At 70.5% G+C, this 56,301-nt stretch carries 47 protein-coding genes, 3 pseudogenes and 1 riboswitch (1 of these 51 running past the window's edge); of the genes and pseudogenes, 28 read left to right on the top strand and 22 right to left on the bottom strand.

The features are described 5' to 3' along the window. Positions 1–27: the final stretch of a nuclear transport factor 2 family protein gene (locus tag ACFWP7_RS10745; protein WP_384379279.1), read on the top strand. The gene continues 339 nt to the left of window position 1, outside the view; only the last 27 of its 366 coding nucleotides appear in the window; the start codon falls outside the window, past its left edge; the stop codon is at positions 25–27. 27 nt (positions 28–54) lie between these two features. On the opposite strand, the gene ACFWP7_RS10740 is transcribed toward ACFWP7_RS10745, so the two are convergent. Continuing rightward, a complete protein-coding gene (locus tag ACFWP7_RS10740; protein WP_384379276.1) occupies positions 55–618 on the bottom strand; it encodes a MarR family winged helix-turn-helix transcriptional regulator in 564 nt (187 codons plus the stop codon). Between the two features lie 60 nt (positions 619–678). Here ACFWP7_RS10740 and ACFWP7_RS10735 point away from each other — a divergent pair, with 60 nt between their 5' ends. From ACFWP7_RS10735 to ACFWP7_RS10725, 3 genes and pseudogenes are all read left to right on the top strand, one after another. Next, the gene (locus ACFWP7_RS10735) at positions 679–1,551 is read left to right on the top strand and encodes a hypothetical protein (protein WP_384379274.1); all 873 of its coding nucleotides are present in this window, start codon (positions 679–681) and stop codon (positions 1,549–1,551) included. A gap of 59 nt (positions 1,552–1,610) precedes the next feature. Continuing rightward, positions 1,611–1,697, top strand: a riboswitch (ZMP/ZTP riboswitch). 23 nt (positions 1,698–1,720) lie between these two features. Then, positions 1,721–2,623, top strand: coding sequence for a bifunctional 5,10-methylenetetrahydrofolate dehydrogenase/5,10-methenyltetrahydrofolate cyclohydrolase (locus tag ACFWP7_RS10730; RefSeq protein WP_384379271.1), 903 nt, complete (start codon positions 1,721–1,723; stop codon positions 2,621–2,623). A gap of 35 nt (positions 2,624–2,658) precedes the next feature. Beyond that, positions 2,659–2,924 (top strand): annotated as a pseudogene (locus ACFWP7_RS10725) (glycosyltransferase); the annotation flags it as partial. Positions 2,925–3,010: 86 nt separating this feature from the next. Here ACFWP7_RS10725 and ACFWP7_RS10720 read toward each other — a convergent pair. The 3 genes from ACFWP7_RS10720 to ACFWP7_RS10710 all read right to left on the bottom strand — a co-directional run bounded on the left by ACFWP7_RS10720 (position 3,011) and on the right by ACFWP7_RS10710 (position 5,353). Further along, positions 3,011–3,925 (bottom strand): carotenoid biosynthesis protein, encoded by a 915-nt coding sequence (locus ACFWP7_RS10720; RefSeq protein ID WP_384379268.1) that lies wholly within the window; start codon positions 3,923–3,925, stop codon positions 3,011–3,013. After that, on the bottom strand, positions 3,922–4,590 hold the full coding sequence (locus tag ACFWP7_RS10715) for a TetR/AcrR family transcriptional regulator (RefSeq protein ID WP_384379265.1): 669 nt from the start codon (positions 4,588–4,590) through the stop codon (positions 3,922–3,924). The genes ACFWP7_RS10720 and ACFWP7_RS10715 overlap by 4 nt, the downstream gene beginning before the upstream one ends. 109 nt (positions 4,591–4,699) lie before the next feature. Continuing rightward, positions 4,700–5,353 (bottom strand): TetR/AcrR family transcriptional regulator, encoded by a 654-nt coding sequence (locus tag ACFWP7_RS10710; RefSeq protein ID WP_384379263.1) that lies wholly within the window; start codon positions 5,351–5,353, stop codon positions 4,700–4,702. Positions 5,354–5,562: 209 nt separating this feature from the next. On the opposite strand from ACFWP7_RS10710, the gene ACFWP7_RS10705 reads away from it, so the two are divergent. Continuing rightward, a complete protein-coding gene (locus ACFWP7_RS10705; protein WP_384379260.1) occupies positions 5,563–6,810 on the top strand; it encodes a YncE family protein in 1,248 nt (415 codons plus the stop codon). Here the strand turns inward: ACFWP7_RS10705 and ACFWP7_RS10700 are convergent. Next, a complete protein-coding gene (locus ACFWP7_RS10700; RefSeq protein WP_384379257.1) occupies positions 6,803–8,671 on the bottom strand; it encodes a cellulase family glycosylhydrolase in 1,869 nt (622 codons plus the stop codon). The genes ACFWP7_RS10705 and ACFWP7_RS10700 overlap by 8 nt on opposite strands. Positions 8,672–8,809: 138 nt before the next feature. Further along, entirely contained in the window at positions 8,810–10,789 is a 1,980-nt protein-coding gene (locus tag ACFWP7_RS10695; RefSeq protein ID WP_384379254.1) for a GTP-binding protein, read from the bottom strand. A 255-nt stretch (positions 10,790–11,044) separates the two neighbouring features. Between ACFWP7_RS10695 and ACFWP7_RS10690 the strand changes: the two genes are divergently transcribed. Then, positions 11,045–12,172: an XdhC family protein gene (locus ACFWP7_RS10690; protein ID WP_384379251.1), complete on the top strand. Its 1,128-nt coding sequence runs from the start codon at positions 11,045–11,047 to the stop codon at positions 12,170–12,172. Positions 12,173–12,189: 17 nt separating this feature from the next. On the opposite strand, the gene ACFWP7_RS10685 is transcribed toward ACFWP7_RS10690, so the two are convergent. Together ACFWP7_RS10685 and ACFWP7_RS10680 are read right to left on the bottom strand one after the other, a co-directional pair. Beyond that, positions 12,190–12,693, bottom strand: coding sequence for a metallophosphoesterase family protein (locus ACFWP7_RS10685; RefSeq protein WP_384379248.1), 504 nt, complete (start codon positions 12,691–12,693; stop codon positions 12,190–12,192). 62 nt (positions 12,694–12,755) lie between these two features. Next, the gene (locus tag ACFWP7_RS10680; RefSeq protein WP_384379454.1) at positions 12,756–15,197 is read right to left on the bottom strand and encodes a SpoIIE family protein phosphatase; all 2,442 of its coding nucleotides are present in this window, start codon (positions 15,195–15,197) and stop codon (positions 12,756–12,758) included. A 180-nt stretch (positions 15,198–15,377) separates the two neighbouring features. On the opposite strand from ACFWP7_RS10680, the gene ACFWP7_RS10675 reads away from it, so the two are divergent. Continuing rightward, positions 15,378–17,534, top strand: coding sequence for a SpoIIE family protein phosphatase (locus ACFWP7_RS10675; RefSeq protein WP_384379245.1), 2,157 nt, complete (start codon positions 15,378–15,380; stop codon positions 17,532–17,534). A 197-nt stretch (positions 17,535–17,731) separates the two neighbouring features. On the opposite strand, the gene ACFWP7_RS10670 is transcribed toward ACFWP7_RS10675, so the two are convergent. Next, a complete protein-coding gene (locus tag ACFWP7_RS10670) occupies positions 17,732–19,009 on the bottom strand; it encodes a S1 family peptidase (RefSeq protein WP_384379241.1) in 1,278 nt (425 codons plus the stop codon). Positions 19,010–19,683: 674 nt separating this feature from the next. On the opposite strand from ACFWP7_RS10670, the gene ACFWP7_RS10665 reads away from it, so the two are divergent. The 4 genes from ACFWP7_RS10665 to ACFWP7_RS10650 all read left to right on the top strand — a co-directional run bounded on the left by ACFWP7_RS10665 (position 19,684) and on the right by ACFWP7_RS10650 (position 25,830). Further along, positions 19,684–19,893, top strand: a complete 210-nt coding sequence (locus tag ACFWP7_RS10665) for a type A2 lantipeptide (RefSeq protein WP_384379238.1) — start codon at positions 19,684–19,686, stop codon at positions 19,891–19,893. Positions 19,894–19,983: 90 nt separating this feature from the next. Then, positions 19,984–20,793 carry a DUF2118 domain-containing protein gene (locus ACFWP7_RS10660; RefSeq protein ID WP_384379236.1) on the top strand — a complete coding sequence of 270 codons (810 nt, stop codon included), beginning with the start codon at positions 19,984–19,986 and terminating at the stop codon, positions 20,791–20,793. Further along, on the top strand, positions 20,790–23,012 hold the full coding sequence (locus ACFWP7_RS10655; RefSeq protein ID WP_384379233.1) for an NHLP family bacteriocin export ABC transporter peptidase/permease/ATPase subunit: 2,223 nt from the start codon (positions 20,790–20,792) through the stop codon (positions 23,010–23,012). Before ACFWP7_RS10660 ends, ACFWP7_RS10655 begins: the two co-directional genes overlap by 4 nt. Position 23,013: 1 nt before the next feature. Then, a complete protein-coding gene (locus tag ACFWP7_RS10650) occupies positions 23,014–25,830 on the top strand; it encodes an NHLP bacteriocin export ABC transporter permease/ATPase subunit (protein ID WP_384379230.1) in 2,817 nt (938 codons plus the stop codon). Between the two features lie 5 nt (positions 25,831–25,835). On the opposite strand, the gene ACFWP7_RS10645 is transcribed toward ACFWP7_RS10650, so the two are convergent. After that, positions 25,836–26,372, bottom strand: coding sequence for an SRPBCC family protein (locus ACFWP7_RS10645; RefSeq protein WP_384379227.1), 537 nt, complete (start codon positions 26,370–26,372; stop codon positions 25,836–25,838). A 215-nt stretch (positions 26,373–26,587) separates the two neighbouring features. Between ACFWP7_RS10645 and ACFWP7_RS10640 the strand changes: the two genes are divergently transcribed. Then, the gene (locus ACFWP7_RS10640) at positions 26,588–28,093 is read left to right on the top strand and encodes an MFS transporter (protein WP_384379224.1); all 1,506 of its coding nucleotides are present in this window, start codon (positions 26,588–26,590) and stop codon (positions 28,091–28,093) included. 73 nt (positions 28,094–28,166) lie between these two features. Here the strand turns inward: ACFWP7_RS10640 and ACFWP7_RS10635 are convergent, their stop codons facing one another. Next, positions 28,167–29,729: a phosphatase PAP2 family protein gene (locus tag ACFWP7_RS10635; RefSeq protein WP_384379221.1), complete on the bottom strand. Its 1,563-nt coding sequence runs from the start codon at positions 29,727–29,729 to the stop codon at positions 28,167–28,169. Positions 29,730–29,998: 269 nt separating this feature from the next. After that, positions 29,999–30,433 (bottom strand): protease inhibitor, encoded by a 435-nt coding sequence (locus tag ACFWP7_RS10630; RefSeq protein ID WP_384379218.1) that lies wholly within the window; start codon positions 30,431–30,433, stop codon positions 29,999–30,001. Between the two features lie 318 nt (positions 30,434–30,751). Between ACFWP7_RS10630 and ACFWP7_RS10625 the strand changes: the two genes are divergently transcribed. Together ACFWP7_RS10625 and ACFWP7_RS10620 are read left to right on the top strand one after the other, a co-directional pair. Then, positions 30,752–31,279: a hypothetical protein gene (locus ACFWP7_RS10625; protein WP_384379215.1), complete on the top strand. Its 528-nt coding sequence runs from the start codon at positions 30,752–30,754 to the stop codon at positions 31,277–31,279. A gap of 233 nt (positions 31,280–31,512) precedes the next feature. Beyond that, positions 31,513–32,682, top strand: a complete 1,170-nt coding sequence (locus tag ACFWP7_RS10620; protein ID WP_384379212.1) for a lactate 2-monooxygenase — start codon at positions 31,513–31,515, stop codon at positions 32,680–32,682. A 204-nt stretch (positions 32,683–32,886) separates the two neighbouring features. Here ACFWP7_RS10620 and ACFWP7_RS10615 read toward each other — a convergent pair whose 3' ends face one another. The 3 genes from ACFWP7_RS10615 to ACFWP7_RS10605 all read right to left on the bottom strand — a co-directional run bounded on the left by ACFWP7_RS10615 (position 32,887) and on the right by ACFWP7_RS10605 (position 35,933). Continuing rightward, a complete protein-coding gene (locus ACFWP7_RS10615; protein ID WP_384379209.1) occupies positions 32,887–34,764 on the bottom strand; it encodes an RICIN domain-containing protein in 1,878 nt (625 codons plus the stop codon). A gap of 542 nt (positions 34,765–35,306) precedes the next feature. Further along, positions 35,307–35,684 (bottom strand): toxin Doc, encoded by a 378-nt coding sequence (locus tag ACFWP7_RS10610; RefSeq protein WP_384379206.1) that lies wholly within the window; start codon positions 35,682–35,684, stop codon positions 35,307–35,309. 3 nt (positions 35,685–35,687) lie between these two features. Continuing rightward, a complete protein-coding gene (locus ACFWP7_RS10605; protein WP_384379203.1) occupies positions 35,688–35,933 on the bottom strand; it encodes a hypothetical protein in 246 nt (81 codons plus the stop codon). Between the two features lie 311 nt (positions 35,934–36,244). Here ACFWP7_RS10605 and ACFWP7_RS10600 point away from each other — a divergent pair, with 311 nt between their 5' ends. The 7 genes from ACFWP7_RS10600 to ACFWP7_RS10570 all read left to right on the top strand — a co-directional run bounded on the left by ACFWP7_RS10600 (position 36,245) and on the right by ACFWP7_RS10570 (position 45,345). Next, positions 36,245–38,626, top strand: coding sequence for a SpoIIE family protein phosphatase (locus tag ACFWP7_RS10600; RefSeq protein ID WP_384379200.1), 2,382 nt, complete (start codon positions 36,245–36,247; stop codon positions 38,624–38,626). 123 nt (positions 38,627–38,749) lie between these two features. Further along, positions 38,750–40,048 (top strand): arsenic transporter, encoded by a 1,299-nt coding sequence (locus ACFWP7_RS10595; RefSeq protein WP_384379197.1) that lies wholly within the window; start codon positions 38,750–38,752, stop codon positions 40,046–40,048. Positions 40,049–40,053: 5 nt separating this feature from the next. Further along, the gene (locus tag ACFWP7_RS10590) at positions 40,054–40,530 is read left to right on the top strand and encodes a universal stress protein (protein ID WP_384379194.1); all 477 of its coding nucleotides are present in this window, start codon (positions 40,054–40,056) and stop codon (positions 40,528–40,530) included. A gap of 92 nt (positions 40,531–40,622) precedes the next feature. Then, positions 40,623–41,429 carry a phytanoyl-CoA dioxygenase family protein gene (locus tag ACFWP7_RS10585; protein WP_384379191.1) on the top strand — a complete coding sequence of 269 codons (807 nt, stop codon included), beginning with the start codon at positions 40,623–40,625 and terminating at the stop codon, positions 41,427–41,429. Positions 41,430–41,634: 205 nt separating this feature from the next. Next, positions 41,635–42,588, top strand: a complete 954-nt coding sequence (locus ACFWP7_RS10580; RefSeq protein WP_384379188.1) for an endo alpha-1,4 polygalactosaminidase — start codon at positions 41,635–41,637, stop codon at positions 42,586–42,588. Positions 42,589–42,670: 82 nt separating this feature from the next. Continuing rightward, on the top strand, positions 42,671–44,344 hold the full coding sequence (locus ACFWP7_RS10575; protein ID WP_384379185.1) for a phospholipid carrier-dependent glycosyltransferase: 1,674 nt from the start codon (positions 42,671–42,673) through the stop codon (positions 44,342–44,344). Positions 44,345–44,433: 89 nt separating this feature from the next. Continuing rightward, positions 44,434–45,345 (top strand): hypothetical protein, encoded by a 912-nt coding sequence (locus ACFWP7_RS10570; RefSeq protein ID WP_384379182.1) that lies wholly within the window; start codon positions 44,434–44,436, stop codon positions 45,343–45,345. Between the two features lie 49 nt (positions 45,346–45,394). Here ACFWP7_RS10570 and ACFWP7_RS10565 read toward each other — a convergent pair whose 3' ends face one another. Both ACFWP7_RS10565 and ACFWP7_RS10560 read right to left on the bottom strand, forming a co-directional pair. Next, the gene (locus ACFWP7_RS10565) at positions 45,395–45,862 is read right to left on the bottom strand and encodes a flavoprotein (RefSeq protein WP_384379179.1); all 468 of its coding nucleotides are present in this window, start codon (positions 45,860–45,862) and stop codon (positions 45,395–45,397) included. Positions 45,863–45,872: 10 nt separating this feature from the next. After that, positions 45,873–46,331: a nuclear transport factor 2 family protein gene (locus tag ACFWP7_RS10560; RefSeq protein WP_384379176.1), complete on the bottom strand. Its 459-nt coding sequence runs from the start codon at positions 46,329–46,331 to the stop codon at positions 45,873–45,875. 93 nt (positions 46,332–46,424) lie between these two features. Here ACFWP7_RS10560 and ACFWP7_RS10555 point away from each other — a divergent pair, with 93 nt between their 5' ends. Beyond that, positions 46,425–47,027 (top strand): TetR/AcrR family transcriptional regulator, encoded by a 603-nt coding sequence (locus tag ACFWP7_RS10555; RefSeq protein WP_384379173.1) that lies wholly within the window; start codon positions 46,425–46,427, stop codon positions 47,025–47,027. Between the two features lie 9 nt (positions 47,028–47,036). On the opposite strand, the gene ACFWP7_RS10550 is transcribed toward ACFWP7_RS10555, so the two are convergent. Next, complete coding sequence (locus tag ACFWP7_RS10550) at positions 47,037–47,243, bottom strand: ferredoxin (RefSeq protein WP_384379170.1); 207 nt, start codon at positions 47,241–47,243, stop codon at positions 47,037–47,039. 131 nt (positions 47,244–47,374) lie between these two features. On the opposite strand from ACFWP7_RS10550, the pseudogene ACFWP7_RS10545 reads away from it, so the two are divergent. Next, positions 47,375–47,822: pseudogene (locus ACFWP7_RS10545) on the top strand (nitroreductase family deazaflavin-dependent oxidoreductase). A gap of 61 nt (positions 47,823–47,883) precedes the next feature. Here ACFWP7_RS10545 and ACFWP7_RS10540 read toward each other — a convergent pair. Next, positions 47,884–49,014 carry a cation diffusion facilitator family transporter gene (locus ACFWP7_RS10540; protein WP_384379167.1) on the bottom strand — a complete coding sequence of 377 codons (1,131 nt, stop codon included), beginning with the start codon at positions 49,012–49,014 and terminating at the stop codon, positions 47,884–47,886. A gap of 17 nt (positions 49,015–49,031) precedes the next feature. On the opposite strand from ACFWP7_RS10540, the gene ACFWP7_RS10535 reads away from it, so the two are divergent. Continuing rightward, the gene (locus tag ACFWP7_RS10535) at positions 49,032–50,048 is read left to right on the top strand and encodes a glutathione S-transferase family protein (RefSeq protein WP_384379164.1); all 1,017 of its coding nucleotides are present in this window, start codon (positions 49,032–49,034) and stop codon (positions 50,046–50,048) included. Positions 50,049–50,209: 161 nt separating this feature from the next. Here ACFWP7_RS10535 and ACFWP7_RS10530 read toward each other — a convergent pair whose 3' ends face one another. Then, on the bottom strand, positions 50,210–50,602 hold the full coding sequence (locus tag ACFWP7_RS10530) for a VOC family protein (protein WP_384379161.1): 393 nt from the start codon (positions 50,600–50,602) through the stop codon (positions 50,210–50,212). A 286-nt stretch (positions 50,603–50,888) separates the two neighbouring features. Between ACFWP7_RS10530 and ACFWP7_RS10525 the strand changes: the two are divergent. The 3 genes and pseudogenes from ACFWP7_RS10525 to ACFWP7_RS10515 all read left to right on the top strand — a co-directional run bounded on the left by ACFWP7_RS10525 (position 50,889) and on the right by ACFWP7_RS10515 (position 53,272). Further along, positions 50,889–52,259 (top strand): annotated as a pseudogene (locus ACFWP7_RS10525) (amidohydrolase). 99 nt (positions 52,260–52,358) lie between these two features. Beyond that, the gene (locus tag ACFWP7_RS10520; protein ID WP_384379158.1) at positions 52,359–52,721 is read left to right on the top strand and encodes a DUF1304 domain-containing protein; all 363 of its coding nucleotides are present in this window, start codon (positions 52,359–52,361) and stop codon (positions 52,719–52,721) included. Then, positions 52,718–53,272: a TetR/AcrR family transcriptional regulator gene (locus ACFWP7_RS10515; protein ID WP_384379155.1), complete on the top strand. Its 555-nt coding sequence runs from the start codon at positions 52,718–52,720 to the stop codon at positions 53,270–53,272. The genes ACFWP7_RS10520 and ACFWP7_RS10515 overlap by 4 nt, the downstream gene beginning before the upstream one ends. Before the next feature lie 4 nt (positions 53,273–53,276). Here ACFWP7_RS10515 and ACFWP7_RS10510 read toward each other — a convergent pair whose 3' ends face one another. After that, on the bottom strand, positions 53,277–54,131 hold the full coding sequence (locus ACFWP7_RS10510; protein ID WP_384379152.1) for a hypothetical protein: 855 nt from the start codon (positions 54,129–54,131) through the stop codon (positions 53,277–53,279). Positions 54,132–54,205: 74 nt separating this feature from the next. Continuing rightward, on the bottom strand, positions 54,206–55,153 hold the full coding sequence (locus tag ACFWP7_RS10505) for a GlxA family transcriptional regulator (protein ID WP_384379148.1): 948 nt from the start codon (positions 55,151–55,153) through the stop codon (positions 54,206–54,208). Positions 55,154–55,223: 70 nt separating this feature from the next. Between ACFWP7_RS10505 and ACFWP7_RS10500 the strand changes: the two genes are divergently transcribed. After that, entirely contained in the window at positions 55,224–56,174 is a 951-nt protein-coding gene (locus tag ACFWP7_RS10500; protein WP_384379145.1) for an NADP-dependent oxidoreductase, read from the top strand. Positions 56,175–56,301: the final 127 nt, after the last annotated feature.

Genomic DNA, 56,301 nt, shown 5'->3' with positions numbered 1-56,301 from the left:
ACGCTGCTGCAGGCATGGGACGAGTAGGAAGGACCTGGTGGCCGAAGGTCCGGATCAATTCGCAGCTGACCTGGACCTTCTCGGCGAGTGCGGGGATGGGCCGGTCGCGTTCGCGCCGGACTCGGCTGCCACCACCAGTTTCCGCAGCAGGTCTGCGAGTGTCCGCTTCTCTTCTGCGGTCAGCACTCCGAGGAGCGCGTTCTCACCCTCGCCCTCCGTCGCCACGTGCTGCTCGAACGCGTCATATCCGGCCTCGCTGAGCCTCACCTGTACACGGCGGCGGTCGGCTGCCTCGTTCGTGCGGGTGATCAGCCCCGCGTCCTCCATCGGGCCGAGACGTGCCGACAGTGCGCCGCGGGTCAGACCCAGCAAATCGGCGAGCTGCGACGGGCTCGCCGCGTAAGGCGGGCCGAGCCTGCGCAACATCAGCAGCACCTTGAACTGCCAGTGTCGAAGCCCGTCCGAGTCCAGGGTGTCCCGGCGGACCTGGACCGTGTGCCGGGCCAGGATCGCGAGCCGGACGAAGATCGCCTCGGTGACCGGGTCCATCCAGGCGAGCTCCTTCGACCAGACCGCAACGTGCCGGTCGACCGAATCCGCCGCCGAAGGGTCCGCCATACGTGCCTCCCCAAAAGTAGTTTTCTTGTGGATAGTTTTTCGTATTACTACGTTCCTCGCATGACGAACACCGCAAGCACAGTCCGTACGGCCGTGGCCGTGTCGCTCGACCACCTCCTGGCTGCTGTCCGCGAGTTGAGGATCGGCGGCCGCTGGGAACGGGCGTCGGTGCTGCTGGACGCGGCCGAGGTCACCGATCCGTCGGCCCGTGCCCGGCTCGCCGTGGCCGCCGCCGAAGTCTCGCTGGAGAGCGACTGGTTCGGTGGGACCAGCCTGGCGCGCGCTCGGCTCGACGCCGCCGAGAAGGCCTTCGCAGGGGCGCACCGCCACGATCGCTGGGACCTGGACTGCCTCTGGCTCCGCCACGACTACCTCGGTCTTGTCCATATCGACGGCTCGTTCCGGCCCGGACCCGACGGCAAGGACCCGAAGGCCCTCGCTGCTCTCCGCTCACGCGCCGAGAACCTGCGTGAGCGGGCTCCGGACGATGTACGCCGAGGCTGGGCCGAGATGTACCTGGGTCTCATCGCCGACAATCTCTTCGCCGAGCGCGACCTCGCTCCTGGCCACTACGAAACCGCCCTGCGCACGGCCGACTCCGCTGAGCCGGCCGACCCCCTGCTCGCCCGCGAGGCGCTGCGGCACCTCGGCGATCACGACCACGACCACGGCGACCACGCACGGGCCTTGGAGCGCTGGAGCCGAGCCACCGAGCTCGGCGCACGGGCCGGAGCCGTCCCCGGAACCCTCTCGCAGCAGATGCTCCTGGCGGTCCTGGCCCGCGACGCGGGCGACGAGGCCGGAGCCGCCGCGCTGGCCCGTGAGGTCGCCCGCTGGGCCAAAGCCATCGGCGCCGCGGACACCGAGGCGCAGGCCAACGGGTTCCTGGCCGGAGTCGACCCGACGGCTCCGCCCGCGGAGAGCGGCAGCTGACCGTTCGGGCCGCGAGCGGAAACACCCGCGCCGACCGGAAATCCCACGGGTTAGGCTGGTCGGCGGGCCGTGACTGGCGCTGAGGTGGAGTACCACCGGGGAGCGGTCTGACGAACGGGTCTTTGCCGCGCGCCTGGGCGATTGTGTCAGTGACGCTCAGGAGTGGCTCATGTCCCAGGCCCAGCTCATGGACGGCGCCGGTCTCGCGCGCCGCATCGTGGAGGAGACCGCGCAGCGCGCGGCCGACCTCAAGGACCGCACGGGTGCGTCGCCGTGTCTGGCGACGGTACTGGTCGGCGAGGATCCCGCCTCCGTCACGTACGTCCGGATGAAGCAGAACCGCAGCCGGAGGGCCGGTATCGAGTCACGGCACGTCGCCCTGCCCGCCGGAACCACGACGGCGGAACTGGTCGACACGCTGGCCACGCTGTCCGACGACCCCACCGTGCACGGCATCCTGCTCCAGCACCCCGTCGGTCCGCACATCGACGAGCGTGCCGCGTTCGAGGCCATCGCGCCGGAGAAGGACGTCGACGGGGTGACGCTGAGTTCGTACTCGGCGATGAGCTTCGGGCTGCCCGGCTTCGTGTCCTGCACTCCCGGCGGCATCATGCGGCTCCTCGACGCGTACGACGTGGACCCGGCCGGCAGACGCGCCGTCGTCGTGGGCCGCAGCGCGATCCTCGGCAAGCCCGTCGGCATGCTGCTGCTGTGCCGCGACGCGACGGTGACGTACTGCCACTCGCGTACGACCGAGCTGTCCTCGGTCGTACGCGAGGCGGACATCGTGGTGGCCGCCGTGGGGCGGCCGCGGCTGATCCGTGGCGAGGACATCAAGCCGGGAGCCGTCGTCGTCGACGCGGGCTACAACCCCGGGAACGTCGGAGACGTCGACTTCGACACCGCCCGCGACCGGGCCTCGCTGATCACGCCGGTGCCGGGTGGCGTCGGCCCCATGACGATCGCGGTCCTGCTGGAGCAGACCGTCACGGCAGCGGAACGACTTCGCCGGCCGCCGCGGCGGGCGGCTGGATCCCCGTCGGCGAGCCAACTCGCGACCGCGCCGCAGTAACTCCCGCCATACTGGCCGCCGTGCGAGTGGCGATCATGACCGAGGGGTCCCGAGGCGGTGTGCGCCGTACACCGGTCTCGGGCTCGGCCCGGCGCGTGCCGGGCACGAGGTCACCCTGGTGACGCACGGGTGTTTCGAGCGGCTTGCGGCTGGTTCGGGTCCGGGGTTCCACGCGCTGCCGGTGGATCCCCGGGCGGAGCTGGAATCCGAGCGGGGGCAGCGGCTGCATCGCAGCACCACCGGGGCCGGAAGGCTGGTCCGGGTCGTCGAGTTGGCGCGGGCGCTCGTCGGGCAGCCGACGACGAACTGACCGAGGCCGCCCATGCCGGCGTGAACCGGCCTGCGGACCGACGGCCGCGGCCTGCCGCCATTCCCCCCCCAGGGGACCTAGGCGGACAGGCGTTCCGGGTTCGGCTCCGTCCGCTCGACCGTGCTGTCCTGCGGGGCCGACGTCGCAGTCGTGGTCCGCCGCTGGGCGATACGCAGCAGAGCAAGGAGGGCGATGAAGCACATGCCGTAGACGGTGAGCAGGACCGATGACTCGTAGATGTCGGCGGTGCTCCAGGTCACGCCGGCAGCGTCGGTGACGGTGGTGTGCCTGCCGGTGACGAACTCCGTGAAGAACGAGATCGTCGTCGCCGCGTAGAGGAGTACGCCCTGCAGGTCACTGGCCGTGGTCGACTCCGGCTGTGCGGTCGGCAGTGGACCGCGGCTGCGCACGTAGAGGGCGAAGACCTGCATGAACAGGTAGACGGTGAAGGTCCACCCGAGGAAGTTGCCCAGCGGGACTCCGAAGAACCCGCCGCCGTTCTCCCACACCCAGTGGCCCTCGATCGTCGAGAACGAGGGGTCCATGGCAAGGTCCCAGGCGGTCATGGCGAACGCGGCGACGACGGGGGTTCCGATGCTGGTCAGCCAGGTCGAGTTGCGGCGCACGTCGTCGAGCAGCACCGTGGCGACGATCCAGGCGAGGTACCCGGTGGCCAGGTAGGACGGGCCGATGAACCACGGCACCTGGAAGATCTTGCCGTCGCCGGTGTAGTGGTAGTGGCCGAACGGGAAGCCGGTCTGGATGCTGAGGTTCTCCAGGGCGTTACTGATGACGAGTCCGCCGACGACGAAGACCCCGATGGCGCGCCCGCCGTAGCGCTGCGCCCCGTGCAGGAACACGAAGCCGACCTCTACCACGATCACCAGCATCGTCAGGCCGTGCACGAAGGCCGCCAGGATCTGACCGAGGAGAACAACGGCCGTGAGGCACCACACGGTGGTGTTCTTGTTGGAGCGTTGGACTGCGGTCATCGGGGAACTCCGGCTTCTGTCGGGCTGTTGCAGGTGAGCAGGCCGTTGAGGACCAGCGTGCTCATCAAGGTGTGATCATCGGCGTCGTCGCTCCGGCCGAACATCCGCGCCAGCGGTCCCTGGCTGTACATGGCCATCGGCTTGGTGACGGCGAAGTGGAACAGGTACCAGGGGATGTCCCGCAGCGTCCCCTCCCGCACGAGCCGGTCGAAGGCCGGTCGGCCCATGTCGTTGAGCGGGCTCATCAGCGCGTAGAGGTGGGCCAGGCGCGGTGAGTCGCGGCCGGCTTCGTAGTCGATGACACGCGAGAGGTGGGGGCGGCGGGCGGCGGCCTGGTGGAAGGCCCGTACGCCGACGATCAGCAGGGAGAGGTCGTCGACGGGCTGCTCCTCGGCGACGGCCGCCATAACCTCGTCGGTCGTGTCGCGGACGGCGGATTCCATGACCGCCCGCCAGAAGACTTCCTTGGATCCGTACCGGTCGTGGATGAAGGTGTGCCCCATGCCGAGGCGCTCGTTGAGCTGCCGTACGGACACCGCCTCGTAGCCCAGTTCCGCGAACGCCTCAAGGCCGCGCTGATGGATCTCCACGAGGTCTGGCAGTGGCGCGTCGGCCGGCGGTCTGCCCGGCCCCCGCTGTGTCTGTGCGTTCCGTCCGGCTGCCATGGAACCTCCTGAGCTCGGCGGGCACCCTCCACACTAATCAGGCAGCTGCCGGATTAACAACTCGGTGCGGCCCGAACCGGAGGATCAGCCTCCGGCCCACGCCGTTACTTCACCCGCTCCTCCCCGTCGGCCGCAAGATCCCCAGCAACTGCCGGACAAGCTCTTCGACCACCTCGTCGAGGGTCGCGTCCAGCCACCCGGCATTCCAGTCATGGAGCAGCCCGTTCACGCTGCCGATGAACGCCGTGGCGGCGATCCGGTAGTCGCGCCGCGCCGCCTCCCCGCGTGCGACAGCGACGGCAGCCTCGGCACAGATGAAGCCCACCCAGCGGGCACGGCGGGCGAGCCGCTGTTCCTCCAGTCGCGGGCTCACGCCGATGATCTCGACGAAGGTGAGGCGGATCCGGCGCGGATCGCTCGTCACGTTCGTGGCGTAGGCACGGAAGATCGCGGTGGCCCGCTCGGGAAGCGGCAGGTCCCGGGCGTCGGCGAGTGCGGCCAGGGCGGACTCCTCGGCCCAGTCATTGACCTGAAGGTGCAGGGCGGCAAGGACGTCTTCGAGAGTGCGGAACTCCTCGTAGAACTGGCGGGTCGACAGGCCTGCCGCCTCACTCAGAGCGGCTACGGTCGTGGCCCGGAAACCCGGGGTGTCGCCGAACAACTGGAGCGCGGCGTCCAGGAACCGGCCGCGACGCTCGGCCCGCCGCTCCTCGGCGGTCCGGCCCCCGTACCGGCCGGTCGGCTGTTTGAGCCTGCCCGCCACACGTCCCCCCTCCGGCCGTCCGATGAACCGTTCGTGCTCCGACGATTTTGTCGTGTACGGACCCTTGTGGAGAGGGCCGTCCTCTCCTTACTTTCCAGTAAGTCAATCTGAACGCGGGCGTGTTCAGAATCTCCCTTGTCATGCCCCCTGTCGCGCCTTGCCATGGGCAAGTTCTCACCCGCACTCCCCACCGACGACAAGGAGCCACCATGTCCGACCTCAGCCCCAGACGCCTTTGTTCCATCGCCGCCGTCCTCGCCCTCACTCTCGGCGCCACGGCGACAGCGGCGACCGCGCAGAGTTCCGCCGCCGAGCTGCGCGAGGTGATGTTCGTGGGCAACAACTGGGACGGCACTGCCGACGTCATCAAGTCCACCGGTGACTTCGCGAAGATCGGCCGGATCAACGTCATACCGGACAAGGAGGCCCGGCTGGCCGAGATCAACGCCGATCCGATCAAGTGGATCTACTTCATGGCCATCCGCAGCGGCGTCGGCGAGGGCCACGACCAGTTCGTCGACGACATGTACTCCACACCCGACGGCAAGTCCGTGGTCGTCTCCCGCCCGAGCTTCGCCGACGTCGTCTCGATCGACGTCGCCACGGGGAACGTCAACTGGCGTTACGCGGTGTCCGGTTACCGCTCCGACCACATGGCGGTGTCCCCCGACGGTACCCGCGTCGCCGTCTCGGCCTCGACCGCGAACACGGTGCACGTCCTCGACATCAACACCGGCAGTCAGCTCGGCTCCTTCGCCACCGGCGACAAGCCGCACGAGAACATCTTCACGAGCGACGGCAAGTACATCTGGAACATGGCGATCGGTGACGTCACCACCGCCCTCGACGACCCGTGGCTGGACTGGACGAAGGGCAACAGGTACATCACCGTCGTCGACGCGGCCACCTTCCAGCAGGTCAAGGTGATCGACATGCGTCAGCGGCTCGACGCGATCGGTCTCACGGACTTCTCCGACGCGGTCCGGCCCGCCGCGTTCAGCCCCGACGAGTCCAAGCTGTACTTCCAGGTGTCGTTCTTCAACGGCTTCCTGGAGTACGACATCGCCTCCGACAGGATCACGCGCGTGAAGACCCTGCCGAAGAACCCGGCGACCAGCACGGACCGCACCACGTGGGTCAACGACTCACGCCACCACGGGATTTCGATGAACCCCGCCGGCACCAAGCTGTGCGTCGCGGGCACGATGGACGACTACGCGACCGTCGTGGACCGGGCGACCCTTCAAGAAGGCCCGCTCGTCGCCGCCTCCAAGCCGTACTGGGCGACCGTCAGCGGCGACGGCAAGTCCTGTGTCATCTCGGAGAGCGGTGCCGACCAGGTCACCGCCATCGACTTCGCCACCGGGCAGAAGACGGTGTCGGTGCCGGTCGGCGATCACCCCCAGCGCGTTCGCCTCGGCCATGTGGAGACGACCTGGACTCCGTCGACTAGTTGAACTCCGCCGCGGCCCATGTCGCCAGCTCGGTCCTGGCCGCGCTCAGCAGACCGGCGGACGGAGCGGTCGCCCCGTTCGTGACCAGCGCGTAGTGCAGCGTCCCCGAGCCGGGAGCGGTGAGCAGCAGGCGGCGGCTTCCCGTGCCGCCCGGTTCGGGGGCCACGGCGATCGGCGTCGTCGTGGTGTACGAGGGTGGCGTGGCCGTCGTGCCGAGGTCGGAGACGACCGTGGTGGCCGAGGTCGGGAAGGACGCCGGGAGATGGAGTTCCGTGGGTGTGTTCGTGCCGTCGGAACGCCAGACCAGCAGGCTGTACTGGCCCGACCCCACGAGCCGGGAGACGTTGGACAGGGGGCTCGGGACCGGGTTCCAGGTCAGGGTCGTGGTGCCGTCCCGGGAGCGGTCCTCGTAGGTGAAGGCGACCGCGGTGCCCGCGGTGGCGCTGGGGTAGACGCGGTCCAGCAGGCGGGCGTCCTGGCGCAGTACGGCCGTCCCCGAGTCGTCGAGGCGCACGGCGGAGAGGTCCTCGTCGTTCCAGGCGTCGCCGGTGGTCATGACCTTGTCGGGGTTGTCGTTCATCAGCTCGTGGTGGCGGCCGTTGTAGATGTCCCACTGCCACTGGCTGCCGGACAGGACCGGACCGGAGGCAGCCGGGTTCGACCACCAAGTGGCGCCCTTCTGGCGGGAGTCGAGGGCCTGGTACATCGCCTTGAGAACCGTGGGCGCCTTGTCCGAGACCGATCCGGCCAGCGGATGGCCGAACTCGCTGATGATCGCCGTCGTACCGGCGGCCGAGGCCCGGTCGCGTACCGTCCCGAAGTCGGTGACGTACTGGCCGTCTTCAGCCTTGCCCCACATGAAGATGCCGGAGATCGCCTTCTGGTCGTAGAAGTGGGTGTTGAAGACATAGCGCGAGCCCAGCGTGCCCGCGTCGAGCAGTCCGCCCTCCTGCTTCTGGAAGTCGATGTTGGCGTTCCAGAAGAGGTTCGGTTCGACGAAGGCGGGCTTGTCCTGCCAGCCGGCCGCGTCCATCCGGGCCCGGAACTTCACGTAGAAGGGCCAGAGGACGTCGCTTTCCCAGGCGCGGCTGGTCCGACCGGAGTCGTACGTCCCCGCGTGCGGTTCGTTGAAGGGATCGAAGCCGACGACTCCCGCGAACTGGTCGGTGGTGAGGTGCTGTCTGACGTAGGCCATGGTCGCCTCGGCCGTGGTGAGGAAGGCGTCCTGGAGGCCGTACTCGTTGTGCCAGAAGTCGTACGACGCCTGCTTCACGGCCTCGTTCTGGGTGATGTTCTGGCCCCAGAGGATGCAGATCCCGCACGACTCCTGGGGGTAACCCCCGGCGTCCACGGCCCACTTGGGGGCGCCGTCGCCCGTGTACCAACTGCCCGCGTTGAAGAGGTGGCGGGAGTACAGGTCCTGGTGGAAGTCCGGGTACACGCGGATTCCCGCGTCGAGGAAGGCGCCGATCTGGGCGGTGGCCGCCGCGAGATAGGCGGTGTCGACCTGGCCGCGTAGGGGCTCGGCCTGTGCCCAGGAGAGCAGGAAGCGTACGGAGTTGCCGCCGCCGAGAGCGCGCAGCGCCGTCGCCGACTTCCTCGCGTCGGCGACCGACGCGAAGGGCAGTCCGCCGTTCTCCTCCAGCTTCGTTTCGCCGGAGACGTTGTAGCCGCGCAGTACGACCTCGCGGCCGAGCGCGTCGGTGAAGTGACCGTCCTGGACGGTGAGGGTGGCGGCCGCGGATTCGTCGAACCAGAGGGAGTCGGGGAGTCCGTCCGCGGCGGCGGGCTGGGCGCCCGCCGCCGAGGGGAAGCCGGTGAGGAGTACGAGGACGCCGAGCAGACGCGCACGCAACTTCGACATGTTCATTACAGTGCGCGGGCGCAGGTCGGACCGTCAACACCCCTGACTCTTGAGTAAGTTTCTTGTTTCACCGGCCACTGTGACACGCTCATCGCCCAGACCGACGCGCGTCATGTTCAAACCCCGCGCACCCCACATTCAGACCCGGCGCGTCACGTTGAGCAGGTACTCCTTCCGGTCAAGCGGATTGAGATCGGTCCTCGGCCGGTCCGGTACCGTGCCGCGGACGACCGGCGCGTAGTGGTCGAAGACGCACTCCAGCTCGCCCTCGCCACGCGTCAACCCCGGTAGCTGCTGCTCCAGTTCATGCACCTCGGCGACCGGGACCCGGCCCTCCAGGACGCTCGTCGCGCCGCGCATCTGCGTGGTCTGCGGGACGGCTCGCTGCTTCGCGAGCAGCGGCAGCACGGCGCCCAAGGTGTCCGCCGGGGCCTCCAGGCGGAACCGGTGCATCGGCTCGTACACCCGCGTGCCCGCCTCCCGCAGCGCGCTCATCACCACGAGCGGTGTCAGGCCCCGGAAGTCGGCGCCGGTGCTGGACATGCTCTTGTCGAAGCCCTGGTGGGCATGGCTCTGCCGTGGCGAGTAGCCGGAGTGCGTCATGGTGACCGTGCAGTCGGTGACCCGCCATCCACGGATTCCCTGTTCCAGCGTCTGCCTCACGGTGTCCTCGACCGCCTTGAAGAACGCGTAGGGCATCGCCCCGAGTTCGACCTCCAGGCGGAACTCCACACCGGAATCGACGGGCGCCGGATCGATGCGCAGCCCGACGGTCGCGAGAAAGGGATGGGATCCCTTTCCGTTGAACTCGACCGCCGTACCGCTGCCGACCAGCCGTTCGATGCACAGAGGCGTCGTCTCGCGGAAGACGACGTCAATGCCGAATTCGTCGGCCAGGGTCGCCTGGATGACCTCTTTCTGCACTTCGCCGTAGAGCGACACCGAGGTTTCCTTGCGCAATTCGTCCTGGCGCAGGTTGATCAGCGGGTCCTGCTCGGCGAGTTGGGTGAGCGCGAGATGCAGCGCCCCTTTGTCGCGCGGACGGCTGGGGGCCACCACCGTTTCCAGCGTGGGCGGCGAGAAGTGCTGCTCGCCCGCCGACGATTTCCGCGGTACGCCGATGGTGTCGCCGATCCGGATGTCTCCCAGGCCCCAGAGTTTGCCGATCCGCCCCGCGGCCACGGACGTCTCCCGGACGGCTGAGCCCCGGTCGAAGACGCTGATCGCGGTGACCTTCCCGGCCTCGCCGTCGCGGAAGGTCAGCCGGTCGCGCGTCCGCAGCGCCCCGGAGAACATGCGGGCGTACGCGATCTTCTCCCCCGCCGGGCCGCGCTCGACCTTGAAGACGGTCCCCGAGACCGGGCCGTCGGCATCGCCCTCACCGGAAGGCAGCAACTCCTTGATGCCCGCGATCAGTTCCGCGATACCGGCGCCCGTCATGGCCGAGCCGAAGTACACCGGGTGCACCAACGCCTGACCGGTCTGCCGGACGAGGGAGGCGCGGAGCCGACCATCGGGGACGCGGCCCTCGACGTACGCGGTCAGCAGGTCGTCGTCGTGCTCGGCGAGCAGGTCGAGCAGCGGCGCCCTGAGCCTGGCGTCGTCGAAGGGAACGAAGTGGGCGCCGCGTGTGCCCGGTTCGCCGACCTCGCCCATCGGGACGATCGCGGGGGTGAGCCGCGCGGAGATCCGCTCCAGTACCCGCTCGTACTGCGCTCCGGCACGGTCGATCTTGTTCACGAAGACGAGCGTGGGGATCCGCAGCCGCTGAAGCGTCCGCATCAGCACACGGGTCTGGGCCTGTACGCCCTCCACGGCCGAGACGACGAGTACGGCGCCGTCCAGCACGCTCAGCACCCGCTCCACCTCGGCGATGAAGTCCGGGTGTCCGGGTGTGTCGATCAGATTGACGGTGACGTCGTCGATCGTGAAAGAGACGACGGCGGATTTGATCGTGATACCGCGCTGCCGCTCCAGCGCGAGGGAATCGGTCTGGGTGCTTCCGTCATCGACACTGCCGATCTCGTCGATGACCCCGACGGCGTGCAGCAGCCGCTCGGTCAGGCTTGTCTTACCGGCGTCTACGTGCGCCAGAATTCCCAGGTTGAGCATATGCACCGGGTGTCATGTCCTTTGGAGTGGGAGTGATTCCTTCCTGGGTGGACATGAACGAAGTGCGCATTGCTGCTCCTTGATCCCGGTGAACTGGTCCCGAGTAGTGCAGCAGATCGCCGTGCGCGACAGCAACGGATTTAAGCTCTCGGCCGGCCGGCTTCGCCTGGAGCGTGGCGCTCCTGCCCTGGTCACGGGCTGGATGCGACGCTTGGACCGGCCGCATTTCGATAGTGCACTCCGCAGCGAAGGGAGCCGGCGATGCGTGAGATCCTTCCGGCGCTCAACCGGTGGTACGCGGCGGGATCCCCGTTCGGGCTCGCCACCGTGGTCGCCGTCAGCCGCAGCGCGCCGCGCGATCCGGGCGCGGCGATGGCCGTGGGCCCCGGCGACGAGGCCGTGGGCAGCGTGTCCGGCGGCTGTGTCGAGGGCGCGGTCTTCGAACTGGCCCAAGAGGTGGTGGCCTCCGGCGAGGCACGCCTTGAGACCTTCGGGTACAGCGACGAGGACGCGTTCGCCGTGGGGCTGACCTGCGGCGGGGAGATCACACTCCTCGTTCGCCGGGTGACGCGCGAGGACGATCCCACCTTCGGGGCGGTGGCCGAGTCGGTGGCCGCGGGCCGCCCGGTGACCGTGGCGACGGTGCTCGACGGTCCGGCGTCACGCGGGGCCACCCTCGCGGTGTGGCCGGACGAGGTGGCCGGCTCGCTGGGGTCGACCGGTCTGGACGTGGCGGTCACGGCGGACGCCCGAGGGGAACTGGCCCAGGGGGCCACCGGGCAGCGGCACTACGGCCCGGACGGTGAGCGCCGCGAGGACGCCGTCACCGTCTTCCTGCACTCCTTCGCTCCCCCACCCCGCATGCTGGTCTTCGGCGCGATCGACTACGCCGCCGCCGTGGCCCGCATCGGCGCCTTCCTCGGCTACCGCGTCACGGTCTGCGACGCCCGCCCGGTCTTCGCCACCCCGAAACGGTTCCCGGCAGACGTGGAGGTCGTCGTCGACTGGCCGCACCGCTACCTCGGCGCTACGACGACGGACTCGCGGACGGTGATCTGCGTCCTCACCCACGACCCGAAGTTCGACGTGCCGCTGCTGGAGGAGGCTCTGCGCCGCCCGGCCGCGTACATCGGCGCGATGGGCAGCCGGCGTACCCACGACCACCGGATGAAGCGGCTGGTGGAAGCCGGGCTCGGCGAGAGCGAACTGTCCCGGCTGCGCTCACCGGTCGGGCTCGACCTCGGTGCCCGTACGCCCGAGGAGGTGGCCGTGTCCGTCGCCGCGGAGATCGTGGCGCTGCGCTGGGGCGGCAGCGGGGAGCCGCTCACGGCGACGGGCGGGGCGATTCATCCGAGGCCCGGCGGTCCATCACGAGGAGAAGCACCGTAGGGCGAAGAGCCACGACGTCAGCTGCGCGGGGGCAGCCGGTGGAGACGTACCTCGCCCAGTCGGCCGTCCGTCACCCACGCCGTCATGTACGTGCAGTGGGGCTGGCGGCGGCGGTCGGTCGGGGAGCCGGGGTTGAGAAGGCGCAGGCCGGTGTCCGTGGTCGTGTCCCAGGGGATGTGGCTGTGGCCGAAGACCAGGACATCCAGGTCGGGGAAGCGCTGGGCGCAGCGCGCCTCTCGGCCCTGGGCGGCGCCCGTCTCGTGGACGACTCCGAGGCGCAGGCCGTCCAGTTCGAGGCGGGCGACCTCGGGGAGGCGGGCGCGCAGGGCCGGGCCGTCGTTGTTGCCGTGGACGCCGACGAGCCGGCGGGAGCGGGCCTCCAGGAGGTCGAGGGTGGCGGTGTCCACCCAGTCGCCCGCGTGGATGACGACGTCGGCGAGCGGGAGTTCGGTGAGGAGCTGGGCGGGGAGCTCCTTGGCTCGCTTGGGGAGATGGGTGTCCGACATCAGCAGCAGGCGCACGCCCCCAGGGTGTCACTCGACGAGGGGTGTCACTCCGCGAGGGGGATCGGTCCACAAGGGTGTCAGTCGAGAATGATCTCGCTCCACACCTGTTTCCCGCCGCTGACCGGTACGGTCCCCCAGGCCGCGGACATCGCCTCGACGAGAAGGATGCCGCGTCCGCCGGTGGCCTCCCAGCCGATGTTGGTGGGCTTGATCGGGGTACGCGGTGAGTTGTCGGCGACCGCGATCCTGAAGCGGTTGTTGATGAGGGTGAGGTCGAGCCTGATCTGTCCGTCGGTGTGGACGAGCGCGTTGGTGACGAGTTCGGAGACGACGAGGAGTGCGGCGTCCGCGTCGCCGCGTCTGCCCCAGGCGTGCAGGGTGCGCCTGGTGAATCGACGGGCGTGCCGGACCGCCTCCGGGACGCGCCAGACCGTCCAGCTCTCGCGGAGTGGGCGCAGCTCCATGCCGTCGTAGCGCATCAGGAGGAGGGCGACGTCGTCGCCGCGGTTGGCGCCGGCGAGGAGTCGGTCGGCCACGAGTCCCAGGTGAGCGGGGTCGGCGGCGGCCAGCTCTCCGGCGAGCCTGTCCAGACCGTCCTCGATGTCGATCTCCGCGGACTCGACGAGACCGTCCGTGGTCAGGGCGACGATCGTGCCGGGCGGCAGGCGCAGTGGGCTCATGGGGAAGTCGGCCTGGGTGAGGACGCCCAGTGGCGGCCCGCCTTCGGACCAGGCGATCTCCGTACGGCCGTCCGGGTGACGCAGCACCGGGGGCAGATGCCCGGCGCGTACGTACCATGCGAAGCCCTCCTCCATGTCGACGTCGACATAGCAGCAGGTAGCGAAGAGGTCGGTCTCCAGGTCCATGAGGAGCCGGTTGGCGTGCGAGACCACGACGTCCGGGGGGTGTCCTTCGACGGCGTAGGCGCGCAGGGCGGTGCGCATCTGGCCCATCAGGGTCGCGGCCGAGGCGTTGTGTCCCTGGACGTCGCCGATGACGAGGGCGACGTGGTTGTCGGGCAGCGGGATCACGTCGTACCAGTCGCCTCCGACCTCCAGGCCCGACGTGGTGGGCAGATAGCGGGCGACGGCGACCGCGCCTGGCAGCTTGGGCAGGCGGCGCGGGAGCAGGGTGCGCTGGAGCATGCCGATCAGTTCGTGTTCGGCGTCGAAGGCGTGGGCGCGCATCAGGGCCTGGCCGGTGAGGCCCGCGGCCGCGGTGAGCAGAGCGCGCTCGTCGGGGCCGAAGTCGTGCGGGGCGTCCCAGCCGATCAGGCAGGCTCCGGCGACCCGTCCGGCGGCGGGCAGCGGCAGGACGGCGAGGCCGCCGGGACCCACGTCGGCGAGGGCGGGTTCCAGGTCGGTCCCGGCGGGCCAGATCGCGGCGCGCCCGTCGCTCAGGGCCGCGGCGAGGGTCGGCATGCCACGCACGGGCGCGTCGGGCCACTCCGAGCGCCATTCGGCCCGCCACAGTTCGGGCCAGGCCGCCGGCTCGGGCGGGTCCAGCACGGTGACGATGAGGCGATCGCCCTCCAGTTCCGCGACGGCGATCCGGTCGGCCCCCAGGGGCTTGCGGAGGGCCGCGACCACGGCCCGGCCCACGTCGCGGACGGTGCCGGCGGTGGCCAGGGCGGCGGCGAGCCGCTGGACGCGGGCGACCTCGTTGCCCCCCGAGCGCAGTTTCGAGGCGTCGGAGACGGTGCCGACAAGGCGCCCCGGGAGGCCCTCGCCGCCGGGCAGGAGGTGTCCGCGCAGTCGCAGCCATTTCTGCTCGCCGGACGGCTGAAGGATCCGGAACTCCAGCTCGCGGTCGCCGATGGACATGTGGTCCGCCTCCACCACGGACATCAGCGAGGGCAGGTCCTCCGGAACGGTCAGCGACAGCAGCGTCTCCACCTTGCCGTCGAAGTCGGCCGGACTCAGGCCGAAGAGCTCCAGCATCTCCTCGTCGACCTCGACGCGCCCGGTGTCCATGGCGAGGCTGAACGAGCTGGCGGGCAGCTCCTCGGCGTCCGTCTCGGTGGCGGGCGGCGGGCAGACGACGGCCTCTGCGATCAGGGCCAGGCACTCCCGGTCCTCGAGGCCGAAGCCAGAGGGGTGCTCGCTGACGGCGAGCAGACAGCCGTCGTCGCGCAGCGGAAGGACGGCCAGCGAGAAGTCCTGGGAGGGCAGTCGCCGGGCGTCGGCGCGCCGGTCGACCTCCTGCGGGCCGAGCCACAGCGACCGGCCCGAGCGGTGCGCGTCGGCGACCGGGGATCCGCCGGTGACGGGGTAGCCGTCGCGCAGCCCGTAGAGCGTTTTCGGCACGCCCGCCGACTCGGCGAGGCGCAGTTCTTCGCCGCCCCGGGTCGGGGAGTAGACCGCGACGACGGTCGCACCGGTGAAGACGAGAGCCTGTTCGAGTACGCGGCGGAGCCGCTCGCGGGGTTCGAGATCGGTTGTGAGCGTCTTGAGGGCAAGTTCGGCGCGTGGCGTTCTCGTTCTGCGTCCCGCAACGTCCTCACTGACCACGTCCGTCATTACAGCGCTTCCGGGGCTCCGGCGCAGCCCCTGTGACCGTTCCGGACCTGCCAGACCTGTGGCAAAGCCCGCCTCCGCGGTCCCACGGCTGGTCCCCGGCGGCTCCCGCTCGCCGTGCGCGAGGAGCCGCCAGGAGAGAGCCTTGACCTCGGGGACCTGATCACGCGGCCCTGCGAGGAGGTGGCCGACGTGTCCGACTCGCATGGATCCTGGCAGGCGCCGGCCACTCGAATAGTGCCGGCGGGAAGCCCCCTGCTGTCTCTGGCGCTGGCCTCGATGATGGACGAGGTGCACGCCCACTCGGGCGCCGTGTATCTGTTGGCGCCTGGTGAAGCGGTCCTGGAGATGGCGGTGATGGCGGGGCTGCCCAGGGCCTTCGCCGCCCCGTGGGAGCGGGTGGGGCTCAGCGCGCCGATCCCGGTCGCCGAGGCGGCACGGAAGCGGCAGCTGGTCTGGGTCAGCGGCGAGGAGCAGATGGCCGGCCGCTTCCCCCGGGTCGCCGTGGTGCTCCCCTACCCCTTCGCACTGGCCGCGCTCCCGGTGGCGACCGAGCACACCGTGTACGGCGCCGTCTACGTGACCTGGCCCGGATCGCATCCACCGGAACTGTCCGACCGGGAGCGGGACCAGCTCACCGCGGCCTGCGACCGGCTCGCGCTGCGCCTTGAGCGGGCCGCCGCGGCGAACCATCCGGCCCGTCCCGAGGCGGATCTGCTCTCCACGGCCGCCGCGGCAACGAAGTCCGGCACGCCCGGCACGGTGGAGGCGGCAAGGATGGTGGCGCGACTGCCGTACGGGCTGTGCGCGCTGGACCTGCACGGGCGTGTCGGCTTCGCCAACGCGGCGACGGCGAAGCTGCTCGGCGTCCCGGTCGAAGACCTGCTGGGCACCCCGTTGTGGGCGTCCGTGCCCTGGCTCAACGACCCGGTCTACGAGGACCGCTACCGTGCCGCGCTGATCAGCCAGCGCGTGACGTCCTTCGTGGCGCTGCGGCCGCCCGGCGACTGGCTGTCGTTCCGTCTCTATCCCAGCACGAACGGGTTGAGCGTACGGATCTCGCGAGCGCGGGCGGTGTCCGAGATGCGGCGTGCCGAACCGGAGCACAGCGACGATCCCGCCCCGGGGCTGGTGACCATCTCCCATGTGCTGAGCCTGGCCAGCGCGCTGACGGAGGCGGCGAGTGTGCAGGACGTGGTGCAACTGGTCGCCGACGAGATCGCGCCCGCCGTCGGCAGCCAGACCCTGGTGGTGCTCGGCACCCGGGCCGGACGTCTGCACGTGCTCGGGCATCGGGGGTATCCCGACGCCGGCGTCGTGGAGCGCTTCGACGGGCTGCCGCTCGACGCGGAGACGCCGGGGGCGCAGACGCTGAGCAGCGGTGTTCCCGCCTTCTTCGACTCCCGTGAGCAGTTGGAGCGTCTCTATCCGTCCCGGTCCACGACACCCGACGGCATGGCGGCGTGGGCGTTTCTGCCGCTCATCGCCTCCGGTCGTCCGGTGGGCGTCTGCGTCCTCGGATATCCCGAAACACATTCCTTCCCCGCGGACGAGCGTGCCGTCCTGACGAGCCTGGGCGGTCTGATCGCGCAGGCACTGGCGCGGGCCCTCCTCTATGACGCCAAGCTCCGGCTGGCGCACGGTCTGCAGGCCGCGCTGCTCCCGCACTCCCTGCCCTCGGTGCCCTCGATCGAGGCGGCCGCGCGCTATCTCCCGGCCACCCAGGGCATGGACATCGGCGGGGACTTCTACGACCTGGTGCTCTCACAGGGCCGGGCGGCGGCGGTGATCGGCGACGTGCAGGGGCACAACGTGACGGCGGCGGGCCTGATGGGGCAGATCCGTACGGCTGTACGGGCGTACACGACCGTCGGCCAGCCGCCCGGGGAGGTCATGCGCAGCACCAACCGGCTGCTGATCGACCTGGGCAGTGAACTGTTCGCCAGCTGTCTCTATCTGCGGCTCGACCCCGCGCGCGGGGTGGCCGTCGTGGCGCGGGCGGGGCATCCGCCTCCGCTGCTGCGGCGACCGGACGGCAGAGTCCGGGTACTCGACCTGGCCGGGGGGCCACTGCTCGGGATCGACGCCTCGGCGACGTATCCGACGACCGAGGTCCCGCTCGCCCCGGGTTCCGTGCTCGCCCTCTATACCGACGGCCTGATCGAATCCCCGGGCGTCGACATCGAGGACGCCCTCGCCGCCCTCGGCCAACAACTCGCCGAGAAGGGCGACCAGCCGCTCGACGTACTGGCCGACACCCTCGTCCAACCCGACGACGAGGCGGCGACACAGGAGCGGCCCGACGATGTCGCGCTGCTGCTTCTGCGGGCGCTCGGCTGAAGCCCGACTGCGTGGACGCGGAGTGGTCCGGGGCGACTGCCCGGACGCGGAGTGGTCCGGCCCTCCCGCCGGAAGGCCGGACCTTTCCACTGTCGGCCGGGGTCGCTGTATGCCGCGGCCGGGTCAGTGGCTCTGAGACACCGGGGGTGGGGGGACACCGGTGTGGGGGGAGCACCGGTGTGGGGCGGTCACCGGTGTCAGGGGTTGATGTTCACGAGTCCCGAGCCGTCGTCCAGACCGGAGCCGGTGTCGTCACCCGTGTCTCCCGACTGGTCGCCGGCCGCCGGGGCACTGGCGCCGGCGCTGGGCTCGACCGCTCCGGGGTCTTCCGCGCCGGCTCCGGCGCCTCCGGCCGCGTCGCCCGCGCCGAGCGTCGCACCGACCGCTGCCAGCGCGGTGGTGACAGGCTGGAAGAAGGTCTCGCCACCGACGGTGCAGTCGCCGCTGCCGCCGGAGGTCAGGCCGATCGCGCTGCCGTCCTGGGTGAAGAGGGAGCCGCCGCTGTCGCCGGGCTCGGCGCAGACATCGGTCTGGATGAGACCGATGACCGTGCCCTCGGGGTAGTTGACGGTGGCGTCGAGACCCAGGACCGTGCCGTCGAAGAGACCCGTGGTGCTGCCCATGCGGAAGACCTGCTGGCCCACGGCGGCTTCGGCGGCCTGGGCGATCTCGACGGTCTGGCCGTCGCCGATGTCGACCACGCTGGCCGTCACGGTGGCCGGGTCGTCGTACTTCACGAGGGCGAAGTCGCCGTCGCCGGGGAAGGTGGCCTGGTCGACGGTGGCGATCGGGGCGCCGCCCTGCGCGTCCGACCACTCGGCGAACGCGACACCGCAGTGGCCCGCGGTGAGGAAGGCGGGGGTGCCGTCGCCCGCGGTGACGTTGAAGCCGAGGGAGCAGCGGGCACCGTCGCTGAAGATGGCGTCACCGCCGTCGACGAAGGTCTTGAAGGTGCCCGCGGACTTCGTGATGGTCGCCACGCCCGAGCCGAGGCCCTGGACGGTCGACTCCAGCGTGTCCCAGCCGGTGCCCGTGACGGTGGAGTCGGCGGTGACGCGGATCTCGTTGGTCTTCGGGTCGACGGACCACGCGGTGCCCGGGATCGTCGCGTCGGCCTTGAGCGTCGCGGCGGCGTTCTCGAGCGTGTCGGTGCTGTTCTGCACCTGGTTGGGGACCGCGCCGGCCGCCCTGATCTCGTTGATCACCTTGCTGTCGTCACCGACGACGTTGATGATGACCTGCTGGTTGGCCGCGTCGTAGTACGACCCGGCGAAGGCGTCACCCAGTTGGGAGGCGAGCTGGGAGGCCAGGTCCGATACGTCGGCCGCCTTGAAGGTCTTGGCGCTCGCGGTGGCGTCGTCCGAGTCCGTCTGGGACGCCATGGCGTTCGGCAGGAAGAGTGCCGCCGCTCCGAGCGCCGCCACGCTGCCTGCCGCTATCGCGGCCTTGCGCTTGGGTATGCGTTTGTGACTCAACTTCTGACCTCCTGGGGACGGGGTCCGTTGCCACCGTCTTGCGGCTGAACTGGGGGGCGCCTGGATGCCTGTTGATACGCACGCGTCACACGGGGTGTTCAACTCCATTCGCACATGGCGGGAGTTGGGCAGGCCAAAGGCGTGGATTGCGAGGCAATCAGGTCCTTCTGTGCGCCCATCCCGGCCTACAGGCCCCTTCGGTGAGCCATGTGGCACGCTCCGCGCGTGTTCGGTCACAGACCGTCGACAAGACCGAGCGGAATCCCGGATTCTGTGAATCTGCACATCGAATGCGCAACGAGGTCACCCCGTGCGACGGATCTCCACAGAGCGCCGGGGCACGCGGGGCCATTGGGGCGGGAGTGTCCAGTTCGGAAACCGGATGCCGAGCGCACGCACACAGCGAGGACACCCGGACTGTGAAGGACTCGCCGTCGAACGGTGCACGCTCCTGCACGGTTGACCGGTTGTGGAGATCAATCGCCCTGATGGGAGCGGCTGTTGACTGGAGGCGTGCTGCGGCAGCGTGCTTTGATCCATGGCACCGCGGGGGTCACGGGTCATTCCGGGCTCCCGGCAACGGGTGCCCGACGCCCGCGGTCGCGGCCGACCATCTGTCCCCAGAGGGGGCCGCTCTCCCCCTTATGAATACGCACACGAAGGGAAGTTCCATCATGAACTCCACCCCCCAGGTTGCCACCGCCGAGATCTCGGACGCCGACCTCGACGCCGTTTCGGGCGGTCTCGCCCTGGACGCCGTTGGCACCGTCACGGGAATCGTGGACTCGGTCGCCCCGGGCGTCCTCCCGCTGGTCGGCTCGGTCGTCAGCACCGTCGAGGGTGTCACCGGCCTGAACGTCACCGGCGTGGTCGCTGGTCTCTGATCTCCATCAGTGCCCTCGAGTCCCGGAACCGCTCCATGGTTCCGGGACTCTCGGGTGCCGTAAGCCTATCGAACAGGTGAGGGAAGTCCCTTGCAGTTCCGCCAACAGGCCCTCGCCAAGCTGCAGTCGCCGGAAGAACTCGACCTTCCGGTGCGTTTCGCCCGCCCCCAGGGCTGGCTCGTCCTGTCCGTGACGGTCCTCGTCATGGCGGCGGCCTCCGTCTGGGCGGTGACGGGCACCGTGGCGTCCACGGTCGGCGCACCCGCCATCCTCACGCACGGGGAGGGCAGTTACGTGCTGCAGAGCCCGGTCGCCGGGCAGGTCACCGCGGTCCTCGCGGAGGAGGGCGAACGGCTCGCCGCCAACGCCCCTCTGCTCCAGGTCCGTACCGCGCAGGGCGAGACGGCCGTCGTCCGCACGGTCGCCGCCGGGCGCGTCACCGCGCTGGCCGCCACCATCGGCGCGATCATCTCGACCGGTGCGAACGTCGCGGCCGTCGAGAAGGTCGCCCACGCGAACGATCCGCTGTACGCGACGGTGTACGTCCCCGCCGAGAACGCCGCCACGATCCCCGAGAACGCAGCGGTGGACCTCACCGTCCAGTCGGTGCCGACCCAGCAGTACGGGGTGCTGCGCGGCCATGTGAAGGCGGTCGACCGGACGGTCCAGACCCAGCAGCAGATCGCCGCCTTCCTCGGCGACAACCAGTTGGGCGAGCAGTTCACGAAGGACGGCAGGCCGGTGGCCGTCCTGGTCCGCCTCGACCCCAGGTCCAGCACGAAGAGCGGCCTCAAGTGGTCCTCGGCGGACGGCCCGCCGTTCGCGCTGACCTCCATGACCCTGGCCTCGGCCTCTATCCGGCTGGCCGATCAGCGCCCCGTCGATTGGCTTCTCCCGTGACCACCGCGCAGGACACCCACGGCAGACGCCGCGCCGCCCCGCCCAAACGCCCGGTCCCCAAAGGCAGGCGCAAGACCGTGCGCACCCCGACCGTGCTCCAGATGGAGGCGGTGGAGTGCGGCGCGGCCTCGCTCGCCATGGTGCTCGGCCACTACGGCCGGCACATCCCCCTCGAAGAGCTGCGCATCGCCTGCGGTGTCTCCCGGGACGGCTCGCGCGCCAGCAACCTGCTGAAGGCGGCGCGCAGTTACGGCCTGACGGCCAAGGGCATGCAGATGGACACGGCCGCGCTCGCCGAGGTGCGGGCGCCCGCGATCCTGTTCTGGGAGTTCAACCACTACGTCGTGTACGACGGCATGGGGCGCCGGTTCGGACGGCGCGGCGTGCACATCAACGATCCCGGCAAGGGCCGTCGTTTCGTGCCGATGGAGGACTTCGACACCAGCTTCACCGGCGTCGCCCTGGTCATGGAGCCGGGCCCCGACTTCCACCGGGGCGGCCGCAAGCCGGGCGTCCTTGGTGCCATGCCGGCCCGGCTGCGCGGAACCTCTGGCACCATGCCCGCGGCCGTCCTGGCGAGTCTGCTGCTTGTCGTGGTCGGCGCGGCGGTGCCCGCGCTCAGCCGGACGTACATCGACAGCTACCTGATCGGCGGTCAGTCCTCGTTGCTCGGCGTGCTGTTCGCGTCGATGGGCGCCTCGGTGGCACTGACGGTGGTGCTGACGTGGCTGCAGCAGGCGAACCTGCTGCGCGGTCGCATCATCTCCTCGACGCTCTCCAGCGCCCGCTTCCTGCGCCATCTGCTGCGGCTGCCGGTCACCTTCTTCTCCCAGCGCAGCCCGGCCGACCTGGTGCAGCGGCTCCAGTCGAACGACGCGGTGGCCGAGACCCTGTCCCGTGACCTCGCGGCGGCCGGGGTGGACGCGGTCGTGGTCGTGCTCTACGCGGTGCTCCTCTACACCTACGACCCGCAACTCACGGCCGTCGGCATCGGCGTCGCGCTGCTCAACGTGGTCGCGATGCGGGTGGTGATCCGGCTGCGTTCTACGCGCACCGCGAAGCTGCGCGCGGACAGTGCCCGGCTGACCAACACGGCGTACAGCGGGCTCCAGTTGATCGAGACGATGAAGGCCACCGGCGGCGAGGACGGCTACTTCCGCAAGTGGGCCGGGCAGCACGCGACCACGCTGGAGGAGGAGCAGCGCCTCGGCGTGCCGAGCGCCTGGCTGGGCGTGGTCGCGCCGATGCTCGCGACGCTCAACAGTGCGCTGATCCTGTGGATCGGCGGGATGCGGGCCATCGAGGGCGGCATCTCGGTCGGTCTGCTGGTCGCCTTCCAGTCCCTGGTGACCCGCTTCACCGCGCCGATCACCCGCCTCAACGGTGTCGCGGGCCGCATCCAGGACTTCGCGGCGGACGTCGCCCGCCTCAAGGACGTCGAGAACTTCCAGGCGGACCCGCTGTACGACCGCCCCGGTACCGCCGATTCCACCCGCCGCCTGCACGGCCACGTCGAGCTGGAGAACATCACGTTCGGCTACAGCCCGCTCGACAAGCCCCTGCTGACCGGCTTCTCCCTGACGGTCGGCCCGGGCCAGCAGGTGGCCCTGGTCGGCGGCTCGGGCAGCGGCAAGTCGACGGTGTCCCGGCTGATTTCGGGCCTGTACGCCCCGTGGGAGGGCACGATCCGTATCGACGGCCGGCGCCTGGACGACATCCCGCGCGGCGCCCTCGCCTCCTCCGTCTCCTTCGTCGACCAGGACGTCTTCCTCTTCGAGGGGACGGTCCGCGACAACGTGGCGCTGTGGGACCCGTCGATCCCGGACGAGGCGGTCGTCGCGGCGCTGGAGGACGCGGCGCTGTACGACGTCATCACGCGCCGGCCGGGAGGCATCCAGAGCCGGGTCGAGCAGGACGGCCGGAACTTCTCCGGCGGCCAGCGTCAACGTCTGGAGATCGCGCGGGCGTTGGTGCGCAGGCCCAGCATCCTGGTGCTCGACGAGGTGACCAGCGCGCTGGACGCGGAGACCGAGCAGACCGTCATCGACAACCTGCGCAAGCGCGGCTGCGCGTGTGTGGTGATCGCACACCGGCTCAGCACCGTGCGCGACAGCGACGAGATCGTCGTACTCCAGCACGGCACGATCGTGGAACGCGGGCGGCACGACGCCCTGGTGGCGGCCGGCGGTCCGTACGCCCAGCTGGTCAAGGAGCGATGAGATGACGACCGTCAGCGAGGGCGATGTCGTCCTCGGCGCGCTCGGCGGCATGGGCACCCCCGTCGACAGTTCCGCCCTCAACCGCCTTGATCTGGAGGGCCCGCAGATCCTGTGGCTCGTCGCGGCGGGCGCCATGGACCTGTTCGCGGTCGACGCCGTCCAGCAGGGCCACTGGCACCACCTCGGCCGCCTCGAAGCGGGCTCCCTGCTCCTCGGCCCGGTCACCGGCCCCCAACACACCCTGGTCGGGCGGCCGTTGCGCGACTGCGTGGTGCGCCGGATCGGGCTGCGCGAGCTGTACCAGCAGGCCGACACACGGACCTGGTCGTACGACGAGTACGGCAACGCCCAGTACGTGCCGCCCACTTCGAGCCCGCTGGAGTACGCCCTCGCGCTCGGCGTGGGCCGCAGCCTTTCCATCCTCTTCCAGGCGCCGATGGCCCACGAGAACGCCGCCGCGCTCACCGACGATGACGTCTTCTGGATGCAGGTGCCGCCCGGCAGTGTGCAGTACGGCTCCCTGTACGGCGCTCAGGCGGCGGCCGACCTGCTGATGGACTCCGGTGTCTGGCAGCGCATGGTCGACCAGCAGTACCGGCTCCTCACCACCCTCGACCGTTGGATCGAGCGGCTGGAGTCAGGCCACGAGGACCGTACGGCGGCGGGCATCAAGGCGGGCGAGGCCGTGCGCGCCCAGGCCGACCGGACGCTGCTCGCGTCGATCGGCAAGCAGTCGGCGAAGCGCCCGACGGCCGCCGACGCGGACGCCACGTACGCGGCCTGCAAGCTGGTCGCCGACGCGGCCGGGATCACCCTCGCGAAGGCCCTCCAGAGCGGCACGGAGAGCGAGCGGATCGACCCCGTCGAGCGGATCGCGATCGCCTCGCGCGTCCGCGCCCGTGCCGTACGTCTCGACGGGCACTGGTGGCACGACAACATCGGCCCGCTGGTGGGCCACCGTGCCGTCTCGGGCAGTCCGGTCGCCCTGCTGTGGCGGCGCGGCGGATATGTCGCCGTACAGCCGTCCTTGGGACGCGAGACGCCGGTCGAGAAGGCCAACGCCGGGGAGTTCGAGGCGCAGGCCGTGATGTTCTACCGGCCGCTGCCCGAACGGTCGTTGAGCCCCCTGCGGCTGATGAGGTTCTGCCTCCGGGGCACCGGCGGCGACATGCGCAACCTCGCGATCAGCTCTCTGGTGACCGTCGCGATCGGCGCGATCGTGCCGATCGCGACCGGCAAGGTGCTCGGCGAGTACGTGCCCAGGGCCCAGCACAGCCTCATCGTGCAGGTCTGCCTCGCCATCATGATCAGCAGCGTGGTGTCGGCGGCGTTCACGCTGCTGCAGAACCTCACCATCCTGCGACTGGAGGGCCGGATCGAGGCAACGCTCCAACCTGCCGTGTGGGACCGGCTGTTGCGCCTGCCCACGAAGTTCTTCACCTCCCGCTCCACGGGTGAACTGGCCAGCGCGGCCATGGGGATCAGCGCGATCCGCCGCCTGCTCGCGGGCGTCGGTCCGACCCTCGCCCAGGCGGGCACCATCGGCGCGATGAACCTGGGCCTGCTGCTCTGGTACAGCGTTCCCATGGCGCTGGCCGCGATCGGCATGCTCGTCGTCATCGCCGCCGTGTTCCTGGGACTCGGCCTGTGGCAGGTGCGCTGGCAGCGCCATCTGGTGGTGCTCAGCAACAAACTGAACAACCAGGCCTTCCAGACCCTGCGCGGCCTGCCGAAACTGCGGGTCGCGGCAGCCGAGAACTACGCGTACGCGGCCTGGGCGGGCGAGTTCGCGCGCAGCCGCGAGCTCCAGCAGAAGGTCGGCCGGATCAAGAACCTCACCACGGTGATGGGCGCGGTCTATCTGCCCCTCTGCTCCCTGCTGATGTTCATGCTGCTCGCGGGCCCGGCGCGCGACTCGCTGTCGGCCGCCGAGTTCCTCACCTTCAACACCTCGATGACGATGCTGCTGACCTCGGTCACCTCGATCACCGGCGCGTTCGTCTCGGCAGCGGCCGCGCTGCCGATGTTCGAGGAGATCAGGCCGGTGTTCGACGCGACACCCGAGGTGCGCGTGGCGAGCACCCGCCCCGGAGTCCTGTCCGGCGCGATCGAGGCCCGCGGCCTGTCCTTCCGCTACACCGACGACGGCCCGCTGGTCCTGGACGAGGTGTCCTTCGACGTGCAGCCGGGCGAGTTCGTGGCGATCGTCGGCCCCAGCGGCTGCGGCAAGTCCACGCTGCTGCGGCTGCTCATCGGCTTCGACAAGCCGGTGTCGGGCAGCGTCCTGTACGACGGCCAGGATCTGGCGGCCCTCGACCAGTCCGCCGTACGCCGCCAGTGCGGTGTCGTGCTCCAGCACGCGCAGCCGTTCACCGGATCGATCCTGGACTGCATCTGCGGCACCGAGCCGTACACGCCCGAGGAGGCGATGGCGGCGGCCCAGATGGCGGGCCTCGCCGAGGACATCAAGCGCATGCCGATGGGCCTGCACACCATCGTCTCCGGCAGCGGCTCGGTCTCCGGCGGCCAGCGCCAGCGCCTGATGATCGCCCAGGCGCTGATCCGCCGCCCCCGCATCCTCTTCTTCGACGAGGCGACCAGCGCCCTGGACAACGAGACCCAGCGCACGGTCATCGAGAGCACCCGGGCGCTCAACGCCAGCCGCGTGGTCATCGCGCACCGGCTGTCCACCGTGATGGACGCGGACCGCGTCATCGTCATGGAGGCCGGCAAGGTCGCCCAGCAGGGCCCGCCCGCGCAGCTCCTCGCGGACACGAGCGGGCGGCTGCACGAACTGGTGCGGCGGCAGATGCGCTGAGGCGGTCAGTCGAGCCCGGGTACCGGGGCTCCGGAGGGGATCCCGGCCTCGACGTACCTGCGGTAGATCTCCCGCCAGGCCGCGGTGCTCCCGGCGTGCGGTCCCTCGGGCTCCTCGCCCCGCGCGTGCGCGTCGAGGGCGCCCAGGCACACCTCCCAGCCGGCGCCGTTGCGCGCGGCGGTGTTCTCAGCCTCCAGGACGTCGGTGAGCGTGAACCGGGTGCGCTTATCGTCCAGTGCCTCCAGGTCGAAGTGCAGCTCGTCGCCGCCCCACTCGAAGGAGAGGTGCCGGGGTGAGTCGATCGCGATGACGCGGCCCGTGGACTCCGGCATGTTCGGGTCACCGCTGAAGGTGATGGTTCCGCCGGGGCGCAGGTCGATCTCGGCGCGCGAGGGGAACCAGTGGGCCAGCTCGTCGATGTCGGTCACGAACTGCCAGACGCGCTCGACGGGACGGTCGTAGGTCCGGCTGAGGCGGACGGCGGGGCGACCGTCGTCGAGGGTGAGGTAGCTACCGGTGGGGGCCTGGGACTCGGCGGACATGGTGGCTCAGTCCTTCGGGGAGGGCACTGCTGGGGCTTCGGGCTCGGTCAAGGATTACCCCGCCGCTCGGGGCCCGTCCACGGCGTGACACTCCGACGAGACCCGGGTCACTCATCGAAACGTTGCAGTTTCGATAGAAGGGGTCTAGCCTCTACGTGTACGAAACGGTTTCGTTTACCTGCGCGAAACCCTTTGCAACTTCCCTGGAGTTTCCGATGCCTCAGACAGTGACCGAAGGTGCCCGTTCGGGTGCCATGGACGCCTCGTCGGCGAATTTGACGAAGCGGTGGTGGATCCTCGCGATCATCGGGATCGCGCAGCTCATGGTGGTCCTGGACGCCACCATCGTGAACATCGCCCTGCCGTCCGCCCAGGCGGACCTGGGCTTCTCCGACGGCAACCGGCAGTGGATCGTCACCGCCTACTCCCTGGCTTTCGCCTCGCTGCTGCTGCTGGGCGGACGCATCGCCGACCTCTTCGGGCGCAAGCCCGCCTTCCTCATCGGTGTCTCCGGATTCGCCGCGGCCTCCGTGCTGGGCGGCGCCTCCACCAGCTTCGGGATGCTGGTCACCGCACGCGCCCTGCAGGGCATCTTCGGCGCGCTGCTCGCACCGGCCGCGCTCTCGCTGCTGAACACGACGTTCACCGAGGCGAAGGACCGCGCCAAGGCGTTCAGCGTGTTCGGCGCGATCGCCGGCGCCGGTGGCGCGCTGGGGCTGCTGCTCGGCGGTGTGCTGACCGACGCGCTCGACTGGCGCTGGACCCTGTACGTCAACCTCATCTTCGCGATCATCGCCTTCGTCGGCGGCTGGGTGCTGCTGAACAACCACCGCGACGCCGCGAACTCCAAGCTCGACCTGCCGGGCACCCTGCTGGTCTCCTCCGGACTCTTCGCCCTGGTCTACGGCTTCTCCAACGCCGAGACGCACGACTGGAGTTCGCCCGCCACCTGGGGCTTCCTGGCCGCGGGCGGCGTGCTGCTGGCGGCGTTCGCCCGGTGGCAGACCCGTGCCAAGCACCCGCTCCTTCCGCTGCGCGTACTGCTCGACCGCAACCGCGCCGCTTCGTTCATCGCCATTCTGATCACCGGCGCGGGCATGTTCGGCGTCTTCCTCTTCCTGACCTACTACCTCCAGCTGAACCTGGGCTTCAGCCCGACCAAGACGGGCCTGTCGTTCCTGCCGATGATGGCGGCCCTGATGATCATGGCCCAGGTCTCCACCACCATCCTGGTGCCGCGCGTCGGGCCGAAGGTCGTCATCCCGGCGGGCTTCGCGATCGCCGCGATCGCCATGGCCTGGCTGACCGGCATCGGTGTCGGCTCGTCCTACACGACCGCCGTCCTGCCGCAGTTGATCCTCATCGGCGTGGGTCTGGGCATCGTGATGCCGCCCGCGATGTCGCTGGCCACCATCGGGATCGCGGCCGAGGACGCGGGAGTCGCCTCCGCGACGGTCAACACCATGCAGCAGGTGGGCGGTTCGATCGGTACGGCGCTGCTGAACACGCTGGCCGCGAGCGCCGCGACGAGCTACCTGGCCGGCAGGAACCCGGCCGACAAGCTGGTCCAGGCGCAGGCGACGATCGAGAGCTACACCACCGCCTTCTGGTGGTCGGCCGGCTTCTTCGCCGCGGGCGCGGTGATCACCTTCCTGCTCTACCGCCGCGGAAAGCTGGAGCGGGACGTCAACGACGCCGCCGCACCGGTCGTCCACATGTGATCGCGTCCTGACCCAACGATCAACGATCACCCCTGAACCGAGGGGCCGCCGTCTGCAGGGAGACGGCGGCCCCTCATCCCTCTTTTACGGGCCGGCCCCTCGTCCGCCTCCGGTAGCGGGCCGTCGCGACCGCGAGGCGAGCCTGCCGGGCCAGCTCGTTCTGCGGTACGGCGGGCCGGTACACGACGAGTCCCCGCTCCCGTTTCTCCAGCCTCAACTCGCCTGATGTGGGCGCGACTTCACCGTCGTACGCGAGAGCGTCCGTGCCGGTCAGACCCTCCAGCCCGACCCGGGAGACTCGTTCGGCGCTGTAGACCCGGGAGCGGCCGAGGGCACCGGCGAGCGCGGAGACGACGACCCTGGTGCGGGCGAGCCGGTGGTCGCAGTCGATCAGCCGCAGGTCCAGGAGTCCGTCGTCCAGGCGCGGCCAGAAGGCGGGGGCGAAGCCGTCGGGGACATAGCGGCCGTTGCCCGCGAAGAGCAGCCACAGGCGCCGGGGGCGGCCGTCGACCCGCAGCTCGATGGGGGTTGCGGTGCGCAGCACCCGGGTGAGGGCGACGACGGCGGCCGGCCATTTGCCCCATCGCTCCTCCAAGTGCTCACGGATCCGGACGAGTTCGGGGTAGAGGCCGATGCTGAAGGTGTTGAGGAACCGCACCTCGTGCCCGGCCGACGGGCGCGCCACACCGATGTCCACGGCCACCGCCTCGCCCCGGGCGACCGCCACGGCGGTGTCCTCGAAGTCGGGTACGCCCACGTCCTGCGCGAAGTGGTTGAGGGTGCCGCCGGGGAACACCGCCAGCGCGAGCCCCCGTTCGGCCGCCGCGCGCGCCGCCGCGTTGACGCTGCCGTCACCCCCGCACACGCCCAGCGCGCCGCCCGCCGCCGCGGCCCGCTCCACCGCCTCGGCGAGCAGCTCGGCGAAGTCGTCGTCCGGGGCGCGTTCGATCAGCTCGGCTTCCGGCAGCAGACCACGCAGCCGTTCGGCGGGCTGCAGTCCCGTCGTGGGTGCTCCGGTACCGGCCCGGCTGTTGACGAAGACGACCAGCCCCCGGCCCGCGGGCAGCGCGGGCGCGTCGGCCTCGGGCCGCTCCCGCTCGGGGCGTACAGGGTGCGGCGGCCACCAGCGGCAGGTCAGTGCGGCGGCCCCGGCGCCGATCGCGATCCCGGCCAGCACGTCTCCTGGGTAGTGCACGCCGACGTAGACACGCGAAAAGGCGACCAAGGCGGCGAAGGGTGCGACCAGAGCCCCGTACCCGGCGGATTCCAGGGCGACTCCGGTGGCGAAGGCCGCGGCCGACGCGGAGTGTCCGGAAGGGAATGACGAGGAGTGCGGCTGACGTCGAAGGTGCCGGATCGACGGCACGTGGCGCAGCACCGGACGGGGACGGCGGGCACTCCACTTGACGACCGTGTTGACGGTCAGCGAGGCGAGGACGAGCGAGCCGGTGCCGCGCACGGCCGCCCGCCGGGCGGTACGGCCGCCGACGAGCGCGAGGCCCGCGGCCCCGCCGAACCACAGCCGTCCGTGGTCGGCGGCGCGGCTGAGCCGCCGCAGCGCCGGATCCGCGGCCGGGAAACGGGAGCCGGCCACCCGCCGGAACAGCCGCAGATCCAGTTCGCCGAGTGTGCCCATGGCCCCACTCCTACCGGCAGCGGAGGCGGATCGGCATCCGCTGCACCTCCAACCGGAGCAGCACCCGGCACGGCCTCCGGCGACCCACGGGGTGCCGGTCGGGGCCGGCCCGGGTCAGGACCTGTGCGGTAACGCCGGAGGCCGGCCGACAGCCCCACTCTGTCCGGCCGGCCTCCGGTACGAGATCACGCGGCACTCGCGACGAGGCCCGCCTTCCCCAGTATCGGGCTCTCGTTGGACGCCCACGGGGACCGCGCGATCCCGGTCTGTCAGAACGTGAAGACGTTCATCCCGTAGGAGTTCTTCACGCACTCGTTGGCGAAGGTGCGCTCGTACGCGACCCGCTTGCCCTGCCACACGCCGTCGACGGTGATGACGACGGGGTCGAACTCCTTCGTACACATCACGCCGGCTCTGACGGACAGGGCGTCGAAGTCGCCGCCCGTCTCACGGAGTTCGGCGCAGGCCCGCAGGGCGTCGGGGTGGGTGCCGGAGGCGGTCGGGGCGCAGTTCAGGGTGACGGCGCGCTCCGCGGTGGCGGTGGCCGCGCTGTGACCGTGGCCCACGCTGAGCACGAGGGCGGAGGGGGCGTAGAGCGCGGACGGGCCGGGGCCCGGGGCGGCGAGGGCGGTTCCGCCCAGTGGCCCGCAGACGGCGGTGGCCGTCAGGGTGAGAGTCGCTGCCCAACGCGCGGTGGTCGGCATTGTGTGCATCCTTCCGCTCGATTGAATGCGAGACCGGCTCGGTCTGTGCCGGTTCGGCGAGCGCGAGTCTGCCGAGTCCGGACAGGAAACACACATCCGACCCACGGGTTTCAGTAACTTTGAGTATTGAATCAGTGGCGCGAAGTCACAGGATTCGAACGTAACAGCCCGGAAGGGAGCGCTTACTGATCGTCCTGAGCGCCTTCATGGCCGAATTTCCACGGCTCAGCAATAGGCCGGAAACATTCCGCTTCAGCTCACGGCGGACCCCCTGGTCATCCCCTTGCGTATCCTCCCTCCACGAGTAATCGTCATTACATGATTACAACGGAGCAGCACGAGAAGTTGCGCGGCTGGTTCACCGGCCGACTGCCCGACGACCTCTTCGAGAGCCTGACGGAGGTGACCGTCGACCGCGAGGAGATCACCGTCGTCGGCCGCATCCCCGAGCCCCGGGTCGCCGAAGGCGCCTCCGCCGCCGAGAAGGAGGCGGCCCTCCAGTCCCGTATCCAGGAATTCCGGGAGCGCACCCGTGAGCAGCGGATCGAGGTGGCGCACGAGGCGGAGCACCGGTTCCGCAAGAAGGTCTCGTGGGGTGCGCAGTGCGGGGGCGAGCGCGCCCTGTTCACCCACATCGCCGCGCCGGTCATGACCCGGCTGCGCCAGCCCGAGCGCCAGGTCCTCGACACCCTCATCGCCGCCGGTGTGGCCCGCAGCCGCAGCGACGCCCTCGCCTGGTGCGTACGCCTGGTGCAGCGGCACACCGACGACTGGCTCACGGAGCTGCGGGACTCGCTGGAGCACGTACAGCGCGTCCGGGCCCAGGGTCCCGACGCCGAGGAGTGACCTCGAGCAGATGCCGTGGGTCTTTCAGCCCGTCCGGCGTTTGAGTGCGAGGCCGTCCAGGCCGAAGCGGGGGTCTGGGGCAGCCCCCGGGAACAAGGGACGGGCAGGGGCGGAGGGGTGAAAAACCCACCCCGGCTCCGCGATCCGCGCACCACAGTGGACGGATCTTGTCCCAGTCGCAAGGATCGACCCCGTACTGCGCGAGCTCAGGGACGAGGGACGGGGACGCACGGATGGCGAAGCACTGGGCCGACTTCCAGTACGAGATCTATCTCAACGGGATGACAGGCGCCGTACCGCGGCTGCCCACCGATCTGACCCGGTTGGAAGAGCTCACCGAGCAGCGCCTGGGCCCCGGCCCGGTCGGCTACGTGGCGGGCAGCGCGGGCAACGGCAGCACCGCGCGAGCCAACCGAACCGCCCTCGACCGGCGCCGGATCGTGCCACGCATGCTGCGCGACGTCCACGAACGCGACCTGTCCGTCGAGCTGTTGGGACGGGCGCTGCCCGCACCGCTGGCCCTCGCACCGGTCGGCGTACTGTCGATCATGCACCCGGACGCGGAGTCCGCCGCCGCACGGGCCGCCGCGGCACAGGGCGTCCCGTACATCCTGTCCTCGGCCTCCAGCACACCCATGGAGCAGGTCGCGGAGGTGATGGGTGACGCGGAGCGCTGGTTCCAGCTGTACTGGGCGAAGGACCGCGAGGTCACCCGGAGCTTCCTGGAGCGGGCGAAGGCGGCCGGGTTCACCGCACTGTTCGTCACCCTCGACACTCCCCTGCTGGCCTGGCGGCCGCGCGATCTCGACCGGGCGTACCTGCCGTTCCTGCACGGCGTGGGCACCGCCAACTACTTCACCGACCCGGCGTTCCAGGCGGGCTTGGCGAAGCCGGTGCACGAGGACCCGAACGCCGCTGTGATGCACTTCGTGGGTATGTTCGCGGACCCCGGCAAGACCTGGCCCGACCTGGAGTTCCTGCGGGAGAACTGGGACGGCCCGATCGTCCTCAAGGGCGTCCTGCACCCGGACGACGCCCGTCGTGCGGCCAGTGCCGGGATGGACGGCGTGGTCGTCTCCAACCACGGCGGCCGTCAGGTGGCCGGCGCCGTCGCGGCAGCGGACGCACTGCCCCGTGTGGTGGAGGCGGCGGGCGACCGCCTGACCGTCCTCTTCGACAGCGGGATCCGCACCGGCGACGACATCTTCAAGGCGCTCGCCCTCGGCGCACAGGGCGTGCTCGTCGGACGCCCGTACGCCTACGGACTCGGCCTCGACGGTCAGGCGGGCGTCGAACACGTCATCCGCTGCCTGCTCGCCGAGTTCGACCTCACACTCGCCCTCTCCGGCCACGCCCGCCCCGGCGACATCGGTCCCGACGACCTGATCGAGGAAACCGCCTGACAGCAATACCGCGCGAGCGCCGACCCGAGCGGGCCTCGGCGTCTTGGACCCTGAGCCCCCGAACGCGGTGCGCTTCCCGCATGTCGCGGGTGTCACGCGCGAGACCCGCAGGCGTATCGCACCGCCGGCCGTCCGGAACACCGCCGCCCTCGTGGACGGCGGTCGCCCCTGGACGTCATCTCGTAACTTCTGCTCGCTCAACCCCTACAGGCCGATTCCCTTGATCACCGCGTCGAGTTGCACGAGCAGAGGCAGCACGGGCTCGGGGCTCGCGTTGTCGCCGACCGTCACGGAGCGGGGTTCCTGATAGGGCTCCGAGGAGGTCGCCTCCGGATCGGCCGGCACGCCCGTCGACCCTTCGCCGGGAGGCTGTTCACCCGGCGGCTGCTCACCGGGTGCCTGCCCGTCCGGTGGTTCGGGCGCCCTGCCGCCGGCGGACGGCACACCGCTGGAGGCCTGCGGCGAAGGGCTGGTCGTGCCCGAGATCGACAGTGATTCGGGGCTGGCCGACTCGGAATCGGTCCGCCACCGCTGCGCGCCGGAGCCGTCGCGAACCTTGACGACGATGGCGGACCCAGGGTCCGCGGAATCGGGCGCGACAGCGAGCCGGTCGCTCCACCGGGGCTGCAACTCGCCCCGCGCGGTGAGGTCGTAGCGCACGTCGTCACCGCGCGCCGCGTCCTCGGTGGCGCAGGGCTCCAGCACGACGAAGCCGTCGTCGGCATGGGAGTCCAGGCACAGTTCGGGGTTGGCGACACTGCGCAGGAGGCCGTCGCCACCGTACGACCATTGCTGGGTCCAGGCGGAGGAGCACACCGCGAGTTCGGTCGCGGCCCCTGCCTTCGCCTCGCCGCCTTGGATGTCGAGGCACAGATCGGCGGAGAGGTTGCGCAGCCGGGTCTGCTCGGTGTTCGTGGGATGCCCGGCCGAGTTGGGGGGCGGGGACGCGGAGCCGGGCTCGGGCGAGAGCGTGCGGGCGTTGCTCGCGCCGGTGGAGGCCGTGGGGTCGGCGCCCGGCTCGTCGTCCGACCACAGCGTGGTGGCGAGGACGGTCACCAACAGGGTGGCCGAGACCACGCCCGCTCCGGTGATCAGGGCTTTGGCGTGCCGCTGTGCGGGCTGGGGCATGCCGCGCGGGGCGGGTATCTGGGACAGCAGACGATGACGTCCGCTGTTTCCCGGGAGCCCGCCACCGCCGCCCTGGCGCCTGCCGCCGAGCGGTACTCCACCCAGGGGGCGCCCTCCTCGCTGTGCGCGCCCGGGGCGGGAGTCGAGATAGCGCCGGGCGCCCCAGCCGAGTACCGCTTCGGCGAGCAGCGCGCCCAACCCGCCCTCGAAATGGCTGAGTTGTTCGGCGGCGAAACGGCAGTAGCGGCACTCCATCAGGTGCTGTTGGACATCGGGCAGCAAGGCGCCGCCACGGCGAATCGGAACGTCGAGCAACCGGTTGTGGAACGCGCATTCCTGGGTCGGCGCGAGTTCACGGTGGGCGCGTACACAGCCCTCACGGAATTGCTCGCGGGCCTGTTCCAGAGCGGCCGACGCGGTGTCGGTATCCATGCCCGACAGACCGGTCGGTACGGATATGTCCTCGGCTTCGACCTCGGTGTGCCACAGCAGGCCCTGGGCGATTGGCTGCAGCGCGTGGAAAGCGCGCTCGGTGAGCTTCCGGTTTTCGGCCGTCATGGACTTGGCGGCCCGCAAACCGCGGCCCCCGGCGGGTTTCCTCAAGTCCGGCAGAACACCGGTTATCCGATCCTCCGCGGCCCACTCCCTGACGGTGTCCCGAACGGCCACGAGAATCCGGGGCCGCACGGCGACACCGGACTCGCCGCGCGTCAGGCGGTCGAGTGTCCGGCGGAAGGAGGCGGCGGTCACCATCGAGGCGACGTTCGCCGAGGAAGCGAGGCAGATGACCGAGTAGTCGTACGCCGGCTGCCAGTGCCGGGCCATCAGCAGGGCGACGGGATGTGCCGTCTCGCTCTCCGGCCGGCCTCGCAGCTGTGCGGCGAGACTCTCGTCGGACTCCCCGGGAGCGCCGCCGGGAGGATAGGGAGGACGTGGGGGGTGGGGGGTGGGCACAGAGCGGGTTCCTTCCAAGGCGCAAGGTGGCACATAGAAGTTCCTTCACCGCCGAAAAGGAGCTCCTCATTGGTGCATACCTTTATGACGGAGCGCCGGGAAAAACGGCCGGGGCGAAGTCCGTAACGACAACCGTCGCCAAGACCCTTTCGGGCTCCTCGACGGCCTTGAATACCGAACAGCGATTCGGACCCGGCCATTGGCCCAGCGCAGGAAGGTCACCTTCGCACAACACGCTCGTGACCAACAAGACACGTGAGTAACTTCCGTCCCAGTGAGAGAAAGTCAGATCCGGTCGGCAACTCTCGCGACTCGTACCGGTTTTCGAAATTTCATGCGCCCCGTGTGAAGGGCACGCACGCGCCGGTGGCCCGCGCACGCTCCCGGCGCGCGCAACCGGGCGGTCCACTGGAACCGGCCCTTCTCGGGGGCCCCGCGCGGTACGGCGGCTCTCCCGCGCGAAACCGGCCGCCGACCCTGATCTCCCGCCCTCGGTCGGCGGCCCCGAGGGCGGGTCGACCTGCTCGCTCCCTGGGCCGGTGTCAGATCTGCCAGGACCTCAAGCGGTCCGCCGCGCCATAGACGTCCGTCTTGCCGTCGATCAGATCGCGGGCGAGGTCGACGAGGGCTCCGTACGGCGGGTCGATGCCGACACCGCTGACGAACATGTAGGCGACCGCCGCCGCGCAGGCGAAGCGGGCGTTCGCGGCCGGCAGGGGCTTCAGCAGGGCCAGGGTGTGCAGGAGCGCGGCCGCGCGCCAGGCCGGGTCGGAGTCCACGCCGAGGCGGGGCGGGTCGACGCGGTGCCGGGCCACGGCGGCGACGAGCGCCGAGAAGTCGTCGACCGTGGGCTGGTCGGGCATGACCTCGTCGTGGCGCTGGAGCAGCCAGGGCACGTCGATATGGATGACGGCTGCCATGGGTCAGGCTGCCCGGCCCTCGCCCTTGCGGGGCGGTTCGTCCTCGGGGAACGCGGCGGCGAACTCCGCCGCGTGCGCCGCGAAGAACCGGCGGAACACCTCCGCGCCTTCCTGCAGCGCCCGGTGCCGCACGATGTCGGCCGCGGCCGCCTCCCGCACCAGGGCCTTCATCGACGTACCGCGCTCCTTGGCGATCTGCCTCAGGTCCTCTAGCTCGCGGTCGCTGAACTCCACATTGAGAGCTGGCATGCCCTCACGGTACCGTCCGGGTACTTACGCGTAAATACTCCCAGTTCAGCGACGATGTGGTGCGGTACCTCCCACGTCCGGGACCGAGGGGTCCCCGACCGGAGGCGACAGCTCGATGTGAGGTCGCGCGGCGGCCCGGGTGGTGGTGCTCGCGGGTGTCGAGGCACTCGGGCTCCTGCTGGGTGGCACGCCTGCGTGGCGTGGCTCCTGGTACGTAAGCCGTGTGCCGCGTGCGAAGGCCGTCCACGGACTAGGCTGGAACACGAGTGACGCGCTTGTTCACTGTGTGTGTGCGCAATGGAGTGGCGACGATGAGCCCGGAGACAACCCTCGGTGGGCCCGCCACGGCGCGGGTCGTCATCGACGTGAACGGCACCCTGATCCGCTGGAGCGAGGGGGCCCGCCGCCTGCTCGGCTATGCGTCGGAAGAGGTCGAGGGCAGGCCCGCCGCGGATCTGCTGGCCACAGGGAACACGGTCCCGTTGCCCGGCCCCGCCGAAGAACGGTGGAGCGGCACCGTCGAGCTGCGCCACCGCGACGGCCGCACGCTGTCCGTGTGGCTGCTCGCCCACCACGGGCCCCCGCGGCAGAGCGGCAGCGACTGGCTGGTGCTCACCCCGCTGAACGACGACGCTCCCGATCCGCAGGACGACTTCCTGATGACTGCCGCACTGAAGCAGTCCCCCTGCGCCACGGCCGTCTACGACGACCGGCTGCGCCTGCACGGGGTCAATGAGGCGATGGCCGCCGTGCTCGGTCTCCCGGCCGCGCACATCCGTGGCCTCTCGACCCCCGAGGTCGGCGGCAATCTGGACGGCGAGGAGATCGAAGAGGAACTCCGGCACGTCCTTGAGTCGGGTCAGGGGCGCGAGACACAAGGGTATGTGCGGGCGGGTGGCGAGGAGCGCGCGCACGCCTGGCTCGGACTGCTGGCGCCGCTGATCGACGCCGACGGGCAGGTGCGCGGTGTGTGCATGACCGCCCACGACTTCTCCGAGCACTACATGGCCCGGGAGCGCCTGCGGCTGGTGAACGAGGCCAGCGTCCGCATCGGGACCACGCTGGACGTCACACGGACGGCCCAGGAGCTGGCCGACGTCTGCGTTCCCATCCTCGCCGACTTCGTCAGCGTCGACCTGCTGGATCCCCCGGAGGACGGGGGCGATCGGGAGTCGGGACCACCGAAGGTACCGGTCGCGCTGCGCCGTGCGGCACACCAGTCGATCCACCCCGGATCGCCCGAAGCGGTGGTCAAACCCGGGCAGAGCGACATCTACCCCGCCGGTTCGCCCCAGGCGGACTCCCTGGCGGCCGACCGGACGATCGTGGCAGCCAACGCCACCGCCGCGCTCGCCGGCTGGCTCGCCCGGGACGAGGTGCGTCGCGAACGCGTACGCGAGTACGGCATCCACACGACGATGTCGGTACCGATCCGAGCCCGCGGCACGACGCTCGGGGTGGCCGTCTTCAACCGGTCCCAGCGGATCGACCCCTTCACCTCCGGCGACGTCCTGCTGGCCGAGGAGGTGACGGCGAGAGCCGCCGTCTGCATCGACAACGCCCGCCGCTTCTCCCGTGAGCGCGCGACCGCGCTGGCCCTGCAGCGGAGCCTGCTGCCCCAGTCGCTGCCCCGGACGGCCGCCGTGGAAGCCGCCTCGCGCTACCTCCCCGCGGCACGTGCCGGGGTGGGCGGCGACTGGTTCGACGTGATCCCGCTGTCCGGGATGCGGGTCGCCATGATCGTCGGCGACGTGGTGGGCCACGGCATCCAGGCCTCGGCGACCATGGGGCGGCTGCGCACCGCCGTCCGCACCCTCGCCGACATCGACCTCGCCCCGGACGAGCTCCTCACGCACCTCGACGACCTCGTCGTACGACTGTCCGCGGAGGCCGGCGCCGACGGCACCACCGGCGAGGTCGGCGCCACCTGCCTGTACGCGGTGTACGACCCGGTCTCCCGGCACTGCACCCTGGCCCGGGCGGGCCACCCGCCGCCCGTCATGCTTCCGCCGGGCGGCCCGGCCCGGGAGATCGAACTCCCCGCGGGACCGCCGCTCGGCCTCGGCGGACTGCCCTTCGAGTCCGTCGAACTCGACGTTCCCGAGGGCACGGTCCTCGCGCTGTTCACCGACGGCCTGATCGAGAGCCGCGAGCGGGACATCGACGCCGGCCATCAGCTTCTGCGCGAGTCGCTGGAGAGCAACTCGGACTCCCTGGAAGGGGCGTGTCACGCGATCCTCCAGACGCTCCTGCCCGTCGGGAGCGCCCCGGACGACGTGGCTCTGCTGCTCGCCCGTACCCGCGGGCTCCCCGCGTCCCAGGTGGCGACCTGGGAGATTCCCGCGGACCCCGCCCTCGTCGCGCCGATACGCAAGCAGGCCGTCGCCCAGCTGCTCGACTGGGACCTGAGCGAGGCGACGTTCACGACCGAGCTCGTGGTGAGCGAACTGGTCACCAACGCCATCCGGTACGGCGAATCGCCCATCCGGCTGCGCCTGATCCACGACGCCACCACCCTGATCTGCGAGGTCTCCGACAGCAGCCACACCGCACCACATCTGCGCCGGGCCAGGACCTTCGACGAGGGCGGCCGGGGACTCCTGCTGGTCGCCCAGCTGACGCAACGCTGGGGCAGCCGCCACACGGCGGACGGCAAGACGATCTGGGCGGAGCTGACGCTGGTCGAGGAATGACGGCGGACGGCCAGGAAGGAGGTCCGGCCCGGGAACGGGGCGTTCCGGACGCGCCCGGGAACGGGGCTTACCCGCCCCCGCGAATCTCCCTGGTACGGGCCCTGATGTCGTCGGCCTGATTTGATGAAGGGGCATCATGACCGTGTCCCGGAGGACCGAATCCTGAACGCCCCGCTCGCCGAAACCCTCTCCGTCGTCCTGCTCGTCGCGGTGCTCGCCTGCGCCGTGATCCGCCCCTTCAACTGGCCCGAGGCGGCCGTGGCGGTTCCGGCCGCCGCTATCGTGATCGTCACCGGGGCGATCACCTGGGACCACACGGTCGCGGAGGCGGCACACCTGGGACCGGTGATCGGCTTCCTCGCGGCGGTGCTGGTGCTCGCCCGGTTCTGCGACGACGAGGGGCTCTTCCGGGCCTGCGGAGCGTGGATGGCCCACTGGGCGGCGGAGCGCCCCGGCCGGCTGCTCACCGCGGTCTTCGGGCTCGCCTCGGCGATCACGGCGGTGCTCAGCCTGGACGCCACCATCGTGCTGCTCACGCCCGTGGTGTTCGCCACCGCGGCGCGGATGGGCGCCCGCCCGAAGCCGCACGTGTACGCCTGCACCCACCTCTCGAACACCGCCTCCCTGCTCCTGCCGGTCTCCAACCTCACCAATCTGCTCGCGTTCAGCGCCAGCGGTCTGAGCTTCACCCGCTTCGCCGCGCTGATGACCCTCCCCTGGCTGGTCGCCATCGGCGCCGAGTACCTGGTCTTCCGGCGCTTCTTCGCCCGCGACCTGGGCGCGGCGGCCACGCCGACGCCGGACGTCGCCGAGCCGCCCGCCATGCCGCTCTTCGCGCTGGTCACGGTGGGCTGCACGCTGGCGGGGTTCGTCCTCGCCTCCGCGCTCGGCATCGATCCGGCGTGGTCGGCCGCGGCCGGGGCGCTGGTGCTCTCCACCCGCGCCCTCGTCCGCCGCCGGGCCACCCCGCTCACCGTGCTGCGTGCCACCGCGCCCGCCTTCCTGGCGTTCGTGCTCGCGCTGGGCATCGTCGTGCGGGCGGTGGTCGACCACGGGCTCGCCGGCGCCCTCGGGCGACTGCTCCCGGAAGGCAGCGGCCTGCTCGCGCTGCTCGGCATCGCGGCGCTCGCGGCCGTGCTGGCCAACATGATCAACAATCTGCCCGCGGTCCTCGTACTGATCCCGCTGGCCGCCACGTCCGGACCCGGCGCGGTGCTGGCCGTCCTGCTCGGGGTCAACATCGGCCCCAATCTGACCTACGCGGGGTCCCTGGCGACCCTGCTGTGGCGGCGTATCGTGCACCAGCACGACCATGGCGTCGATCTCAAGGAGTTCACCCGGCTCGGTCTGATCGCCGTGCCGGCCGCGCTGATCCCGGCCGTACTGGCCCTGTGGCTCTCACTCCAAGTCGTCGGAGGCTGACACGTATGCGGGTGATCGTCTGGCTCGTCGAGGGAACGTGGCCCGCCTGCGTGGACGCCGTGCACCGGCACGCACCGCACGCGACGGATGTGGTGCTGCTGTACGTCGACGAGCCCGATGCTCCGGGCCTGGCGCACGGCGCCTTCGCCGGACTGCTCGGCCGCGCGCATTCCGGGCGCGACCCCGGAGACAGCCTGGCGGACCTCGGCACCTCGTCCGCGACGCGGCTCCTCGACGCGGCGGCCGAGCGACTTGCCCGCCCCTGCACCCGGCTGGAGCGCGCCGGGCGCGCCGAGCGGGAGGTGGTCGCCGCCGCGGAGAGCGCCGACCTGCTCGTGCTGGCCCGTGACGGTGACCGCTCCCGACTCGGCCCGCGCAGTCTGGGACCGGAGGGGCGTTTCGTGGTCGACCACGCGCCCTGCCCCGTCCTGCTGGTCTGGCCCGAACCGGCGCCGGACGTCACGACACTGCCGCCCCACTAGGTCCGGCAGACACGTTCTCGGAGGCCACTCCCTCGATGGGCGCGGCGCAGTGGCGTGGGGCATCTTGGACACAGCCAGGAAGGGACAGCCGGATGACGGTCACGGACAGGAACGGGCTGCGCCACCGGTTCGAGGAGGACGGCTTCGCGGTGGTGCGCGGGCTGTTCGAGGGCGCCGAGATCGACGCGCTGTGCGCGGAGTTCACGGCGCTGCACGCCGCGGGCCCGGTACCGGGTCACTTCGAGCCCCGAGCCACGGAGGCGGACGGCCCGACCGATCCGCTGCACTCCTATCCCCGCGTCCTCCACCCGCACCGCATCAACACGCTCGCGCTGCGCCGTCTCCTCGACCCGCGTCTGGGGAGCATCGTGGAGACGCTGCTGGGCGAGGAAGTCCTGGCCGCGCAGAGCATGTTCTACTTCAAGCCCCCTGGCGCCCGGGGCCAGGCGCTGCACCAGGACAACTTCTATCTGCGGGTCGAGCCCGGCACCTGTGTGGCCGCCTGGATCGCCTGCGATGTGATCGACCGTGAGAACGGCGGCCTGGAGGTCGTGCCAGGCACCCACCGCATGGACCTGTTCTGCCCGCGGGAGGCGGACGCGGAGCTGTCGTTCGTACGCGACTACGTGCCCCCGCCGCCAGGGCTGGCCGCCGTGCCCGTCGACATGGCGCCGGGCGACGTGCTGTTCTTCAACGGCAGCCTGGTGCACGGCTCCGGGCCCAACCGCAGCACCGACCGCTTCCGTCGTTCGTTCATCGGTCACTACGTCGGCCGCTCCACCCGGCGCATCGGCGGCTTCTACCGGACGCTGACGATGAGCGGGGAACCCGTCCCGCTGCCCGAGAGCGAGGGCGCGGGCCCCTGCGGCACCGAGTTCGCGGCGCCGGCTCCGCACTGATCCCCCTGCGCGTGGCCTACGTACCGTTCGGTAGTGGGCACTTGACGCCGGCGGAACCGGGCGCTTGGATCATCGGGTGCCGTGTTGCGACCCGGTACGCAGAGGTACGCCCAGCCGGTAGCGGACACCGTTCAAGTCCGGCCAAAGTCGCCAGGACGGCGGGAGCGTCCGAGGCGGGGTCGTACTCGCGATTGATGGAGCGGACATGTCCGCCAAGCGTGCTGCCCGCATCGGTGGCCTCAAAACCGTCGCCGTCCTGGCGGCCCTTTCCCTGCTCGTGGGCTGCGTTTCCGGCGAGGACGAGGGCGAGAGCGACGGCGCGGATGTCACACCGCGGAAGCCGAGTCCCACCGCGGCCCTGACCTCGAAGCCGACCCCCACCCCGATACCAAGTTCAAGCCCAAGCCCAAGCTCAGCCCCGCCCTCCAGGTCTGCCTCGACCCCACCGGCCGTCGACCTCCCGCCCCTGCACGCGGGGTTCGACTACCAGATCGGCGGTGCCTATCCCCCGCCGCCCGGTGTCGGCATCGTCAGCCGCGACCGTTCGGCCTCCCCGGCGCCCGGCCTCTACAACATCTGCTACGTCAACGCCTTCCAGGTCCAGCCGGGCGAAGAGAAGCAGTGGCCCGCCGATCTGCTGCTGCGCGACGGCCGGAGCAAGGTCGTTGTCGACGGCGACTGGGACGAGGTGCTGCTCGACATCCGCACAACGGCCAAGCGCAAGCGCGTCGCGGCACGGGTCAACCGGTGGATCGACGGCTGCGCGGACAAGGGCTTCGACGCGGTCGAACCGGACAACTACGACAGCTACACCCGCTCACGCAACCTGCTGACCGCCGCCGACGCCACCGCGTTCATCACCCTGCTCTCGGCCCACGCGCACGCCCGGCAACTCGCCATCGGCCAGAAGAACACCGCGGAGTTGGCGGGACTCAGGAAGCGGGCCGGGCTCGACTTCGCGGTGGCGGAAGAGTGCGGCGAGTACGACGAGTGCGGGCTGTACGCGAAGGCGTTCGACGACCGGGTGGTCGACATCGAGTACACCGACCGGGGGCTGCGCAAGGCCTGTTCCGCCTTCGGTGACCGGCTGAGCATCGTGCGCCGGGATGTGCTGGTGTCGACGCCCGGCGACGCGGACTATGTCCGCAGGACCCGATGACCACCTCCGGCGGGCCGACGAGCACACGAAGACAGGTGCCCTCGGGTGAACGGGGGCCCACGAAGTGGACGTACCAAAGGGCATGGTGACATTGCACGCCGTCGAGCAGCACGAACGCCCGTCGGCGAACGCCGGGCGCCCGTCGAGGCGTTTCCGGGTGCCCCGGCAGTGGCTGTTCCTGCTCGCGGTGGTCGCACTGCTGACCCAGATGGCGGTCGCGATGGTCACGACGGCCGTGCGGCAGACACCGACGATCGACGAACCCGTGTACGTGGGCACAGCGGTGGTCTACGTCCAGCAGCACGACCTTCGTTACAACCCCGAGCATCCGCCGCTGGGCAAACTGATCATCGGAAGCGGGCTGGTGTTCGCCCACCCACACCTCGACGCCGGCTTCACGGGTGACCAGACGGCGCTGGGAAAGCGTGTGCTGTACGAGTCGGGCAACGATCCCTGGCGGCTGATGCTGTGGGCCCGGCTGCCGGTGATCGTGCTGACGCTGCTGTTCGGACTTGTCGTCCTCGCGTTCGGCCGTGAACTGGTGGGCCGCAAGGGCGGCTTGGTGGCGCTCGCCCTGTACGCCTTCTCGCCCGACGTCATCGCACACGGCTCACTCGCCACCCTCGACCTACCGGCGTGCGGATTCCTGCTCACGTCGGTGTGGCTGCTGTGGCGGGCGCGCCGGCGTCCACTGCTTCACCTCCCGCTCGCCGGGGCGGCGCTGGGTGCGACGGTGGCCACGAAGATGAGCATGCTGCCCGTGGTTCCGGTACTGCTGCTCCTGGCGGTCGTGTCCGTCTGGCGGGCGCCCGGCCTCGACACGCGCGCGAAGGTACGTCGAGCCGTGGCCGCGGCGTCCGGCGTCGCGCTGGTGGCCCTGGCCGTGGTGTGGGCGACGTACCTCGCGGTCGACCCGCACCTGCGCTGGACCACGCCCGCGGACCTCCCGGCCGTCCATGGCCTGCGCGCGCTCCTCAGCGACCTGCTGCCCTTCCCACAGCCGTACCGGGACGGCATGCGCGTCCAGTTCGGCTACGAGAACCACACGTGGGACAGCTTCCTGTTCGGCCGGCACTATCGCGGAACGCTCTGGTACTACTTGCCGGCCGCGCTGCTGGTGAAGACGCCGCTGGGCATGCTGGTGCTCTGGTCGGCCGGCGCGGTGGCCATGGTCGCCGTTCCCCGACTGCGGCCCGCGGCTCCGTACCTCCTGATCCCGTCGGCTCTGCTGCTGGCCACGGCGATGAGCGGCTCCCGCGATCTCGGCGTCCGTTACGCCCTCTTCCTGCCGCTGTTCCTCGCGGTGGTGGCCTCCGCCGTCGTCGCACTCCGCCGGCGATGGGCGTACGTCGTCACGGCGGCCCTGGTGCTGTTCGTCGCCGTCAGTTCGCTGCGCACCTACCCGTACTACCTGCCCTACTCGAACGAGGCGTTCGGCGGACCGTCGAAGACCCATCTGCGCTTGCACGACTCGAACGTCGACTGGGGCCAGGACCTGGGCCGCCTGGCCGACCGGCTGGACGAGCGTTACCCGCAGGAGCGGGTCTGGCTCGTCTACAAAGGCGCCGGTGAGCCGTCGTACTACGGCATCGAGGCGGACGACCCGCGTACGGTGCCGCCGGACGAGGTGCACGGTCTGCTCGTCGTGTCGGACTCCTCGATCGCCAAGGCCGAGGGGCCGCTGGCGGAGCTGCTCGACGGGAGCACGCCGATCGACGACGTGGGCCACTCCATCACGATCTTCCGCAGGCCGTAAGCCGAAGCTTGCGGACATTCCTGCCCTCAGGTGACGGTCCGGCGTGGGAGCCCCGCGGTGGTCGGCCGGTCGCGCATCCTCAACAGCGCATGACCGGCACCGGGCCGGTCGCGGCTGTGCAGGAGGATCCGGTGCTCACCAGTCCCACGTCTCGTAGGACCCTCGCCGCGTTGGCGGTGCTGGCCGCCGCCGAGGTGGCCTTCCTGGGGCAGCCGTCCGCGGAAGCCGTTCACCGGTCCGCCGCTCCCCCGGTGCCTGCTCCGGCGACCCTCTGTTCGGACGCAGGCATCCTCAAGGGTGAGGGCGGGCAGCGTGCCTCGGTCAGCCTCTGCGTGGGCACCGGCGGTCCGAACATCTCCGTGTCCGCTCCGGCCCGTTGCGGGCGACCCGGGACCGTGAAGTACACCTGTGTTACGTCGGGCACCTGGACCGTACGGCGGGACGGGCAGACCATCGCGACGGGCCCGCTCCCCAGCGGCAAGGAGTACCCCGGCCCCGGGACCTACGACATCAGCGGCAGCGTGCACGTGCGTTCGTCGCCCGCCGGTGTCGATCTGCGCGGCGAGGTCCACGCCACGCTGACCCTGACCGAACCGAAAACGTCACCGACGCACCGCATCGAGGTCGACCGGAGCGTGCTGCGGCCCCACTCCGTGACCGCGCTGACGTACACGGTCGCGCGCGACAGCGACCGCGGGGACGGCAGCGCACGCCTCGGGATCATCGCGGAGGAGTCGTCCGGCGTGGAGCTGACCACGTCCGACCCCCGTTGCGTGAATCCGCTGACCGGCCGCTACCCGTCGACGACCAGGAGCGGCCACGCGCTGGACTGCGCGCTCACCGATCTCCAGCCGGGCCGGCCCTCCACCGTCGTCGTCCAGGTGTCGGTGCAGGACACCTGCTCCACGGTCGTCTCCAAGGCGGGTTACTGGATGCCTCAGGGCCAGACCGTGTTCACCGGGGGCATGCTCGTCGGGCCCACCGTCACGTGCGAGGAGTGAGCAGGTCCAGCACCCGCTCCCAGCGGAACTCCGGGCTCCCGCCGTCCTGTTAGGCCTCCCCGGAGTACGGCGTGCCGAACCGGACGCCCATCGCGCCCAGCCGGTCGACACTCGCCCGGTAGGCGGGATGCGCCGCCAACGCCTCGCTCACACAGGGCAGTACGGCGATCGGGACACCAAGCCCGTACGCCTCACAGAGAGTTCCCAGGGCGAGGGTGTCGGATATCCCGGCCGCCCACTTGTTGACGGTGTTGAAGGTGGCGGGTGCCACGGCCACCGCGTCCGGTGCCGGGAAGGGCCGGGGGTCTCCTGGGGCCCTCCAGGCCGAGCGGATGGGGCGGCCTGTCTGCGCCTCGACGGCCGTGGCGTCGATGAAGCCGAGGCCCTGCGGGGTGGCGATGACGCCGACCTCCCAGTTCCGCTCCTGTGCCGCGGTGATCAGTTCGCCGATGTCCGAGGCGATACCGGCCGCGCAGACGACGAGATACAGGAAGGGCTTCTCCGGGTGTTCGCTCACGCGGCAGACCCTAGTGAACCGGAAAGGTGTCCCCGCGCTCGGAGTCGGGGCGGGGGCCGAGGATCCGGCGTTCCTTCTCCTCGATCCGTACGTCGTTGATGCTCGCCTCGCGCCGGGTCATCAGGCCGTGCTCGTCGAACTCCCACAGCTCGTTGCCGTAACTGCGCCACCACTGGCCGTCGGAGTCGCGGGACTCGTACTGGAAGCGGACGGCGATGCGGTTGCCGTCGAAGGCCCAGAGGTCCTTGCGGAGGGCATAGTCCAGTTCGCGTGCCCACTTCGCCGCCAGGAGTTCGACGATCTCGGCGCGGCCCGTGACGAAGGCGTCGCGGTTGCGCCAGACCGAGTCCTCGGAGTAGGCGAGCGAGACCTTGTGGGGATCCCTGGTGTTCCAGGCGTCCTCGGCCGCCTGGACCTTCTGGGCGGCGGTCTCGCGGGTGAACGGCGGGAGGGGCGGACGGTCGGACATCGAGTCTCCCTGAAACAGAGGGAGAACGAGCGTTCTCCCTGGTGACTGCTACCGTAGAGAACGGTGGTTCTCGCGTCAAGGATTGGCCCGTACATGGACAGCACAGCCCCGCGCGAGCAGGCACCGGGCCTTGCCCGGGAACAGGCACTGGGCCTCGCCCGCGAGCAGGCGCTGGACGCCGCGGAGGAGTTGTTCTACGGCCGTGGCGTCCAGAGCGTCGGCATGGACGACATCCGCGGCGCCTCGGGGATCTCCCTCAAGCGCCTCTACCAGCTCTTCCCGGCGAAGGAGCAGTTGGTGGTGGCGTACCTGGAGCGGCGCGACATCCGCTGGCGGCAGCGGCTGGCCGAGTACGTCGACCGGCAGGGAGAGCCCGAGCGGCGCGTCCTTTCGGTGTTCGACTGGCTGGGGCAGTGGTTCGCGGAGCCCGGTTTCCGCGGATGCGCCTGGATCAACTCCTACGGTGAACTGGGCGCCACGTCGCCACGCGTGACCGCCCAGGTCCGCGCCCACAAGCGGGCGTTCAGGAAGTACCTCGGGGATCTCGTGACCGACGCCGGGCTCCCCGCCCCGCTCAGCGACCAGTTGTATCTGCTCGCCGAGGGAGCCATGGTGACCGCGGGCATCACGGGGAACGCGGATCCGGCCGAGCAGGCGGGGGCGGCCGCGCGGCTACTGGTGGAGGCTCAGCGGTAGGCGCGGCGTTCAGACTTCGGACACCGTGATGGCCCCGACGGGGCAGGCCCGTGCCGCCTCTCGCAGCATCGGGTGGCCCGCGCCGCGTTCGCGGCCGGGTAGCAGCTCACTGATTCCGTCGTCGTCCTGAGTGAAGACGCCCGGGGCGGCGAGGGCACACTGCCCGGCGCCGATACAGACGTCCTTGTCGATCGAGATCGAGATGTCGATGTTCATGCTGGCAGCTTCTTACCGGGGCACAGGGTGTGCCAGCCGAGAGCGCCGGCCCGAGCGGATGATTTGCGCCGGTGCGGGTATTGGACTCTGCTGGGACAGAACCAGTACCACGCAACGATGGCACGGAAATCATGCCTCTTGAGGGGGAGTACGAACGCAGCCCGACGCAATGGGTGCGCGACCAGGTCGGGCTGTACGAAAGTTCCAGGGGCAGCAAGGGGGGGTCATTGCAGGACACGGGCCTGCCCGTCATCATTCTCACGACCCGGGGTGCCAAGAGCGGCAAGATCCGCAAGACGCCACTCATGCGCGTCGAGCACGACGGGAGCTACGCGGCGGTCGCCTCACTGGGCGGCGCCCCCGGGCAATCCGGTCTGGTACTTCAACGTCAAGTCGGACCCCCACCTGGAGCTTCAGGACGGCGCCGAGCGCCGGGACTACACCGCCCGTGAAGTCACCGGCGAGGAGAAGGCGCAGTGGTGGGAGCGCGCGGTCGCGGCGTATCCCCCGTACGCCGACTATCAGAAAAAGACCGACCAGCAGATGCCGGTCTTCGTGCTGGAGCCGACGAGCGACTGACCGACGCCGAATTTCCTTCGCGTCGGCACGCATGCCCGGCCGACCGCCGGGCACCCGAGGATCAGGCCCCGCCGCGTCCCCCCGTCGCGGCGGGGTTTTCCCCTGTCCCGTCCGTACGCGCGGCTGCCCGTGCGGTTCGTGCGTCGGTCACGTCGAGGAAGACGTGGCCGGCCTGGGGGACGGCCCAGGTGACGGAGCGTTTGATGCGGATGGCGACGTCTTCGACCTCCTCGCTGTCGAGCCCGGGAGCGAGGTCGATGCGGGCGGCCACGAGGGTCGAGTCGAGGCCCAGTTCCATGGTGAACAGCTCCTCCACGCTGTCGATCTCAGGCTGCGCGTCCAGTACGGCAAGGATTTCGCGACGCTGCTCCTCGTCGGCGGCCTGCCCGATGAGCTGCTCGCGCGCGTCACTGCCCAGCCGGTAGGCGATACCGACGAGCAGCACCCCGATGGCGAGCGAGGCGGAGGCCTCCCACACGACCTGGCCCGTGACCATGTGCAGGGCCATGCCGGCCATCGCGAGGGTCACGCCGAGCACCGCCGTGCCGTCCTCGGCGACGACCGTACGCAGCGCGGGATCGCGCAGACCGGCCTTGCCGCCCTGTTTACGCACCTGGTGGAGCGCCCGCAGCAGCGAGGTGCCCTCGGCCAACAGGGACACCCCGAGGACGACGAACCCCGCGACGTAGCCGCCGAACGACTCGTCAGCGCCGTTCCTGAGGGCCTCGAAGCCCTGGAAGAAGGAGAAGCAGCCGCCCATCACGAAGATGCCGACGGCGGCGAGCAGCGACCAGAAGAACCGCTCCTTGCCGTAGCCGAACGGGTGGCGACGGTCGGCGGGACGGCGGCTGCGGCGCAGCGCGGCGAGCAGGAAGACCTCGTTCAGGCTGTCGGCCACCGAGTGCGCGGCCTCCGAGAGAAGCGCGGGCGAGCCGGAGAGCAGCCCGCCCGCCGCCTTGGCCACGGCGATCAGCAGATTGGCGCCCAGCGCGACCAGCACGGTCACCCGGGTCCTGCGGTCCGCCCCATCGGACTGGCCCCGTTGCTTCGGTTGGCCCGATGGGTTCGGTTGGTCCTTCGATTGGCTGCTCATTCCGGCCGATTTCCCAGGCCCACCCGCCTCACACCGTGGACTCGGCGGGAATCGGGGAACAAATGCGCCTGGGAACCCGTATCGCGGCATTACACACATCAAGGAAGTGAGGCGTCGTGGGCGAAGCTGAGGGAAACGCCGAACTCGGCAAGAAGGCGTTCAAGCGGTCCAAGAGCCATTTCGCGGACCGTGTCACGGCGGACGGCCGGAACGGCTGGCCCGTGGAGGCGGGGCGCTACCGGCTGGTGGTCAGCCGCGCCTGCCCCTGGGCGAGCCGAGCGGTGATCTCGCGCCGTCTCCTCGGCCTGGAGGGCGCCCTTTCGCTGGCGATCACCGATCCGATCCAGGACGACCGCAGCTGGCGGTTCACCCTGGACCCGGACGGCCGCGACCCCGTTCTCGGCATCCGCTTCCTCAGCGAGGCCTACGACGCGCGGGAGACCGGCTACCCCGGAGGCGTCAGCGTGCCCGCGCTCGTGGACGTACCCAGCGGGCAGCTGGTCACCAACGACTACCAGCAGCTGACACTCGACCTCGCCACCGAGTGGACGGCCCTGCACCGGGACGGCGCGCCCGAGCTGTATCCGGCAGCGCTGCGCGACGAGATCGACGAGGTCATGGCGGACGTCTACGAGGACGTCAACAACGGCGTGTACCGGGCCGGCTTCGCCTCGCACCAGGAGGAGTACGAGGTGGCCTGCCGCGGCGTCTTCCGGCGGCTTGATCTCCTGGCCGAGCGGCTCGGTTCCCGGCGTTATCTCGTCGGCGAGGCGATCACCGAGGCGGACATCCGGCTGTTCACCACGCTCGTCCGCTTCGACGCCGTCTACCACGGCCATTTCAAGTGCAACCAATGGAAGCTGACCGAGAACCAGGTCCTGTGGGCTTACGCCCGCGACCTCTACCAGACGCCCGGTTTCGGCGACACCGTCGACTTCGACCACATCAAACGGCACTACTACCAGGTCCACACGGGCATCAACCCGACCGGCATCGTCCCCCTCGGACCCGACCTGTCCGGCTGGCTGACACCTCATCACCGCGAGGAGCTCGGCGGCCGGCCGTTCGGCGACGGCACCGCGCCGGGCCCGGTGCCCGAGGACGAGAGGATTCCGGCGCGGGGGCGCCCCTGACGGAATGCGGCCGTCGGGCCCGCTGCGGCTTCAGCGCCGTCCTTCGGCCGCAGTGGCGCACTTCAGCCGCGGCCCCGCACTTCAGCCACAGCGGCGTTCGCCGCCGCCGGACCTGCTCCGGCTGTCGGTCCCGCCTCCGTTCCGGCGGCGTACCTGGGCTGTCAGTCCTGCTTCGGCGCGGTCGTCGCCGCGTGGCGCAGGGTGAAGGAGTGTCCGGCCGGGTCGGAGTAGCCGCGTTCCTCGAAGGGGCCGGACGGGTCCTTCGTCTCGATGGGGCGCCCGCCGAGGCCGATGATCCTGAGCTCCGCCGCGTCGAGGTCGTCCACGTGGAAGTCCAGGTGGACCTGGAGGGAGCTCTCGGGGCGCGGCCAGCTCGGCGGTGTCGCCGACATGTCCCGGCGGAACGCCATCCGGATGCCATCGGTACCCCTGATCTCCACACGGTTCGCGTTCGCGTCCGTCTCCTCGGCGTCCAGCAGCTCCTTGTAGAAGGCGGCGAGCTTCTCGGGTTCGGCGCAGTCCAGCACCACGACGCCTGCCGTGACCAGTGTCATGCTTCCTCCGTACGGGTTCCCGGGCGCCGACGGCCTCCCCGGGCGTCCGCTGCCTCGTCCTCCCGTGTTACCGCGTACGGCGGATTCAGTCGGCCACGAGCCATTCACCGTCGCGCATGTGGTGGCGCCCGGCGATCTCGTTGACCTCGCGCCAGGCCTGTACACGCTGTGGGGTCACCTGAAGTAGAGGTTGGTGGTGGAGAGTTGGCGCGGATCGTCATGGCGACGGTCAACCCGGCCGGGATCGTCGTCGCCTCTCGTACCCGCTCGCCCAAGAAAGCGGAACATGCACGCTGACCTCCTCTTCACCGGCGGCCCTGTCCTCACCCCCGAGGGGCCGGCCGCGGCTTCCGTCGCTGTCATCGGCGACCGGATCACCGCCGTCGGGCACACCGAGGTGCGCGAACTGATCGGCCCGCGGACCGAAGTGGTCGATCTCGCCGGACGGCTGCTCCTGCCCGGGTTTGGACGCGCACATCCACCCCGTGCCGGCGGGCCTTGAGCTCTCCCGGTGCGACCTCACCGGGACGACGACGGCCGGGGACACGCTCGCCGTCGTCCGCGCCTATGCCGACGCGCACCCCGACCAGGAGTGGATCACCGGCGGTGGCTGGTACATGGAGGCCTTCGAGGACGGTACGCCGACGAAGGAGCTGCTGGACGCGGTGGTTCCGGACCGGCCGGTGTATCTGCCGAACCGCGACCATCACGGCGCCTGGGTCAACAGCCGTGCCCTGGAACTCGCCGGCGTCACGCGGGACACGCTCGATCCGGCCGACGGCAGGTTCGAGCGGGACGCGTCGGGCGAGCCCACCGGGATGCTTCAGGAAGGGGCCATGCAGTACGTCGGCCGGCTCACGCCGTCGGCCACGCCTTCGGACCGGCTCACCGCTCTGCTGCATGCCCAACGGCATCTGCACGCGCTCGGCATCACCGCCTGGCAGGACGCGCTGGTCGGGGAGTTCCTCGGGGCACCAGCTTCATCGATCGCAAGCAACTGGCCTCGTACGTGACCGAGTTGGGCGCGCTCGGCTTCCAGTGTCATTTCCACGCCCTGGGCGACCGGGCCGTACGCGACGCACTGGATGCCGTGGAGGCGGCACGGAAGGCGAACGGGCCGAGCGACACGCGTCCGCACCTGGCGCATCTCCAGGTCGTGCACCCCGATGACGTACCCCGGTTCGCGCGCCTGGGTGCCACGGCCAACATCCAGCCGCTGTGGGCCGCTCACGAGCCGCAGATGGACCAGCTGACCATCCCCTTCCTCTGGCCCGAACGGGCCGCCCGGCAGTATCCGTTCGGCGCGCTCCTGCGCTCCGGGGCGCGTCTCGCGGCGGGCAGCGACTGGCCGGTCAGCAACCCCGACCCGCTCCAGGGCATCCATGCCGCCGTCAACCGGGTGGCCCCGGACGAGCGCGGCCCGGTGTTCCTGCCCGCCGAACGCATCGGTCTCCTGGCCGCGCTGACGGCGTACACCGCGGGATCGGCCTACGCGAACCACCTCGACGAGACCGGGAGCGTACGGGTGCGGGCCCTGGCGGATCTGGTCGTCCTTGACCGCGACCCGTTCGCCGGACCGACGGAGGCGATCGCCGGGACGAAGAGCGCGCTGACCTATGTGGGCGCAGAGCGCGTCCACGCGGCGCCCGACGCCTGACACCTCGTGCAGCAGCCGCGTGACTTCTTGGACAACCGCCCAGGTATAGTGGACAGCTGTCCAAGAAGTGCATGACTGAGCAGGGGGGCTTGCCGGACGATGGGGACAGTCGCGAACGTGTTGGTGGGCCTGGTGGCCGCGCTGCACGCGTACATCCTGGTCCTGGAGATGTTCCTGTGGGAGCGCAAGCCGGGCCGGGGCCTGCACGGGTTCGACGCGGAGATGGCGCGGGCGACCGCGCCGCTGGCCGCCAACCAGGGCCTCTACAACGGGTTTCTGGCGGCGGGACTGGTGTGGGGACTGATCGTCGCGGACCCGACCGGTTTCCGCGTCCAGGTCTTCTTCCTGGTGTGCGTGGTCGTCGCCGGAGTGTACGGATCGGTGACCGCGAACCGGCGCATCCTCTTCGCGCAGGCGCTGCCGGGCGCGCTCGCCCTGGCCGCCGTCCTCGTCGCACGGTGACGTCGCAGGATCCGCGAGCCGCCCGCACCCGGGCGAAGCTGCGCCAGGCCCTCCTGGAGGAGTGCGCCGAGCGCCCGCTGGAGGAGGTCGGTGTCGCCGCCCTGGTGCGACGGGCCGGGGTCGGCCGGGCCACCTTCTACGTGCACTACGCCGATCTGGAGGCGCTGGCCGTCGACGCCTGCGCCGATGTCGTACGGGAGGCAGTGGACGCACTGCACGCGTGGCGTGGGCGGCCCGACCCGGTGTCCGCGCCGCCCGCTCTCCTTGCGTTCTTCGCCGGGCTCCCCGCGCACGCACCTCTCTACCGCGCCCTCCTGAGCCCGGGCGGCGGCGGCCCGCTCGGCCGCGTACTGCACCGGGACCTGCGCGCCCGCAGCCTCGCCGAGCGCACCCTCCTGGGTGCGCCCGACGCCCCGCTCGTCGCCTCCGCCGTCGCCGCCACCTTCGCGGGGGTCCTCGGGGACTGGCTGCACGGCCTGCTCGACGCCACTCCCGAGGAAGTCGCCCACCAGGTCTGGCAGTTGCTCGTCACCCTGCACCGGAGCCGATGACGTCTCACTGGCAGGCCACGAAGTCCTTCGCCTCGGGCCATGCCTCGACCCCGTGGGATGTACGCATGTACGCCGTCGCCTTGTCGTCCGTCAGCCAGAGCTGCCAGTCCTTGAAGCGGTATCCGGTGTCGTGCGCGTCGGCGGGCATCGGGACGTCACCGTCGTACGCGGCGGTGAGCAGTTCGCTCCCCAGCACCCCCTTCGGATCCCGCGCGTACTGCCTGCTGTCCTCGTCCCGGCCCATCCCCAGGAAGTGCGCGCTCTCCCAGCCGCAGTGCTCCGCACCCGCGGAACTGGACAGCACCGTGGTGGCCACACGGTGGCCGGCGCGGTCGGTCCAGATCTCCTGCGAAATCGAGTCGGTGTAGCTCGCGGGGAGTTCGGCGGGGTCGCAGGAGGCGTTGGTCTCCGGACCCCAACCGGGGCGGTCCGGCTGGTCCTTGGCGACGACGACGGCGACCTTCGTCCTGCCGTCGACGTCGTAGGAGAACAGGACACGGTCTCCCCGCCTGCTCTCGATCCGGTAGCCGTGGTCCGGCAGTTCGGGCTGGTCCATGTCGAAGAACGCGTTCAGGCCCTCCTCCGGTGTCGAGCCGCCGTCCCCCTTGGTCCACGTCTCGCCTCCGCTGCCGTAGTAGATCTCGCCGTCGCATTCCAGCGCCCGCCCGGCCGCGCCCGAACCCTCCTCGGCCTCTCGCTCACTACCGTCGGCGCTCTCCCTGAACGGCAGGTCCAAACGCCCCGCGTACGGCGTGGCCGGCGGCGTTCCGGTGACCACGAGGTCCTCACGCATCCCCTCGCCGCACCCCGCAGCTGTCAGCCCCAGCACAATCACCATCGCTGCGATCCGTTTACGCATTCCCATCCCTGTCCGCCGTCTGCCGTTCTCTACCTCCCTCCTCCGACGCGGGAGCGGCAGTGATCGTTCAGTGCCTAGCGGGCCGCCTGGAAGGTACGTCGGTACGCCTGGGGTGCGACGCCGATCGCGGCGTGCAGGTGCTGGCGCAGGGAGGTGCCGGTGGCGAAACCGACCTCGCCGGCGATCTGGTCGACCGACAGGTCGCTGGACTCCAGCAGATGGCGGGCCCGGGAGACACGTTGCTGGATGAGCCAGCGGCCGGGGCTCAGACCGACCTCGTCGTTGAAGCGGCGGGCGAAGGTGCGCGGGCTCATCCGGGCGTGGCCGGCGAGATCGGACAGCGCCAGCGGGTCACCCAGTCGGTCAAGAGCCCACGCTCGTGTTGCGGCGGTGCTCGTCGCGGCGGACTCGGGCACGGGCTGTTCGATGTACTGGGCCTGACCGCCGTCGCGCCAGGGCGGCACCACGCAGCGCCGGGCCACCTTGTTGGCCAGCTCACTGCCGTGGTCCTTGCGCAGGATGTGCAGGCAGACGTCGACTCCGGACGCGGCACCGGCCGAGGTGAGGATCGTGCCGTCGTCGACGAACAGCACGTCCGGGTCCAGTACCACGTGCGGGAACATCCGCCGGAACAGGTCGGCCAGCAGCCAGTGCGTGGTCGCCGGCCGCCCGTCCAGCAGACCGGCCGCCGCAAGCACGAACGCGCCCGTGCAGATGGAGACGATGCGGGCGCCTGGTCGGATCAGTGCGAGGGCGCGAGTCACCTCTTCGGGGAGTTCCACGGTGACGCTGTCCGGGTTGACGGCCGGGATCACCACCGTGTCCGCCGTGCGCAGCACTTCGGGGCCGTGCTCGACGGTGACCGAGAAATCCGCGTTGCTCCGCACCGGCCGGCCGTCGACGGTGCAGGTCAGCACCTCGTACCGGCCGTCCGCGGCACCGAAGATCCGGCTGGGGATACCCAGCTCGAAGGGGTAGACGCCGTCGAGCGCGAGGACCACGACACGTTCCACAGGAGGCATGGCACGATCTTATCGGTTATTGGCAATCTTGCCATTTCCCTGGTGGCCGCACCCCGGCAGGCTGGTGCACATGAGCCAAACGAACACGATGCGCGCGATCAGTCAGGACGTCCTCGGCGGGCCCGAGGTGCTCAAGGAAGTGGAGAAGGAACGGCCCGTACCGGGGCCGAGCGAGCTGCTGGTCCGGGTGCACGCGGCCGGGCTGAACCCGACCGACTGGAAGCACCGCGCGGGCGGCCATTTCCTCAAGGAACCACCGTTCGTCCTGGGCTGGGACGTCTCGGGTGTGGTGGAGTCCGTCGGGATGGGGGTCACCCTGTTCAAGCCGGGTGACGAGGTCTTCGGCATGCTGCCCTATCCGTTCGGCGTCGGTGCGCACGCCGAGTACGTCACCGGTCCCGCGCGCGCCTTCGCGCGTAAGCCTTCCAACGTCGACCACGAGCAGGCTGGTGCCATTCCGCTGGCCGCGCTGACCGCCTGGCAGGCCCTCGTCGACACCGCCGACGTACGGCCGGGGCAGCGGGTGCTGATCCACGCGGCGGCCGGCGGGGTCGGACATCTGGCGGTGCAGATCGCCAAGGCGCGCGGCGCGTATGTGATCGGCACCGCCAGCGCGGGCAAGCACGACTTCCTGCGCGAACTGGGCGTCGACGAGCCCATCGACTACCGGGAGACCGACTTCACCGAGGCCGTGAGCGACGTGGACGTCGTCCTGGACACGGTCGGCGGCGACTACCGATCCCGCTCCCTGCGCGTCCTGCGCGAGGGCGGCCTCCTGGTGTCGATCCTGCCCCGGGGTGCGAAGGACCTCATCGAGGAGGCCGAGAAGCTCGGCGTACGGGCGATCGAGCTGCTGGTCGAGGCCGATCACGCCGGGATGAACGGGGTCGCGGAGCTGGTCGAGGCGGGGAAACTGCGCGCGACCATCGCCGGGTCGTTCCCGCTGGCCGAGGCCGCCAAGGCGCACGCACTCGGCGATACCGGCCGGACCGCGGGCAAGCTGGTGCTGATCGTCGACTGAAAGCCATCGCCAGAAGTCGTTGATCGAGTCGACCGGCGGGGGGTTTTCAGTGTTGGGGCAAACCCGCCCGATTGGTGTGCATAGGTTGCCGGGGGGGGGAAACGGGCGCCCCCTAGGTGAAAAAGAA

The organism is Streptomyces sp. NPDC058470 (genome assembly GCF_042721055.1).
Lineage (GTDB): Bacteria > Actinomycetota > Actinomycetes > Streptomycetales > Streptomycetaceae > Streptomyces.
The sequence above is the reverse complement of the archived record's forward strand: the minus strand, read 5'-3'. Positions and strand labels throughout refer to the sequence as shown.

What these genes read in the sequence shown, in the direction of transcription:
- ACFWP7_RS10650 (WP_384379230.1), top strand. Translation starts at nt 23,014, where the DNA reads ATGACGACCGTCAGCGAGGGCGATGTCGTCCTCGGCGCGCTCGGCGGC.
- ACFWP7_RS10580 (WP_384379188.1), top strand. Translation starts at nt 41,635, where the DNA reads ATGTCCGCCAAGCGTGCTGCCCGCATCGGTGGCCTCAAAACCGTCGCC.
- ACFWP7_RS10630 (WP_384379218.1), bottom strand. Translation starts at nt 30,433, where the DNA reads ATGCCGACCACCGCGCGTTGGGCAGCGACTCTCACCCTGACGGCCACC.
- ACFWP7_RS10730 (WP_384379271.1), top strand. Translation starts at nt 1,721, where the DNA reads ATGTCCCAGGCCCAGCTCATGGACGGCGCCGGTCTCGCGCGCCGCATC.
- ACFWP7_RS10680 (WP_384379454.1), bottom strand. Translation starts at nt 15,197, where the DNA reads ATGACGGACGTGGTCAGTGAGGACGTTGCGGGACGCAGAACGAGAACG.
- ACFWP7_RS10635 (WP_384379221.1), bottom strand. Translation starts at nt 29,729, where the DNA reads ATGGGCACACTCGGCGAACTGGATCTGCGGCTGTTCCGGCGGGTGGCC.
- ACFWP7_RS10600 (WP_384379200.1), top strand. Translation starts at nt 36,245, where the DNA reads ATGAGCCCGGAGACAACCCTCGGTGGGCCCGCCACGGCGCGGGTCGTC.
- ACFWP7_RS10665 (WP_384379238.1), top strand. Translation starts at nt 19,684, where the DNA reads ATGAACTCCACCCCCCAGGTTGCCACCGCCGAGATCTCGGACGCCGAC.
- ACFWP7_RS10530 (WP_384379161.1), bottom strand. Translation starts at nt 50,602, where the DNA reads ATGACACTGGTCACGGCAGGCGTCGTGGTGCTGGACTGCGCCGAACCC.
- ACFWP7_RS10640 (WP_384379224.1), top strand. Translation starts at nt 26,588, where the DNA reads ATGCCTCAGACAGTGACCGAAGGTGCCCGTTCGGGTGCCATGGACGCC.
- ACFWP7_RS10560 (WP_384379176.1), bottom strand. Translation starts at nt 46,331, where the DNA reads ATGTCCGACCGTCCGCCCCTCCCGCCGTTCACCCGCGAGACCGCCGCC.
- ACFWP7_RS10705 (WP_384379260.1), top strand. Translation starts at nt 5,563, where the DNA reads ATGTCCGACCTCAGCCCCAGACGCCTTTGTTCCATCGCCGCCGTCCTC.
- ACFWP7_RS10620 (WP_384379212.1), top strand. Translation starts at nt 31,513, where the DNA reads ATGGCGAAGCACTGGGCCGACTTCCAGTACGAGATCTATCTCAACGGG.
- ACFWP7_RS10555 (WP_384379173.1), top strand. Translation starts at nt 46,425, where the DNA reads ATGGACAGCACAGCCCCGCGCGAGCAGGCACCGGGCCTTGCCCGGGAA.
- ACFWP7_RS10500 (WP_384379145.1), top strand. Translation starts at nt 55,224, where the DNA reads ATGAGCCAAACGAACACGATGCGCGCGATCAGTCAGGACGTCCTCGGC.
- ACFWP7_RS10595 (WP_384379197.1), top strand. Translation starts at nt 38,750, where the DNA reads ATGAAGGGGCATCATGACCGTGTCCCGGAGGACCGAATCCTGAACGCC.
- ACFWP7_RS10520 (WP_384379158.1), top strand. Translation starts at nt 52,359, where the DNA reads ATGGGGACAGTCGCGAACGTGTTGGTGGGCCTGGTGGCCGCGCTGCAC.
- ACFWP7_RS10585 (WP_384379191.1), top strand. Translation starts at nt 40,623, where the DNA reads ATGACGGTCACGGACAGGAACGGGCTGCGCCACCGGTTCGAGGAGGAC.
- ACFWP7_RS10605 (WP_384379203.1), bottom strand. Translation starts at nt 35,933, where the DNA reads ATGCCAGCTCTCAATGTGGAGTTCAGCGACCGCGAGCTAGAGGACCTG.
- ACFWP7_RS10590 (WP_384379194.1), top strand. Translation starts at nt 40,054, where the DNA reads ATGCGGGTGATCGTCTGGCTCGTCGAGGGAACGTGGCCCGCCTGCGTG.
- ACFWP7_RS10610 (WP_384379206.1), bottom strand. Translation starts at nt 35,684, where the DNA reads ATGGCAGCCGTCATCCATATCGACGTGCCCTGGCTGCTCCAGCGCCAC.
- ACFWP7_RS10540 (WP_384379167.1), bottom strand. Translation starts at nt 49,014, where the DNA reads ATGTGTGTAATGCCGCGATACGGGTTCCCAGGCGCATTTGTTCCCCGA.
- ACFWP7_RS10505 (WP_384379148.1), bottom strand. Translation starts at nt 55,153, where the DNA reads ATGCCTCCTGTGGAACGTGTCGTGGTCCTCGCGCTCGACGGCGTCTAC.
- ACFWP7_RS10700 (WP_384379257.1), bottom strand. Translation starts at nt 8,671, where the DNA reads ATGTCGAAGTTGCGTGCGCGTCTGCTCGGCGTCCTCGTACTCCTCACC.
- ACFWP7_RS10625 (WP_384379215.1), top strand. Translation starts at nt 30,752, where the DNA reads ATGATTACAACGGAGCAGCACGAGAAGTTGCGCGGCTGGTTCACCGGC.
- ACFWP7_RS10735 (WP_384379274.1), top strand. Translation starts at nt 679, where the DNA reads ATGACGAACACCGCAAGCACAGTCCGTACGGCCGTGGCCGTGTCGCTC.
- ACFWP7_RS10715 (WP_384379265.1), bottom strand. Translation starts at nt 4,590, where the DNA reads ATGGCAGCCGGACGGAACGCACAGACACAGCGGGGGCCGGGCAGACCG.
- ACFWP7_RS10690 (WP_384379251.1), top strand. Translation starts at nt 11,045, where the DNA reads ATGCGTGAGATCCTTCCGGCGCTCAACCGGTGGTACGCGGCGGGATCC.
- ACFWP7_RS10645 (WP_384379227.1), bottom strand. Translation starts at nt 26,372, where the DNA reads ATGTCCGCCGAGTCCCAGGCCCCCACCGGTAGCTACCTCACCCTCGAC.
- ACFWP7_RS10720 (WP_384379268.1), bottom strand. Translation starts at nt 3,925, where the DNA reads ATGACCGCAGTCCAACGCTCCAACAAGAACACCACCGTGTGGTGCCTC.
- ACFWP7_RS10510 (WP_384379152.1), bottom strand. Translation starts at nt 54,131, where the DNA reads ATGCGTAAACGGATCGCAGCGATGGTGATTGTGCTGGGGCTGACAGCT.
- ACFWP7_RS10740 (WP_384379276.1), bottom strand. Translation starts at nt 618, where the DNA reads ATGGCGGACCCTTCGGCGGCGGATTCGGTCGACCGGCACGTTGCGGTC.
- ACFWP7_RS10570 (WP_384379182.1), top strand. Translation starts at nt 44,434, where the DNA reads ATGACCGGCACCGGGCCGGTCGCGGCTGTGCAGGAGGATCCGGTGCTC.
- ACFWP7_RS10575 (WP_384379185.1), top strand. Translation starts at nt 42,671, where the DNA reads ATGGTGACATTGCACGCCGTCGAGCAGCACGAACGCCCGTCGGCGAAC.
- ACFWP7_RS10550 (WP_384379170.1), bottom strand. Translation starts at nt 47,243, where the DNA reads ATGAACATCGACATCTCGATCTCGATCGACAAGGACGTCTGTATCGGC.